The sequence below is a fragment of the Enterococcus sp. C63 genome, from assembly GCF_040887215.1.
In the GTDB taxonomy this organism is placed as follows: Bacteria; Bacillota; Bacilli; order Lactobacillales; family Enterococcaceae; genus Enterococcus_B; species Enterococcus_B hirae.
In genome coordinates this window covers 115,343-173,013 of the sequence record NZ_JBFOFI010000008.1, presented here as the reverse complement: position 1 = coordinate 173,013, position 57,671 = coordinate 115,343, and the positions used below count along the sequence as shown (strand labels likewise).

The window sequence follows — 57,671 nt, the reverse complement described above, 5'->3', positions numbered from 1 at the left end:
TACCAACAGTTGTATTTACCCATCCACCAATTGCAACGATCGGTGTAACAGAAGATGAAGCATTGGCTACCTATGGAAGTGATCAGATCAAAGTTTATCGTTCACGATTTACACCTATGTATTTTGCATTGAATGACTATCGTCAAAAATGTGAGATGAAATTGATTTGCGTAGGAGAAGAAGAAAAAATCATTGGCTTACATGCAATTGGTATTGGTGTCGATGAAATGTTACAAGGTTTTGCTGTTGCAATTAAAATGGGCGCGACAAAAGCAGATTTTGATGATACGGTCGCTATCCATCCAACTGGTGCAGAAGAGTTTGTTACTATGCGATAGAAAGTATAACTATAGTGCGAGTCCAAAGTTAGTTTTTAGACTAACTTTGGACTCGCACTATAGTTTTATGCTGTGATACCGATGTTAAACGAGCAATGATGTAACTCCCTTATGCATAAAGAAGTTCTTTTAGGTTGCTCCAAAAAGCAGAAGTGGGAATTTTTGATATTTTTAACATATTAGTCGAGATCTTCGTTTGATTTAGCTCGATATCAGTTAAAATTAGGTCATATTGATTGATTTTCACATAATCAACAGAGAAAATATTTTCTTGATACATATCAATTTTATATAACGACGGAAATTTTTTTAACAGCAGTTGTTTATAGAAAGACAAAATCCGTTCTTCCTGATAAGAAACAATGACGATGGATAAATGTTTTTTATAAGGAAGGAGTGTTGATAATAATTGTGGAGATAATGTAATCAGTTCTAAAAATAATTCTTCATAAAGTAATTGGTTTTCTTTGATTTCAGTCAAACCGGCTTGTTCGATTGACTTTTCATAAGCTGATAATAGTTTTTCTGATTCTTTGATAAATGTTTGTGATAAAAGATCTATGTATGTCGTCTTAAAGGATTGCAATCGTTCATTAAAATGGATAAAGTCATTTAGTCTTTGTATGTCATTAGGAGATAAGGTAATATCTATGCCCATATAACGATAAAAACTATGAACTAAATTTTGTAATTTCTTTTGCTCCATTAATTCATCATTTTTTGAATTAAAAAAATATAAATGACTATATGAACTTAATAGGTTATGGACATTTGACTTTGTAATACTAAAATTATATTTCTTTTCAATGATCGAACAAAGAACGGTACTTTTTGTCAATAAGTCAAAAAATAATCGTTCACTTTCGGTTTCTTTTTTTAAAGGGTAATCAATTATGTGTCGTTGTCCGATACGAATAATGGACGTATAAAAATAGTAACTATTTAAAATTAACTTATATGTACTTACTGAAGAAAACGTATGGTTTTTATTATGATAACGTTGTAACAAGTCAAATATATAGTCAAAATGTGGTAGTTGCTGCGGGGTATAAATTTCACGAAACATGCTACAAAAAAAATGCCGTATAAAACTTTCGTCACCTGTAATTTGTAACTGAGAAGCAACTTTGATCATGATTGGCCAGTTTCTTTCAGAAAAATATTCATTGATTTTAAAAATAATTCGCCGAATACTGGTTTCACTTAAAAATAATGTTTCAGCGAGTTTTGACAAAACAGGTTCATTAATAAAAATCGTTTTTAAGATTTGAACGTTCGTAGAATGATTTAGTATTTTTTTGATTAAGTCTTCCAGATTCATATCATTAGGCATTTTTAATGTTATGATTTGATACTGATCAATTTTAACGACAACAGGTGAATAGGTGTGGTTAAAAAAAACAATGTCACTTAATAATGTTTTTTTTGTCACATTTAATTGCTTTGTTAGCGTGTTGCACTCAATTGATGACATACCCAGAAGTAATGCTAACTTGACTTGTCTTTCTGAAGTTTTTTCCAGTATATTAAGTTCTTTCATCATCATTTTGGATTTCAAAATCTTAGAAATCGCTTCCTCCCACCTTTCTCTTATGGTATATAAATTATTTTATCATATATTTTTGTTATGTTAGTGTTTTTTTTATAAATTTCTATACTTGTTTTTTATTAACTTTATAGTAAATCGTTAATGGTTATTTGTTACATTGGTTATTATTGTATTTAGTTATTGTTATTTAAAAAATGGAATAGATATATTCTATATGATTGGATTTTTAAATTTTATATTTTAACACAATTCAAATATTTTTGAGAACTTAAATTTCTAAAACTAGAAAAAAACATACGGGAAATTAAAGGAATTGACTGTACGATACTCTTACATGATGTTTAATAGAAGGGAGTTTTGTACTTATGGGGTTACTTGAAAAGCAATTAGAAAGGCAAGTTACCTTACTTTATTTGTTAAATACTAGGTCTTCCAATCTTAACAAACTAGCAAGGAAGCTGACAATTACCGATAAAACACTAATTGCTGATATTGAACACTTCAATGATTCCTATTTTCCTGTTCATATTGAGGTAAATAATCACAAAGAAGTAAGTTTGACGATACCGAACAATGTCAATTTAGATGATATTTTTGTTAAAATACTGAATAATTCAATTAATGTCAAAATACTAAAATACATAGTCATATACGAACCAACACTAACTGAAATTTCTCAATCTTTATTTTTGAGTAAAACAAGTATTCGCAGGATTGTGTCAAAAATAAACAATTATTTTTTTACAGAGACCATAAATATTCAGATCGATTTACAAGCAAAATTAATGGTAGTTGGCAATGAAACGGAAATTAGACGTTTATTTGCATGCATGTTTAAAGAGATGTATCGAATACAAGAGTTTGCTTATTTTGATTCTATCTATCAATTAATACGTAGGTGTCTCAAAGCACAAAATAAAACGGCTAGTGCTCCTAAAATTATTTATTCGGTGTATTACATTTTTCTTTCGATCATTCGTATAGGTCACAAGCACTTTGTACCGGAAGATGAGTTGGAGAATAAAGAAATGGTTGTCACTGAGCTTTTAACAGTAATTCAAAAAGATACGGTCTTTACAACGTTGATGAGTCAAAAATATAAGTTTAATGTAACTAGAAATAATGTAGCAAATGTCTTAAGTTCCTATTTCGGCTTGCTCTTTACAACAGATACTAATCGCCAGACAATCATGCCTAAGAAAATTGAAACTTTTCTTACTCATTTTTATTATTTACTTAATATTGAAGGATCGGTCAGTAAAAGAACCATCGACTACTTATCTGACTTTATCAATTTTTATAAAGAATTAATGATCTTTAAAGTCAGTTATGCGGATATATTTTATCAAAAAGTGATGCAAAACAATCCTAAGATTTGGCAAGCGTATCATCATTCGCTAGAAGTTGCAGAACTGAGCTTTATTGAAAAAAGTGAATTATTACATAAAGACTTATTTTTGGAATTACTTATTTCTTCCAATCAATTAGTACATATGATCGAACCACAAGTGAAAGAAAAGTCGATTCTGGTTTTAAGTACACAGGAAATTGGTGTTGCTTTACTTTATAAAAATATTATTTTAAACAAGTATCCTTTTTTTAAGAAGATTGATATTTATGAACAAGATATCTTTTCAATTGATTACCAGGTGTTGAATCAATATGACTTGATACTAACAGATCTCTCCCTGAATTTTGAACGAATCAATGCGGATATTTTAAAAATTTCAAAAGTGCCAACGCCAATTTTTTGGTCGAATTTTGAGGCGTGTTTATATTCTTCCTAAGGACAACTTTTACGAGTGCCATCTTTTTTTATTTTTTGGAAAAAATAGGATGGAGCCAGCTAGAAAGTCAGGTATGATTAAAATAAACAAAAAAATAAAAAAATTTAAAGGAGGAAAAAGTGATGGATTCTGAAGATCGTAGTATGTTGTTTCTTTTATGTTGTCTATTTGGGGGCTTGGGATTTTTGACTGTGAAATTATTAAAATTGACTTGGGAAGTAGCGAAGTGGACTGGGGATAAGCTTTGGATAGCAGTAAAATGGACTGGGGTTAACCTTCGAAAAGGATATAAAGTTCTTAAGAAAAAATGGAATAAACGGCAAGAAAGAAAGGCATTGGCCAAAGAAAAACAAGACCTAAGCCAAGAAACAGATAAGGTCCCATTACTTAAAGATGAACAAGTTCCAGAATTACAACCAATTGATAAACAAGTTTCAAAATTACAACCAATTTGGACAGTGGCGCAACAACAAAATCCTGTGGGAGTATCAGATAAACAAGTAGATGACAAAAAGAGTATGAAAGATGCCACTACGGGAGCAGTAAAAACCAGTATAGATACTAAAAATAGACTAACAAATGGTTTCCAAATAAACAACGGTCGTAGTGAAATTGCACATCAGATTTAATAAATTGCGTTATTATGCAATTAGAATAGATCTAGTAGAATGATCCAAGAAGGATGGAGGAGGAATGAACTACTTGGTAAGAAAGAATATATTGGAGAACGAAACCGGTGAATGGCAAAATAAATCTAATTTAAAGTCAGAGTTTATCAAAGAAGCATCGTCGTTTTCTGTCAAAAAAGAAAATGTCTTTACTCTTTGTGAAAAGCCAATCCAAGAGAATCATGGAGAAAAGACTGCACTTTTAAAAGTGCAAGATATGTTAGATGACTTTAAATTTGAAGTACTTCAACGGATGGCTGGGGATCGTAAAGTGTTTGAATTACAAAGTGAAAAAACTGAGTATGAAGCAAGAATCGAACACGCCGAGGGAAAAATCAGTGGGGAGCAACTTCAACAAAAAATTAATGTATTAGAAAAGGAACAAGAAACGAAGATCGTAAAGCATGAAAGGGATAAGGCCACAATAGAAAAATTAGAAACAAAGGACGTTTTTTTATCTAATAATAGTCATGAAAGTAATGATTATCTTGGAGCCATCGCAATAGATGAAAAAACGAAGTACTTTGAGAATAAAGATCTGGCCGAAATATTAGCTAGTGAGATCAGTCAATCGAAACAACAACTTACTGGGCTTAAGCGGCACAAACGAAACGAAGTAGCAGATTGTAACAAAAAATTAAATGAATTAAATAATGTTAGTCAGAAAAATCAAAAAATGATGCAAGAGATGTCAAATACGCCAAATACGCTAGATAAGGTTAGAGGCCAAACAATAACAGATGCTGTGATTGTTGATAAAATTAAGAAGCTTGTTAAAGAATTCATGAGAACTGAGAATTTTGAAATAATAAAAACGGATACTTTGGAAGAGATGTATGCAAAAGCTACTGCAGTTGATATTACGAGGGAGGAAGTAGAAAACAGAAAGGACAAGGCGAAAAAAGTTCTCGTAGAGACAGCCACTATAAGGAGGAAAAAAAGACAGGATAGGGGGAGTGTATTAGAACAAAATCAAGACCAAATGAATGTATCAGAAAGGGTTGTAGCGTTTGAAAAGAATGGAGAGTCAAAACCCGACCAAACAGTATCAGTAAAAACACCTAATAAAAATGGAAGTAATCTACCAAACGGAAACAAGCAGCAAACGAATAATTCTTTCAATCGATCAGAAGTCGATTTGCGAGATCAAGTAAAACCTGAACCTGAATCTATCAATCGCCTAAGTAATAGTAATCTATCAAAAGAGAATGAGCAGCAAACGAATCATTCTCTCGATGAATCAGAAGTTGGTTTGCGAAAACAAGCTAAGCCTGAAATTCAAGCTACTAATAGTCTCCCAAATGGTGCATCAGAAAAGGATTCGGCAAATGCTAGACCTTACAGTGGCAATGTGCGAGGGCTAATCGATAAATTTAATAGCGAAAAAAAAGACTCTCGCGAGCTTCAGAAAGGTCCTAGAATAAAATTCAATCAAGGACTTAGCCAACAAGACCAACAAGAAGTGTCTAACCCAAACGGAAATAAGCAGCAAACGAATCATTCTCTCGATGAATCAGAAGTTGGTTTGCGAAAACAAGCTAAGCCTGAAATTCAAGCTACTAATAGTCTCCCAAATGGTGCATCAGAAAAGGATTCGGCAAATAATAGACCTGTCAGTGGCGATGTGCAAAGTATAATCAATCAATTTAATAGCAACAAAGAAACCTCTCCCGAGCTCCAGAAAGGTCCTAGAATAACATTCGCTCAAGGACATAGCCAACAAGAAGTGTCTAAACCAAACGGAAATAAGCAGCAAACGAATCATTCTCTCGATGAATCAGAAGTCGTTTTGCGAGATCAAGCAAAACCTGAAACTAAATCTATCAATCGCCTAAGTAATGTATCAGAAATAGTTTCGACGTTTGAAAAGAATGGAGAGTCAAAACCCGACCAAACAGTATCAGTAAAAACACCTAATAAAAATGGAAGTAATCTACCACAAGGAAACAAGCAGCAAACGAATAATTCTTTCAATCGATCAGAAGACGATTTGCGAAAGCAAGCTAAGCCTGAAATTCAAGCTACTAATAGTCTCGCAAATAGTGTATCAGAAAAGGATTCGGCAAATGATAGACCTGTCCCTGGCCATGTGAAAAATCTAATCAATAAATTTAATATAGAAGAAAAAGACTCCCTCGTGCTCCGGAAAGGTCCTAAAGCAAATTTTATTCATGGACTTAGCCAACAAGAGGAGCGTAGACCAAATAGAATAGCAAGATCTAGATCAGTTAGTCACACATTACATGAAGTACATAGAGAACAAACAGATAAAGGTCGCCGAAATAGTGCACCAGAACTCACTACGCCATCTGAATCTCCATTACGTTCAGAAGATCGAGAAACATCTTCACCCATATATGATGACAGTCTTCATGAACGGCATTTAAAATTATCAGATTTTGAGTTAGATCCAGAGAAAAAACCATTTGATGATACACAATTTGACAAATTTCAAAGGTTTGAATATGATATTCCATTGCGTTACATTGGAAAGTTACGGAATTTAACCAATTCAGAACGTGTACTATCATCATTATCTACAACTCAAGATTTAAAGACTCATGACAAGTTAGTTCGTAGAAATTCGGCTCCCGGAGTAATGACGGAACAGTCTATACCAAGTCATAGTTTTGACCAATTTGACCGAATTCTTATACCAAGAGTTAAATTGCGTTATGTTAATGGTCAAGTTAGTTTATCAAAGGAAATTACAAATCAAACTGCTGAACTCAATAAATTTCCAGAATTAAGCAGTTTTACAAACCAAGTTTTAATACCAGGAGATTCCTTAGACCAACCGTCTACACCCAATAGCGATTCAGAAATAAATAATCTTACAAATCAAGTTCCACTACCAAAGGATTCTTCAGATTTACGTTCAGTATCAGAAGGTGACATGAACCAAACTTCTATGCCGGAAAACGTCAACAGTACATTAGATGAAACAGATAGTGTGAGAAAATCAGTTTCGGTTGAGGATCTAAAGTTAGCATACGTAGAAAGATTACGATCTCAGGTCGCGTTTGTCGAACAAAAGATAAAGCACGATGAAGAATTAAAAAAATATGGACCGTACAATAATTTTTTCCTTGATCAATCGAAGAAGTCTAAAGCAGCAAGATCTAAGATAGAAATCGATCTTACTAAAAATAAAACACTATGTGAAGGTTTAAAGACAATTCTTGGCGATGAAAAAAAATTAGCTGAATTTTTAGAAGAGATACAGCCAAAGGATCCTCAGGTGCTAGCTAAGGAACTCGAAAATGTTAAGCAAGATACGGCAGAATTGAAAGGAAAAGCCGAAGAGTTAAAAGAAATTACTTATAAAGATCTTAAAAAGAAATGGTATCAGGTGCTGACCCGCCCTTCATTTTATTTGTTTTTAGCAAGACAAGTACTGTGGGTTGCACCGATGGCGTTTTTTAGTGCGATGGCTGGCGCTCTTCCGCTAATGCCTACTGGCACACAATTATTACATGGATCCGCTGTAGTCAACTGGTTAAGAGGCGTGATTATTGGTAGTTATGTCGGTCAACGTTTAGTAAATGCCGTACCTAAAATCATTCCACGTACTTCCAAGAGAGTCCAACGATTTGCTAAGGAGAGATTTCCTAAGACAGTGGCAGCGCTAGAAAAAGGTTCAAAAACAATTGCTAGACCTTTTAAATCCATCGGAAAATCTGTGCGCTCGACAGCTAGAACAATTGGTCGACCTTTAAAACCAGTCGGTAAAGTAGTGGCTAGACCATATAAATTTGGTAAGGAAAAATTAAGTAATCTTAACGCTAAAACCTTTGTTCCAATCGGAAAGAAAATAAAAGAAACATTCGATATTGCCCATTCTGAAAAGCGTTCATCAGAAGAAAACCAAAATCTGAAAAAAGGGTTGGATGCTAACGGACAGCGGTTGCCGTTTGCTACTCGAGTAAAAAATGCGGCATTGATGACGACAACCAATTTCGCCAAACGTTTATGGAGAAATAAAGTGAAAACGTTAATTGGAGTCGCCCTATTTGTTGGGTTAGCTACTTTCGGCTTACCTTTACTGTTAACCGCAGCTCTTCCAGCGATTTCTGGTACACTTATTGCTTCAGTAGCAGCTATAGCAGTTCCTGCCCTTTTTACGTTGCTAGGTGTGTGGGTTGCTGATAAATACTTATTGAAACCCCTGCAAAATCGATTAGCTAATCGAGAAAATGCGAAGCGTGAACAGTTATTTACCGAACGCTCAGCTAAAGTGCAAGAACTAGGACAGCACCATTCTCTTACCCCTGACTTTAATACGCGAGTAGCACGAGTGGCTCAGATAGACAATGAAAAGCAAACAGCTGAAAAACAGAAAACGCAGACGAGCCAAAAAACGAAAGAACAAGAATTAAATCGGACGAGTATATCTTCCATTTCTACTTTGAATAAACAGACAGAAACTGACAAAGTAAGATTAAGGGATTCTGTTAGTAGAGTACTGAATAATCCAACTAATGAAAAACAATCTAGTGGACGAGCATCAGTGAGCAGTAAAAATGATCACCAGCGATCGGAGGGCTACGGACGTTAGGGATAATATCACATAAACGCTATATTCAAATTAAGTAACGAAAGGGATGAACAAACACTTGAGAAAGTCTCAATATGTTTTATGGGTAGTCCACGTAGTTGTGGTGAGTACATTAATGTATATAGGGAATCGTACATTTTTTTTATTTACGATTAATCAAAATACAACCGTAACATTTGTGGAAAAAATAGCTAGATCTTTTCTTCACGCAGTTGGTGAAATAGCTAGTTTTTCCTTTCAATTCTCATTTAACGTAAAGTCATTACTGGGAGGGTTCGCTTTTGTTCTTTCTTATGGATTACTAGTATTATACAAAACGTTTGATGAAAAAAAAGTACGGCCAAATGAAGAATATGGAAGTGCAAAATGGGGGAAATTTCGAGATATCAAACCATTTTTGGCGAAGAAAAAGAGTTTTAATATCATATTGACTAAAACAGAGAGTTTATCCCTGTCAGGACGAATGAAAATTACTGGCAAAGATAATTTTAACCGTAATAAAAATGTCGTTGTGGTTGGAGGAGCAGGTAGTGGTAAGACACGATTTTATGTAAAACCGAATCTGATGCAAATGCATTCTTCCTATGTAGTCAGTGATTCCAAAGGATTGTTATTGATGGAAACAGGAAAAATGTTTGAGGAAGCTGGTTACAATATCAAAGTCTTTGATTTGATCAATCGGCGTGACACCCATCACTACAATCCATTTAAATACATAAGAACGGAAGACGATATTCTAAAAATCGTAAATAATTTGATTAAAAACACTTCAAACCCTGATAAAAAAGGTGGCGATGATTTCTGGGAAAAGGCAGAGACTGCTTTATTAATGGCGATTTTTAGCTATTTGATCCAAGAAGTCGTTGAAGAAGATCGCACATTAGGAAATGTGATTGAATTGGTACGTCTAGCAGATATTGACGAAAATGTTCCTGGATTCGTCAGTCCTTTAGACGTGCTGTTCAATGAGTTAGAAGAGAAAGATCCAACAAACTTCGCGGTTGCGCAATATAAAATTTTCAAACTATCAGGGGATAAGACGACCAAGAGTATTTTAGTTAGTTTAGGGGTAAGATTGTCTCCGTTTGATATTCCTAGTATCAAAGACTTGGTCTCTAAAGATACATTAGAATTGGACACCATTGGGGATCGGAAAACGATTTTGTACATCTTACTGCCAGATACAGATACCAGTTTTAACTTCTTAGCCAGTATGATGTACCAACAGCTCTTTGATATGTTGGTCTACAAAGCAGATAATATTTATAAAGGACGCTTACCATGTCATGTTCGCTGTATTCTAGATGAATTTGCCAATATTGGTCAAATTCCGGATTTTGAGAAAGTTATTTCGGTTATTCGAAGTCGAGAAATCTCAACAAATGTGATCTTACAAAATATTAGTCAGTTAAAAACGTTGTATAAAGATACTTGGGAAACCATTATTGGTACGAGTGACGTCTTTTTATATTTAGGTGGGATGGAACAAAGTACGCATGAATATATTTCTAAACTTTTAGGTAAAGAAACGATCGAACAAAGAAATATCAGTGTCACTAAAGGCTCAAATGGATCATTCAATGAAAGTTTCCAAAAGTTGGGGCGTAATTTGATGGACCCCGATGAAGTAGCCAGTTTGAAAGGGCAACAATGTATTTTAAAAATACGTGGAGCAAATCCTTTCCTCTCTGAAAAATATGACATTGTCAAACATAAAAACTATAAAAAATTAGGGGATGTGACAGACTCATATATGTATGAACGTAATCTCTCTACACCGTCCACTACGTAACATACATATGTAATTATTAGGAATTTAATCCTTGTCAATGATGCTGAGTGAAACTAGTAGAAGATGATATAAGGACTGTCTGGCACTCGGAAATCATGGTGAATCCAAAAGTGGCTTCTTGTTATTTTGAGCATTTTTGATTTTTCGACTTATTTTCAGGAATCAATTCTTAAGCGCTGTGCATTTATTTGAAAAAAATGGATAGATGTTCCAAGTTTTGTAGATGAATCAATCTATTGTGTCCAAAATAACGAATTTTAAAATTTTTTAGAGTAACTATTCTTCTCAGCTAGTCTGCTTTTTGATAAAGACCTCTTACATATATTGACTAAATTAGTCAATTATAAAATTTGAGAGAGGGAGTTTCTAAAATTTCTCAACTTAGAAATAACTGGCAAACATCGGTTGAAAAATTACCATATACTAAAAGTAGTAACAAATAATAAATAACTCAAAAAAGGGGAAATGTTTAAATGAAAGATGCAGCTTTATTAGAAAAAGTTTTTAGTTTAGTATCAAACTTCACTTTAGTAGGTGGAGGTCTTTGGCTAATTTGGGGAACGGTCATTTTAGCTGGTGCATTAAAAGATAAAAATGGTCCGCAATTACAGCAAGGAATTTGGCAAATTGTCGGTGGTGGATTGATTTTAGTCGCTGCAGGCTGGTTCGCAACTCAATTTGATTTCTCTTCACTTTTACAATAATACACTGAAAGCAGGATTTAATTTATGACATCAGCGATAATGTGGCTCTTTAATCAAATCATGTTTTATTTGAATGGAGATGATTTAAAATACACTCTGAGTAAGAATCTATCAGGATACATGTATGATGCATATAAATTAGTAGTAGATTTACAGGAACTAGTTGTTATTCCGCTTTCATTGTCTATTTTAGCCATCTTTATTCTTTTGGAATTTCAAAAAATTTCACTTAAGGTTGAGGGAGCTGGAGGAGCACCAATGCTTGGGTTTGAAATGATCATCAAATCATTTATTAAATTTGCGATTTGTTATGTGGTTATTTTAAAAATCCAAGTTTTGTTAGACGGAATCATAGTGATTACTTCTAATTTAACGTATAAAATTTTACAAGTAGGTGACGAAAAAACTGTAGCGAATGTAGCAGCAAGAGTAGAACAGGCGGTAAATGATCTAGACTTCTGGTCACAAATCGCTGTGCTATTAATTATGTTCATTCTATTTTTAGTGTCACTTGTTGTACGGACGTTGATTCAGGTAACGATTTATTTACGATTTATGGAGCTTTATATTTTTAGCGCGATGGCACCAATTCCGATGGGGGCTCTACCAAGCCAAGAATTTTCTGCTATGACCAAAGGCTTCTTTAAAAATTTTGCCGCCACGGGGTTGCAGTCAACCTTTATCGCCCTGGTTTTAGTTACATATCCAATGCTATTCATGAGAATAATGGAAGACGTTGGCACCCATATGTTTGGGATTATTTTAGGATTAACGATCTATATGATTGGAATCTTACTAGCTATCAATAAAACTAAAGGATGGCCAAAACACTAATATCTGCATCATAAGGAGGGGAGATATGGCAATAGAAGTAAAAGTTCCAAAAGATATCAAAGAATACAAAGAAAAAGTAATAGCAGGAATGAATCTAAAACAATTATTGTGTCTTTGTATTGCTGGCGGGGTAAATGTCGCGATCGCACTGATATTCATTGCATGGTTAAAAATGCCAATCGAAATCATCAGTTGGTTGATGATCATTGCCTCTATTCCAATCGTGTCTTTTGGATGGTTCAAACGAAATGGCTTATCATTTGAAGTTTATGTTAAGCAATTTTTTAAATACCATATTTCGACAGGAACTAGAAAAAAGAAACGAAAAAAGAATGATGGTCAGCAAGACATGTCAGAAAGTAAAGAATTAGGCGGACAAGAACGATGATGAAATTAAAGTCAAAAATAAAGAATAATCATAAAAATTTAAAGAAGACTTCTAAAAATATAAAGAAACAACAGAAAAAAAATCCACAAGATGTGGATTTTTTGCGCGATACTTTTTACTTTAAATCAATTTTTCCCAGCGGTGTTTGTCAACTGGATGATAATACGTACTCCATCACAGTCGAATTAGAAGATATCAACTATCAGCTTTCATCAGAAGAGAATCAGATTGAGATTTTCTCGCAATATTGTGATTTCCTTAATTCTTTAAGTAGTAAAACCCAGCTACAGTTAACTGTCTACAAAAAGAAACGACCGTTGAGTGAATTGCAATCAATTCTCTACTACCAAGAAAAGAATGATTTTTTAGATCCTTATCGCGTAGAAATGAATGATGTTATTTCCAGAAAACTGGATGAAGAAAAAAATGGCTATAAGAAACGGATTTTGTTTACCTTCATCCAGCAACATCAAACAGAAAAACTTGCTCATAAAGAGCTGGAAATGGTTGTAGATCGCTTTGCAATGTTTGCGAGTCGATTAGGTAGTAGGATCAACCGTCTTGAGAAAAAACAGATGTTGACAATTTTGTCTGATATCTTATTAACAAAAAGTGATAAGGAAGAACCAGAGATTGAGGATATCCTACCAGAAGTGATTGAACTGAAACAAAATAAAAACTACTTGAAAATGGATGATCATTATGCCAAAACCGTTTATTTGCAAGAATATCCATCGGAACTAGCAGATACTTTTATTTTTGAACTGTTAGAAATCCCTCAAGAGTTGGTGATTACATTACATATCAAGCCACTTGAGCAAGATGAAGCATTTGACTTAGTGAAGACCAAATTAGCTTTTATGGAACAACAAAAAGTGGATGAACAGAAAAAAGCCCTACAAAACGGCTACGATTTTGAAATGCTTTCCTATGATTTGACTTATTCGCTAACAGAAGCGAAAAATTTAGTTGATGATTTACAGAATAAGGGTCAAAAGCTTTATTCAATGACTGGAAGTATCCATTTCCATGCCCCAACAGTTGAAAAATTAACAGAAGTACATGACGAGGTATCTTCTATTGGTCGACAATTTGGATTTAAGATCATCGAGTTAGAATTTATGCAAGAGGCTGGGCTGAACGCAACCTTACCTTTAGGAAATAATATATTGCCATTGGATCGAACACTAACGACTGCCAGCACTGCGATATTTGTGCCGTTTACTATTTCAGATCTAATTCAAGAAAATGGGAAATATTATGGCGTAAATGCTATTTCAAAGAATATTTTATCTCTTGACCGGAAATTATTAAAAGCACCCAATGGATTTGTTCTAGGAACTCCTGGTTCTGGTAAAAGTTTCTCGGTGAAGCGTGAGATCGTAAATGTACTATTGCGTGATGCCGAAGATGAAGTCATCATTATTGATCCTGAACGTGAGTATTCCGTTATCGGTAAAAATTTTAATGGTGAGATTATCAAGATCGCTAGTGATTCCGCTACCACGATCAATCCAATGGATATCAACGAAAACTATGGAGATGATAGTGACCCGGTTGTTTTAAAGTCGGAGTTTTTGATTTCATTGTTCGACTTGATCATTGGCGGTGCATTGGGGCTAACCTCTACCCAGAAAACGTTGATCGACCGTGTATGTCGTCGAACGTATGAAACGGTTAGCGATCGGATGCCAACTTTTGTAGATTTCTACCACATCTTACAAGAGCAAGAGGAAGAAGAAGCGCACCAATTGAGGACGGACTTGGAAATTTATATCGAAGGAAGTTTGTCAGTATTCTCCTCTGAAACAAATGTCGATATTACCAAACGGCTCGTTGTTTATGATATCAAAGATTTAGGGAAACAGCTCAAAACAATGGGGATGTTGATCGTGTTGGACCAAGTCTGGAATCGGATCACTACCAACCGGGAAAGAGGCGTTCGGACCTGGTTGTATATCGACGAAATGCAATTACTGTTTACAAATGAGTATTCTGAAAATTATTTCTTTGAATTATGGAGTCGTGCCAGAAAGTGGGGGGCAATTCCAACTGGGATTACACAGAATGTGGAGACACTTTTACTTTCGGACCTTGCGCGGCGGATGCTTTCAAATAGTGATTTCGTCATGATGCTCAATCAAGCAAAATCTGACCGTTCACAATTAGTCCGGTTATTTGATATCTCAGAAGAACAAGAAAAATTTGTTGTGAATTCACCAGAAGGTTATGGACTGATGGTATTTGGCGATACAACTTTACCTTTTTATGATCATTTTCCGAAAGATACGCAGTTGTATAAGATGATGTCAACCAAACCTGGTGAAGACTAAAACGAAAATGGAATCAGAAAGGATACGTCACAGTGCCCGATTTGAATGAACCCAATAACGAACAGCAGGAATCACAAAATAGTATTATCAGCACAGGATTAGAAAAAACCAAAGGTCTCATCAAAGACCAAAAAAAAAGTTCAGAACTAACAAAAGCGATTCTTAAAAACAATCAGACAATTAAAGTAACGATAATTGTCCATAGAAATGATAAACTACCAATCATTAAAAAAAAATCTCGTTTAAAAAGAGTCATTAAACAAGGGAAACAAAAGATTAAACTGACTAAGAAACAAATTTCAAAAATAAAACGAGACGTTGAAGAATTTGGTAATAAAACCGTCGTATTAGCTAAAAATAGGTTCCGTAAAGTTTTAGGCCTAAAACGCAAAAATGATCAAAAAAAAGTGCGACAGGAATTACGATCTGATTCAAAAAGTCAGAATAACATCCAGGGAACAAAACAGTCGACAGATCAACCAAAAGTGAATGTGCAAAAGAAACAGCTAAAAAAAGAACAGTTAAAAAAAGTAGCAGAAGAAACAAAAAAAGGCAATTTGGTTGCTCGTTCTTCTAAGGATAGTACCCCTTACAGCTACACTGCTTACAAAGATCAAAAAGGATTTGCACCTCAAGATTCAGTGAAATCCACCAAAAAAAAATGGTACAATATTTTTGGTAAGGGTAAAAAGACGAAAGTTGTCTATGTAAATCCTACAAAAGGCGTCGGCAAAAAGGGTGGGTTCTTCAAGAAATTTCTAGGTAAAAAAAAATCAGCGTCAAAATTTTTAGATATGGCTCAAAAGCTGTCACCAAAAGGGCAAGCAAAAGAAGCGGCTATGAAAATGCTTGGTGGGCGAGATGAAAAGGGAGATTTAACGATTATCGGGATCCTCATTACGCTGATTTTTTTAGTGATTACAATCAAGGCGCTATTGATCATCGCGATAGTTATCGTTATACTGGCGATCATTCTCGTGGTAATCTCGGTTGTTTTAGCGATTTGGACTTTTATTGTCGCCTTGTTCACATTGAAAACAGAAGATATGGCGATCGCTGAAGCATTTGAGTATATTTCCTATTTGGATGCCTCTAAAAATAGAGATGTTTATAATCGTTACAATCAATTAGTTGAAGAACATGATGAAGTTTATTTTGAAGTGAATGGAATGGTTGCCGATCCGGAACAATTTTCGTTTGCTTCAAATGGGGATAACTATATCTATTACTTAAATGCCAAATATGAAAATTATAATATTAAAAATAGTGCGCTTCCTAATTATCTGAAACGACTAAAAGACCAAACATCCATGAGTCCTCCATTATATATGTCTTTTTATGCCCAGTTTAAAGATAAGTATTCACCAATGGAGGAAGAGCCAGTTAAGATTGCAAAAGTAGAAGATGAACTTCGCGCAATCCATGATGGCACTTTTACATACAAAGTCGAATTTGAAGAAGATAAAGATACAGAAGAAAAAGTTAAAGACAAAGACAAAGAAGAAGAAGACAAAGAAGAAAAAGACAAAGACAGCGTCACGCTGAATGTCAAAGTACAAACGATTGCTGAATTTCTTGATTTAGATCCTCAAATCGAACTCTATTCAAACAATAAAGTGATAGGAACGATCTCAGCATTCTCACAAGATGAAATCGATAAATATTATCCTGTGTTAGAAATCGATCGTTTTCAGGATAAGATTTTTATGGATAATCCTTTAGGGAAAGTTTCGTATGCTTCTGTTATTGGTAATTATGGTTATCGCGGTCGGGACGATGCCAATATGAATGATGAAATAATCATTGATGCGAAACCACAAACGCCTGTCTATGCCACATCAAACGAGAAGGTAACAGAGATCAGTACGCGTACGGCTCGAGATCTAAATGGGAAAAAGCAAACGACAACAAGTATCAAAACGGAAACAGGGAAATACCAAGCTTATTATATTAATGTGACGCCGATCATACGTGAAGGAGCTTCTTTAGAAAGCGGAGATTTGATTGGTTACACAAGTGACAAATTTGACGGTAATTTATTGATGATCATGAAAGAAAAACGAATCTTCCTCTACCGCAATCCAGAAATCAATCCGACAATTTTTATTGAAAATTTGGTTTATGGAAATCGTACGAAATTAAGTCAGTATGATCGAGAACAATCGCAAGGTGAGCTTATTTATCCACCTGAAAAAGTGGTTCAATGGCGAGAAAAAGTAGTAACAGAAGCAAAAAAACAGAACATTGAATCATTTACCAATGTCATACTATCCATAATCTGGGTAGAAAGTGGTGGGGATGGTGAAACCGTTCCGGATATTATGGGAATTGCTAAAGCACAAAATTTGAATCAAACGATCAACCCAGAAAAGTCAATTGAATTAGGTGTAGCTTATTTTGCCAATTTAATAAGAAAAGCACAAATGTATCAATTAGGTAACTTAGCAGCGATCCAAGCTTACAATTATGGGGAAGACTATTTGGACGAGTTGATCCGTACAGATAGTAAATATACATTTGAGCATAGCAAAGCTTATGCGCAAGAAAGAAGTAATGGGGAAGTTGTTTCTTATAATAAGGGCGTGGCTTTAGATCTTGGCTATAACTGGCGTTACGCATTTGGTGATATGTTCTATGCACGCTTAATTTCTTACAACCTCTCAAACTCTACTGGCAAGTTGGTAGAGGTGGCAACTAAAGAAATCGGTACGTTAAATGGCAATAAATATTGGGAGTGGGCTGGCTATGAGAGCCGAATGGAATGGTCTGCGATCTTTGTTACTTGGGTAGCAGAACAAGCAGGATATCTCAGTCAAGGTCGTGTACCGAATACTGTAAGACCGTTAGATATGTTCAATTGGTACAAAAAGAATAATAAATTCAAAGCCACTGATATAGGCTATATCCCGCAACCAGGGGATTTGATTTTCTTTGATTGGAAAGGTAATAAAACGGGGAAAGACCAAGTGGGGATCGTCGAATTTACAGGTGGAAATACGATTCAAGTAATTGAAGGTAATTCAGAAAATATGGTTCGAAGAAGAACCTATACACTCGATCATTCAGCAATCTCTGGATATGGGGTGCCTTAATCTTTCGACTAGCTAGTTAATGATTCATTAGTCAATTCGTGAAAAGTAAAGGTGGTGAGTAATTCCTAAAAATAACGAAAAGCTTTATTTTTAGGAAAAAATATGATCAAAAATTTTTTAGAAACCAAAACAGGTAGAAATTTTTTAATAGGGGTAACAGTTTTTTTCGTTGTGGTCTTGGGTTTGACAAGCTATTCATTGTTCTCAAACACAGCCAATCGGGAAGAGACGACTAAAAAAGGTCAGACAGAAGAAACAGCGGAAAGTAAGGAACGATTAGGAGAATACAGTGCCACTACTTATAGTGGTAAATGGTACTCCAATCGAAGTGACGAAATGGTACTAGAATTAAAAACCGACGGGACCTATCGTGCTTCTTCTTGGCTAGCAGCTGGTAAATATTACTTAGTCGATAACGGGTATTTAGTGCTAGAAGATAAAGAAGGAACCATGAAAAAACTCAAATTACAATCACGTATGGGAAGTACAATCTTTTATTTAAAAGAAGATAAAGAAGAAATCTACTTCTATCCAAATGAAGAAGTTAAAGTCAAAATGGAAGAAGAAATCACCGAACAAGCAGAAGCAGCACAACAAGTGATTTCACAAGCTTGGTTAGACGTCTTACAACAAGGCGCATGGGAAAATACGAATACCGATCGAACATTTACATTAGAATTTAAAGACGGTAAGTTAATCCAGAAAAAAATCGAAGAAGACAAAACGGTCAATGAGCTCACTTATGATTATCGTGTTGTCACCGTCAACCCAGATCAAGACGGTGCAGTATTTGTCATCACGAAAATCGACGATAACGGTAGAAAAGAAGAAGTTTCTTTCTCTATTGGAGAAAAAGGCTCGAAATATGCCCTAAGAGGCGACCCTGGTTCATTTAATTGGATTACGATATACGAGAAAGAATACGAAGCGGTATCTCCCACTCAAGATGGGACCACACGTGAAGAAGCAACGAAAAAGAATGTCTGATTCAGATGAAAAATAAGAAGGAGGTGAAAATATATGATGGAACCGGGAACGGAAAGAGAACTAGATTATACCGAAAGACTCTTTAAAAAGATGCCAGGATGGGCTGTTACTGCGACACTTTTTATTGGAAGAATGCTAATACGCGCAGGTCGAGCTGGGAAAAAATTATGGAATAAACGGAAAGAGAATCAACAACGAGCTTTTCTTACTCAACTATGTGAAGGAAAAAACGGTAGTGAAATAGAAAAAATAATAAAAGCAGATCCTAAACTAGCTAAATTAATCGAACCGAAAAAGAGAGGGTTGATTGGGCGAATAATTGATAAAGTGAGAGGTATTACGCCAGAAGCTAGGCAAAATAAATGGAAAGATAAACTACTTCAACAACCACTTCATAAATTTGATAAGAACCTATTAAAACCACTCATGAATGAGAATGAGGTCATTCGCGATAAAGTCCTAAGTGAGAACAGATTCTTGGGTTCGATTGATCCAAATGCAAGAAAAGTTTATCAAGCCACTCTAAAAGATACAACTAATCAGAGAGCTTTCGTTACGCAACTATGTGCAGGGAATCCAGAGGTAGTAAAGGCACTAGAAAAACAAAACTCTCCATTACTTAAATTAAACGGTCCGAAAAAAAGAGGCTGGCTTGGGCGAAAGATTGATGAAGTGAGAGGTATTACGCCAGAAGCTAGGCAAAGAGAATTGCTCCAACAACCACTAAAAAAATTTAATAAGTTAGCATTAGAAGACCTCATAACTAGAGATGATACTAAGGTAATTAAAGATCGAGTCAATAGTCATATCAAATTCAAGGGTTCGATTGATCCAGTTGCAAGAGCAGAGTATAAAACTCATTTAATAGATGCAAAGATACAGGCTCAAAATGCTAAAAAGGGAGTGAGCGCACTTGACGTCGGTAATACCATGTCTCGTAAAGGAGAACTAAGTAAGCTTACTGATCTTACGAAACATGCAATACCACAGGCTAAAAGACTAACTGCACAAAACCAACGAATAATCGGCGGCAATACACTAACGAAAGGTTTACAGGGACAGCTTTTGCAAGCACCTGTAAGGTAAAAGATTAGCATTCTAAGATAACTTAAAATTAACCCATGAAGTCACAGCTTTTCATTGACTTCATGGGTCTTATTTTTATTTGAAAAATCAATGGATCTCTAAACATAAGACAACAGAATACTGCAAAGTAAGCCCAATGCATAACTACTGTTGAACAAGATCATATTTTTGATGGCATAGCTAAAACTGATGGGGTGAGGCAAGGATTGTTTGAATTGTTGCAAGTTACGATAGATCGTTGGTAATGTGAGAAAAGTCAACAAGATTGGCCACTGGTAGACATGGCTCAATAGTCCAATCAAGACGACCAGATAACAAGCATACATCAATAACTGGAACAACAATTGTCCAATGGGACGCCCAATATAAAAAACTAAAGTATAGCGATGATTTTCGATATCTCTTTCTAAGTCCCGTAGGTTATTAGCTAACATGATATTGGCAATCGTAAAAACCAAGGGGAGTGAAGCTAGGATGATCGTTAGGATACTCCAAATGTTTCCTTCTAAACGGAAGGTTCCTGTCTGAAAAGAAAGAATCAGATCAAATACTTTCGTACTGTAAGTATTGATGTAAATGACCATGGCAAAAATTCCCAACCCCATTGTTACACCGCTGAAAATTTCCCCTAAAGGCATTCGTGATAAGGGAATGGGCCCAAAGGTATAAAAAATGCCAATGAAGCAACAAGTAGCGCCCATCAATAATAATAAAATCCCAGTTCTAGCGGTTAGGATTACACCAATCAGTAAGACAAAGAAAATCATTCCTAGGATCATTTTTTGGATCAGTTTTGGTGAGATGCCAGTTCGTCCAATTACGTTTTCTTGGTATTTATAAGTTTTCGAATGGGCTTTTTGGTAGTCCATATAGTTGTTGATTGCGGTAGTTGCTAAATCAAAAACCAACATACCAATAAAAAACAACCCTGTATTAAGCCAATGTATTTCATGAAAAAAAGCGATAGAGAATAAAACCCCTATCGCAAAAGGAAATACACTAGCCACCTTTGTTCGTAGTTCTACTACTTCTAAAAAGATCTTTAGTGTCATAGTTCATACTCCTTATTTCAATTCAGAACGATTGCCCATCGTATATTTAGAATCTTTGTCCAAAACGAAAGTATCTTTGATCGGATCGGTCACGTATACTTTGTTTTCTTTGGTAACAAAAATGGCTTCCGTTCCATCATTCAGTTCACTTTCGACGTATTCCAATCCTTTTTTCACACCCATTGAAAAGACAGCTGTCGACAAGCCATCACCATCAATTGATTTATCTGTGATGATTGTAACACTAGCAATATCATTATCAAAAGGATAACCAGTATCTGGATCAAATAGATGATGATATTTTTTACCATCTACTTCTAAATAACGCTCATAGATGCCAGAAGTCACTAATGTTTTGTTCCGTTCTTTGATCGTCCCTAAAACAGAACCACGTGCTAGATTCGGATCTTGGATACCGACTGTCCAGTCTTGATCTTCACCACGTGGGCTATGACCTAAAACATAGACATTTCCACCTAAGTCAACGATAGCAGTCGTTACACCTTGCTGTTTTAACACTTTGACAACTTCATCTGTGATATAGCCTTTAGCAATGGCTCCAAGATCGATGATCATGCCTTTTTCTTTCAGATAAACAGTTTTGTCTTTATCGTTCAGCTCAATTTTATGGTAATCAACCAGCTTTAATGCTTGATCGATTTCTTCTTGGGCCGGTTTTCTCGCATCGTCAAACCCAATACGCCATAATTGAGTAACAGCCCCGATTGCCATGTCAAAACCACCTTGTGAATCTTGACTATATTCATAAGCACGTTTTAGTAACGTGTAGATATCATCAGAAACCTTTACTGGCTTGATACCCGCTTGTTGGTTCACTGCGTCGATTTCGGAACCCTCCTGATTGATCGTGATTTTATCACCTAGTTCTTTGACCCGAGCAAAGGCAGGTTTTAATGCTGCTTCTTTGCCTTCATCATAGATTCGAATCCGAACATAAGTCCCTAATAAGAACTGTTCATCAGAATAAGATTCTTGTAAAATTTTGGTGGTCGTTTTGCTCTCAGAGGTCGTTTGTTTCGTCGCTGTGCTGCAAGCTGCTAACGTGAACAAACTTAAAAAAGCTACGAAAGAGAGTAATCGTTTCTTTAACATGTGTTTCCTCATTTCATTAGTGGAAGGGACGGTTGCTGAGAAATCAAAAAGTGTACTTTGAGAAATAAGCCGAAACATCACAAAAATTTTTCAAAGAAAAATTTTGGACATCTCGGCTTGGATCTCAAAGAAACAACTTGTTCAATCGTCTCTTCCACGGATAATTATAGAAAATTTATTTTGTTACGATATTGTCAACTTGAATTGTTTGAGTGTCGCCTTTTTCAGCAGCATTCACTAATTGTTGTGCATACATTACAAATGAATGTGAGCTGTGAGTCGCACCAGTGACAACTTCAACATCTGCAGGTGAACCATCTTCTTCGCCCATCGCTTTGACAAGTTCATCATTCAATTCAGGAATGTATGTCTCTGGAGAAGTACCACTTTTTGCTTTCATATTTTTGTTGTAGTCTGCATCGTCTTGTTTTGAGTTGCCGTCTTTGTCGACATAGTCAAATTTAGATTCAGATACTTTACCATCAGCGACTGTCATTTCAAATTGTACACGGTAACCATTAGAATAGTTTTTCTCTTCTAATTTGTATGTGCCATCTTGAAGATCTGCACCGTTATTGATTTCAATTGTATCAGTATTACCAGCTTGAGCAGCTTGGATCAATTGTTGTGCATAGTTTTGGAAGCTTTCTGAAGAATGAGTTGCACCAGTAACAACTTCAACTCCACTTGCGCTTTGTGCTTCGACTAATTGTTCATTCAATTGTGGAATGAATTTTTCTGGGCTAGTACCAGCTTTTGCTTCCATGTTTTTGTTGTATTCTGTATCTTTGGTTTTAGACTCGCCATTTTCGTTGATGTTGTCATATTTAGATTCAGTGATTTTGCCATCTTTGACAACCATTTCGAAGACTGCACGATAACCGTTAGAGTAATTTTTTTCTTCTAATTTATAAGTACCATCTTGTAACTCGCCGCCAGCAACGATTTGTGCTGAGCTTTCAGTTGTTTTTGTTTCTGATGTCTTAGCAGTTGAAGCTTCTGTTGAGCTGTTAGAGCTTCCGTTATCATCCGCACCACAAGCACCTAACATTAAAGCTGAAAAAGCTAATACAGCAAATCCAGTAATAAAACGTTTTTTCTTCATTTTACTCCCACCGTTTCCTTTTTTAGTACACAATATTCTTTGTGATTCATTATACATTCTAATGAAAATCAGCCATAAGTCAACCGTTTTCGTCAAATAACTAGTGTAATCTTTAAACCGTTTTCTTTCTGTAAATTTCGTGAAAAAGAGCTTAACCACAAATTTTTAAAAATAATGAAAATGAGTTAGACAAAAGGGAATAACATCTATATAATGTATAAAGATTGTGTAATAGGTAGCAAACTAATACAAATGTTAATCATTTCAAATAAAGGATTACCAATAAGGAGCGGATGAACAATGACAAAGCAAAATATTGTCGTTGTGGGTGCAGGTTATGCCGGGGTATCAGCAACAAAATACTTGGCAAAAAAACTTAAAAAAGAAGATGTGACAATCACTTTGATTGATCGTCATTCGTACCACACGATGATGACAGAATTACACGAAGTTGCAGGTGGACGGGTTGAACCAGAAGCAATCCAATATGATCTACAGCACTTGTTTGCTCGACAAAAAAATGTTCAATTAGTGACAGATACGGTCACTGGTATCGATAAAGAACAAAAAGTTGTGAAAACAAAATTAGGCACTTACCCATTCGATCAGTTGATCTTGGGAATGGGGGGAGAACCAAATGACTTTGGGACTCCTGGAGTAAAAGAAAACGGCTTTACCTTATGGTCATTTGAAGATTCAGTTAAAATACGTGAACACATTGAACGTACCGTGGCAAAAGCAGCTTTAGAACCTAACGATGCGTTACGTAAAGCAATGCTGACGTTTGTGGTCTGTGGTTCAGGATTCACCGGAATCGAAATGATTGGTGAATTGATTGATTGGAAAAACCGTTTGGCAAAAGACTACAAATTAGACCCAAGTGAAATTACACTGATGGTTGTAGAAGCAATGCCGACGATTTTAAATATGCTGGATCGTAATGATGCAGCCAAAGCAGAGCGCTATTTAAAGAAACATCAAGTAGAACTACTATTGAATGCACCAATCGTGGAAGTAGCGAAAGACCATATCAAGTTAAAAGATGGTCGTCAGATTCCTACCCACACATTGATCTGGACAGCTGGTGTCAAAGGAACTTCTGATGCTGCTGATTTCGGCTTAGAGTCCGCTCGTGGTCAACGTTTGGTAGCGAATGAATATATGCAGGCAAAAGGATATGAAGATAAAAACATCTATATTATCGGAGACTTGGTTTTCTATGAAGAATTTCCTGGAACACCAACGCCACAAATCGTTCAAGCGGCTGAACAAACAGGTCATACAGCAGCAGCCAATATCGTGGCTGCCATCAAAGGCGGCGAAAAGCATAAGTTTAAAGGAAACTATCAAGGTTTCATGGTATCGATCGGTGCCAAATGGGGCGTTGCCAATTTATTTGATAAGATCCATTTAAGTGGTTTCTTAGCAATTGTGATGAAACACATCGTCAATTTGAAATATTTCTTTGATATTCGTTCTGGCTATTATATGTTCCAATACATGATGCACGAATTCTTCCATATCAAAGACGATCGTAATGTGACACGTGGCCATTCTTCCCGTTATGGAAATGTCTTATGGAGTGTGCCTTTACGAGTGTTCTATGGTCTGGTTTGGTTTATCGAAGCTTTCAAAAAAATTGTTGGTGATGGGCAAGTGTTGAAACCAGGTACTTGGTTTGGTGAAGGTTCATGGTTTACAGGTAACAGCGTGTTCCCTTGGACTTGGGAATACAATGTGACCGATGTAGCAAGTGGGGCTTCCGCTGCTGGCGATGCAACAACAGCAGCTACTGGTGCAGCAACCAGTGGTGCAGGAGAAGCAGCGACACAAGCTACTCACTTTGGTCTAAGTTATGCTTATGGTGAACAGCCTATGGCCGTGATTGAAAAATCACCAGACTGGTTCACAAAAATGATGCAAGTGATCATGCCAAACAATGATGTAGCAATGTTTTTCCAAAAATTCATGGTATTCTTTGAAATTGCTTTAGCACTCGCTTTGATTGCTGGTTTATTTACCTGGTTATGTAGTGCAACGACCATTGTTTTAGTGATTACTTTCTGTCTATCTGGAATGTTCTACTGGGTAAACATCTGGTTTATCTTTGTTGCTTTTGCATTGATGAACGGTTCAGGTCGTGCAATTGGTCTTGATCGCTGGGTGATTCCATGGTTACAAAAAACACTAGGCAATTGGTGGTATGGGAGACCTAAATCCCGATATGGATCAAAATAAAAAATTAGCCTAGAGCTTAAACTGAACAATTTGAGAATAATGGCTGATTGAAGAAAGTTCTAGGGAAACCTAGGACTTTCTTTTGTTTCATGCTAAAATTGGAGAACAGTTCAGCAAGAGGAGGCGTGCGAAAAGATGAAAGAATTTATCAAGAAAAGTTTGCTTAAACCTTGGGATATTTTCATTATCGTTCTTTTGATTGCTCTTTCTTTTTTACCCATCATCGTATTTAGTTATCAACAAGACAATGTAGCTCCTGATAAAGAAGCTGTACTCCGCGTTGATGGTGATGAAATCAAAACCTTCCCATTAGTAGCTGGGAGTAAAAAATATACGTATACTTATGAAGATCCACATGGTGATTATAATTTAATCGAAGTTGATGGCGACAAGATACGCATAAAAGAAGCAGATTGTGGCGATCAGATTTGTGTGAGACGAGGGTGGGCTTCTAAGAATGGCGAAACGATTGTTTGCTTGCCTCATAAATTAGTGATCGAGGTTCGGTCAACAGATGGGAGTGACAAAGATGGTCTGATCTATTAGGCTATCCACACCATGACAAAATTACAAAAAATGATTTATATATCTTTACTAGTGGCACAAGGAGTCATCATTGGATTAATTGAGAACATGATCCCATATCCTTTTTCATTTGCTCCTGGAGCAAAGTTAGGACTTGCTAATTTGATTACCATTGTAGCGATTTTTACGATGAAAAAACGGGATAGTTTTTTATTGTTATGGCTTCGCCTATTTTTAACAACTTTGTTAGGTGGGACGATCTCTACCTTTCTTTATAGTATGAGCGGCGCGTTACTCAGCTATGTAGGAATGCTGTTAGTGAAACAGTTAGGTCCTAAGCGAGTCAGCATTATTGGAATCAGTGCAACAGGTGGCTTTATGCATAATGTCGGACAACTAGTGATGGCTTCGTTCATTGCTCAATCATGGACAGTCATGTTATATCTGCCGATTCTATCTTTCTTAGGTATTCTGTCTGGAATTGCGATCGGGATTGCAGCCAATTATTTGTTGCAACATGTACGTACATTACAACTTTTTCAAAGAGACTATGAGAAAGAACAAAAAGAGAAATGGCAACCGCTTTTTTTGAAAAAATAATGGTTATACAAGGAGTTTTTTTATGAAGCTACATCCAATGTGGAGTGAGTATCCAACTTTGAAAAACGAATTAAACGAGACGTTGAAAAAGATGGAAGATGTTGTCCGCTTAAAGAACAAGCCAGTCGAACAAGCAATCAAAGAGACGATTCATGCGGGAGGTAAACTGCTAAGACCTGCCTATCAATTGCTCTTTTCTCAATTTGGTCCAGAACAAGATCGTGAAAAGGCGATTGCGCTAGCTGCTTCGATCGAAATGCTTCATACCGCTACATTGATCCATGATGATATCGTTGATGAGGCAGATGTTCGACGTGGTCAGCCTAATTTACGTGGTCGATTTGGGAATACGGTAGCTGTTTATGCAGGAGACTATTTATTTGTTTGCTGTTTCAAATTACTTTCAAATTATTCTAATTCGCTAAAGAGCTTACAATCTAATTCTCGGAGTATGGAAAAAGTATTAGATGGTGAGCTTGGACAAATGGACGACCGTTACAATTATCATTTAACTGTGCCGGAGTATTTAGAAAACATCTCAGGGAAAACGGCCGAACTCTTTCAATTAAGTTGTTCAGTCGGAGCTTATGAAAGTGGAATGAATGAACGGTTTGCTCGAAAAGCAGGTTCAATCGGTTTAGCTGTCGGGATGGCATTTCAGATCATTGATGATATCCTTGATTATACAAAAGATGCGGTCGATATCGGTAAACCAGTATTAGAAGATATGCGTCAAGGCGTGTATTCTCTACCATTGATTTACGCATTACAAACAGATAAAAAAGCAGAATTGATTGCATACTTGGATAAAAAAACTGAGTTGACACAAGAGGAAGCAGAAAGTGTTCGTCAGATTGTCAGAGAAGTCAATGGTGTGACAAAAGCCAAAAAATTAGCGGAAGATTACACAAAAAAAGCCTTAAAGGAAATTAGTAAGCTCCCTGATACAGCCTTTGATACACGTGAGATTCTTTTGTCAGTTACTGAGTTGATTTTAGATAGGGAAAATTAAAGAAAAATATCGGAAATCAGCCGCTACAATGGCATATTCTATTTCAAGAATCAAGAAGTAAAAAGAGTAGGCATGTGATGGTTGAACTTGAGAACCTTATTGTTGAGGAGTTGCTTCTTGAACGCCGTTTATTCGTTTTTAGATATACCAGAAGAGATTGAGGAAAGTTTTGGCTCAGTCTCTTTTTTATTTTAGAAAAATATTGGATCTATTTCAATCACTTTACTTCTTTTGGCTTTTTTCCAACAATTTGTATTACTTCTTTATTTGGAAGATTGGTCTAAAGTTTATTCTTTAATTTTACCAATTTTTTTTATTTTTAGAAAAAATAGTTGTCAAAGAGTATTGAGAAGAAAGTATGCTAATAATAGATGCCAGTGAAATCTGAGGACTTTGCTGTTGCAGTCTGAAATTTACTTAACTTTAGGCATGTACTTATAAGTGAGACTTTGTATACACAGAAAGTCGCTATCTGTATAAAAGGAGGGATCAGACTATAGGTTACAATCTTTAACTGACTATTCGTAGTTTTGGGGGAAACGACGAATAAATTTTAAATAACATTCAGCCGGTTTTCTATTTAGGAAATCGGTTTTTTTATAACTGGATGACAAATCCAAAAGATAAGAGTGAAAAAAAGAAATTTTAACGTGTATTATTCATTAAAACAACTATTTTGCGAAACAATCTTTCCTAATTTTGAAAATAATTGTTCTGGACCAAGACTAAAAATATGTTATATTCACTAGTGAAGAAATACAATTAGAAAGGAAGATGTTGAGTGAAAAAACGATTAACAACGGATTTAACCAGAGTAGATGTAAATAAGATTTTAACCCGAATGATCAGTAAAAAAAATCATTTCTCATTTGAAGATATTGAAAAAGAATGTCAAAAACCGTTAACCACGGCGGATAAATTTCTAATTAGGACACTTGTTGTCAAAAAATTTAAGCTGAATGTAGAATATCTTTCATCTAATCAGTTAAAATTTTATCGTGTAAACAAAGAAGCGTGTTTGTAAGTCCTTTTTGTACATAATAAAATCAAAAATGTTGCAATACCATACAAAATAACACAGACCTTAAAGAATAAGGTAAGATAGAACCAGAAAGAGAAAAGGAGGAGAGCTGGGAAAGAAAAAGTGTTGTTGTGTATGGATCAAGAAGCAGCATGTTTGATTGAACAAGATTTTGGGGAAATCCGTTTAATGAAACATTATATATTGGGGAAGCGACAATAAGTAGAAGTCATACTTATATGACAGAATAGCATCAGAAAAACAAACCTTTTATAGGTGGAAGTTTGTCTGTGGCTTTTGATTGAAACATTCGATACATCAGATCAATGATATTGCAGTTGTATAAAAAAGCACATAGAGGTTTAAAAATTGTGTAGCATTTTTGTTATGAACAGCAATAGCACATAGAATAACAACTTCATTTTACAACTCGCTAAATGAAGGGGCTATGAAGTATTCTGCGAGATCACATAAAAAAGGAACCACCATTGATGAAGAAAGGGATGGGCATTTTTGCCCATCCCTTTCTTTTTGACTTACTCAATGGAGGTTAAACTAATTTCGCCAGAAAAAAGAGTGAGAAATTGGTCTTCTATTTGTACGATCAACTCTCCATGTTCTCCGATTTCTTTAGCAATCCCAGTATAATGCTGCCCTTTTTGGGTAAATTGTACTTTTTTTCCAAGAACGAAAGACTTTTCACGATAAAGTGTTAAGTATTCGTCTGTGGGTTCTGAAAGATAGTGAAAGAAATTTTTCCAAATTTGACTAATCAATTGATTCCGTGTGATGGATTTCTGACCATCAGGGAAAAGAGACGTTGCTTTCTGTTGAATGGTTTCAGGAAACTGTTTTTGCGGGATGGAAAAATTTAGACCAATGCCAATAATGATCGAACTGATCCCGCCAGTTTCCATGTCACTGATTGCTTCAGATAAAATCCCGCTAATTTTTTTTCCATTTAAATAAAGATCATTGACCCATTTGATCGAAGGGTCTTTTTTAGTCAATTCTTGAATGGCTTTCACGCATGCACTTGCTGCAATAACTGTATACTGAGGCAATTCATCAAATCGTTGATTGGGATGGATCAATAAGCTCATATAAATACCTTGACCAGGGGCTGCAAAAAAAGGACGTCCAAATCGGCCGTGTGCCTGTTCTTGGGTATCGGCGATAAAAAGAGCGGGTCCGATTTCTTTGGTTGCCGCAAGTTTAGCATCTTTCATCGTAGATTCTGATCGTTCTTGTACCGACACCGTCAAATCTGGTATCCAAGGTTCTAATGCTTGGCGAATTTCTTGGGCATCTAACACATCAGAAGGAAGATAACGGTATCCCTTAGCTTGATGCTCAAAATGATAACCTGTTTTTTCTAATTCTTTGATTGCTTTCCAAATACTGGTACGTGACACTTGTAATTGCTGTGCCATTTTTTCACCTGATAAAAAATCAGGAGATTCTTTTAATAGTTGGAGTACTTTATCTTTTGTCGTCATCCATTGCAACTCCTTTCATGTAGTATTGTATCAATAAGAAAGCAGAAAACAAATGAGAAATTTGTCAGTTGTTATGGAAGTGACAACAGATGATTGCTAACTTAAAAGTACTTGGTCGTCTTTCAATGCAGCGCCACTATTTTGTTTGAACATTTCTAGTAGCTGAGGGACAGTCAAATGTTGTTTTTCTGCCTGTTGGATATCCACGACGATTTGCCCTTGGTGTAGCATGATCAATCGATTTCCGTAGCGGATGGCATCTTCCATATCATGGGTGACCATGAAAGCCGTCAAGTGCTGTTCGCTAATTAATTTGTCCGTTAGTTCCATCACTGTTTTTGAAGTTGCCGGGTCGAGGGCTGCAGTATGTTCGTCTAATAAAATCAATTCAGGACGTTGTAAAGTAGCCATTAATAACGTGATCGCTTGACGCTGTCCTCCAGAAAGCAAGCCGATTTCAGTGGTCAAACGATTTTCTAACCCAAGATTCAAGCGTGCGAGATGTTCCTTGAAAAAAGAACGATCTTGTGGCTTGACGCCACGGAAAAAGCCTCGTTTTTTGCCACGTTTCATTGCTAGTGCTAAATTTTCTTCCACCGTCAATCGGACAGCAGTGCCTAATTTAGGGTCCTGAAAGACACGACTGATTTCTTTGGAGCGAGCAACCACTGACTTTTTGGTGATATCTTTGCCATTCAATAAAATCTTCCCTTGATCCACTGGAAAAGAACCAGCAATACTGTTCAATAGTGTCGATTTACCTGCACCATTTCCGCCAATAATTGTTACGAAATCACCTTGTTTCAACGAGAGATTAACTCCTTTTAGCACATGGTTTTCATTGATGGTTCCTTTTTCAAACGTATGGTGGATAGATTGAAGTGTTAAAACATCAGTCATTGATAGATCCTCCTTTTGCTTTCGTACGCTTAGGTAACTTTAATTTTTGTTGGATTTGTGGAAAAGATAAACAGATAACCAGAACAAGTGCAGAAGCTAATTTTGAATCGCTTGGTTGAACGTTCAACTCAAAAACTAACGCTAAGATAAAACGATAGATCACGGCGCCTAAAATAATTGTCAATAATCGAAGAAGCAATGGTTGGTTTCGAAAAAGGACTTCAGCGATGATGATTGAAGCCAAGCCAATCACGATCGTACCGATCCCAGAGTTTAAATCAGCAAAGCCATTGTTTTGTGCAAGCAACGAACCAGATAAAGCAATACAGCCATTTGAAATCATATACCCAATGATTTTCATCGTATCGGTGTTGATGCCGTTTGCTTCACTCATTGCTAAATTGTCGCCAGTCGCTCGGATCGCCAACCCCGTTTCTGTCCGTAAAAATAAAACAAGCAACGTGACAACGATCAATGCGACAAGTAAGCCAGCGATCAATACAGCATTTTCCTTTGAAACACCGAGTGATTCTGCCCATGTAAAGACGGTTTTTTGTCCTAATAATGAAAGATTAGGTGCGCCCATGATTCGTGAGGTAACGGAATATAAACCAGTCATCGTGATGATTCCAGCTAGAAGTGCCGGAATTTTAAGTTTGGTATGGAGCAATCCTGAAACTAAGCCAGCTACTGCGCCTCCTAAAAATCCTAAGAGGCAAGCAACGATTGGGGAAAGTCCATTAGTGATACTGACGGCAGCAATCCCAGCACCTAAAAGGAAACTGCCTTCAGCTGTTAAATCAGCGATATCCAGGATACGAAAAGTAAGGAAGACACCGATTGCCAGTAGTGCCCAAAGCACGCCTTGTGAAGCAGAAGATAAAAAGATACTTATTAAATTAGTCATGATTGTCCTCCTGTAAAATTATTCAGTCTCTTTGATTGTTGTTGGATCGATCCCAAGGGCTTTTGCCATGTCTTTATTGACATATAAGGAAAGATCATCTGCTGATTCAACCGGTAATTCACTCGGTTTTTTGCCAGCTAAGATCTTAGCAGCCATTTCGCCTGTTTGTCGCCCTAACTCTTCATAATCAATCCCAACAGTTGCTAAGCCACCTTCTTTGACTTGATCCACGGAACCAGCAACGATCGGTGTTTTTGTTTCTTTGGCTACTTCACCGATAACGCTAGCAGCACTGGCGAATGTATTATCCGTTGGGATGTAGATACCGTCGACATCTTTGGCTAAACTTTTTGTCACTTGTTGAACATCATTGGTGGAGTTTGCCGTCAATACTTTGACTTTCACTCCGGCTTTTTTCAATGTTTTCTCGGCTAAGTCTCCTTGGATTTTGGAATTTGCTTCCCCGTTGTTGTACATGATCCCGATCGTTTTTGCTTTTGGCACGATCTGTAATAATAGCTCAATTTGTTTTTCGATCGGTACCATATCCGTTGTACCAGTCACGTTTCCACCAGGTTTGTCATTAGAAGAAACTAAGTGTGCTTTTTCTAAGTCGGTAACTGCTGTCACTGTAATAGGAATCGTGGTTGTTTCATTAAGGAGCGATTGCGCAGCTGGAGTTGCAATCCCTAATAATAAGTCGGGTTGATCCTTTACTAATTTTTCACTCATACTTTTTAGATTGTCTTGATTGTTTTGCGCATTTTGATAGTTGATTGTTAAATTGTCGCCTTCTTTATAGCCATTTTCTGCTAGCCCTTCTTTGAACCCTTTGTATGTAGCATCTAATGAATTATGTTGAACCAGTTGTAAAACACCGATTGTTTTTGAGTCATCCGATTTTGCTGAGGAACTATTTGCAGTTCCACATCCACCAAGTGCTAGTAATAATGTTGCGCCTAATCCGATCAATAAATTTTTTTTCATTTCTTTTTCCTCCTTCAATTTTGAAAACAAAAAATCCATTTAGACAAAACGTCTAAATGGATTGAGTATCGAAAGAGTATGTAAGTAAGAAATCGTGATTACTTTGTACTTTTCGCTTAGCCACTTAACGTAATGTCTACGTGGCTTTTGCGTAATACAAAGTTCTTTAGCCATCATAGATACAAACCAGTTGTTTGGTGTTTGTATCCATAATTCATGAATACAAACCTATCTAAAGTAGCTAAAGTAAAAGTTATTCAATTGTGTCGGGATAAGTTGTATATTCGGTTTTTGCATAAATAAATCCTCCACAAATAATAAATTTTCCTAAGTATAGCGGAGATGTAAGGGGATTGTCAAGACGAACATTCAGAAAATTCTCAAAATCCGTGAATGTTTATTCGATATATTATAGTAAGAAAAGTTTAAGAAAAAATGATGAAAAGAGGAGGGAAACGCCAGGAAGTGTTGACTTTTATGAAAAAAGAGTGTAATATATGAAGTTGCAAAAACTATCTGATGAAGTAAAGGCAGAAACGAAATATTGTCCGTTTCGGCTTTATAATAAGGAAACAAAAATAGAAGCGCATGAAGAAATGGTTTCAAAAGAATGCTCTATTTTTGGTTTTTTTTTGCCTAAAAGCCGCAAAAAATGTCTATTGTTATCTAAATATAATATTTTTAATATTATTGTAACAATTGATCGGGTAGTCTTTTTGAATGACATTTTAGAGGGGTGAAGAGCTTGGCTGGACACGTAGTAAAGTACGGAAAACATCGCGAACGTAGAAGTTTCGCACGAATCAGTGAAGTGTTGGAATTACCAAATTTGATCGAAATTCAAACAGACTCTTACCAATGGTTCCTAGATGAAGGACTAAGAGAAATGTTTGAAGACATTTTGCCAATTGATGACTTCAATGGCAATCTATCTTTGGAATTTGTGGATTATGAATTGAAAGAACCTAAGTATACGGTAGCAGAAGCACGCGCACATGATGCAAATTACTCTGCACCATTACATGTAACGTTACGTCTAACAAACCGTGAGACAGGTGAAATCAAAGCGCAAGAAGTCTTCTTCGGTGATTTCCCATTAATGACTGAACAAGGAACATTCATTATCAACGGAGCAGAACGAGTAATCGTTTCTCAGTTAGTGCGTTCACCTGGTGTGTACTTCCATGGAAAAGTAGACAAAAACGGAAAAGAAGGTTTCGGTTCAACTGTGATCCCGAACCGTGGTGCATGGTTAGAAATGGAAACTGATGCAAAAGATATTTCTTACGTACGTATTGATCGTACCCGTAAGATTCCTTTGACTGTGTTAGTTCGTGCCCTAGGATTTGGATCAGATGATACCATCTTTGAAATCTTTGGTGACAGTGAAACGTTACGCAATACAGTTGAAAAAGACTTGCACAAAAATGCAAGTGATTCAAGAACAGAAGAAGGATTAAAAGACGTTTACGAACGTCTACGTCCAGGCGAGCCTAAGACAGCCGATAGTTCTCGGAACTTATTGAATGCTCGTTTCTTCGATCCAAAACGCTACGACTTAGCCAACGTTGGTCGTTATAAAGTAAATAAAAAATTAGACTTGAAAACACGTCTATTGAACTTAACATTAGCAGAAACATTGGTTGATCCAGAAACTGGTGAAATCATCGTTGAAAAAGGAACTGTGTTGACTCACCAAGTGATGGAAACATTAGCACCTTTCATTGATAATGGATTGAATTCAGTGACTTACTATCCATCAGAAGATGGCGTTGTGACTGATCCAATGACTGTTCAAGTGATCAAAGTCTTTTCACCAAAAGATCCAGAACGTGAAGTGAATGTGATCGGTAACGGTTATCCAGAATCAGCTGTGAAAACTGTTCGTCCGGCAGACATCATCGCATCAATGAGTTATTTCTTAAACTTGATGGAAGGGATCGGCAACGTGGACGATATCGACCACTTAGGAAATCGTCGTATCCGTTCAGTCGGTGAATTACTGCAAAACCAATTCCGTATCGGATTAGCTCGGATGGAACGTGTCGTACGTGAAAGAATGTCGATCCAAGATACAGAAACTTTGACACCACAACAATTGATCAACATCCGTCCAGTGGTTGCAAGTATCAAAGAATTCTTCGGTTCTTCTCAGTTGTCTCAGTTCATGGATCAAACGAACCCACTTGGGGAATTGACACACAAACGTCGTCTTTCAGCCTTAGGACCTGGTGGTTTGACTCGTGACCGAGCTGGTTATGAAGTTCGTGACGTTCACTATTCTCACTATGGCCGTATGTGTCCGATTGAAACGCCTGAAGGACCAAATATCGGGTTGATCAATAGTTTATCTAGCTATGCGAAAGTTAATAAATTTGGATTTATCGAAACTCCTTACCGTCGTGTTGATCGTGAAACTGGTCGTGTAACGGATCAAATCGACTATCTAACAGCTGACATCGAAGACCACTACATCGTTGCCCAAGCAAATAGCCCATTAAATGAAGATGGTACTTTTGCACAAGACGTTGTTATGGCTCGTGCACAAAGTGAAAACTTAGAAGTTTCAATCGATAAAGTCGATTATATGGACGTATCACCTAAACAAGTAGTTGCGGTAGCGACAGCATGTATTCCCTTCTTGGAAAACGATGACTCCAACCGTGCCTTGATGGGTGCCAACATGCAGCGTCAAGCAGTGCCATTGATCAATCCACAAGCACCATGGGTTGGTACTGGTATGGAATATAAATCAGCTCATGACTCAGGAGCTGCTTTGCTATGTAAACATGATGGTGTCGTTGAATTTGTGGATGCCTCTGAGATTCGTGTTCGTCGTGACAACGGTGCATTAGATAAATACGCTGTAACAAAATTCCGTCGTTCAAACTCAGGAACAAGCTACAACCAACGCCCAATCGTTCATTTAGGCGAAAAAGTTGAAAAAGGCGATACTTTAGCAGATGGACCTTCAATGGAACAAGGTGAAATGGCGCTAGGACAAAACGTTTTAGTAGGTTTCATGACTTGGGAAGGTTACAACTATGAAGATGCGATCATCATGAGCCGTCGTCTTGTGAAAGATGATGTCTATACTTCGATCCACATCGAAGAATATGAATCAGAAGCTCGTGATACAAAATTAGGACCTGAAGAAATCACTCGTGAAATCCCTAACGTTGGGGAAGATGCTTTGAAAGATCTAGACGAGATGGGTATTATCCGTATCGGTGCGGAAGTCCAAGATGGTGACTTGCTAGTTGGTAAAGTAACACCAAAAGGGGTAACCGAATTATCAGCTGAAGAACGTCTTTTACATGCGATCTTTGGTGAAAAAGCTCGTGAAGTCCGTGATACTTCATTACGTGTACCACACGGTGGTGGCGGGATCGTCCACGACGTAAAAATCTTTACTCGTGAAGCCGGCGATGAATTATCACCAGGCGTAAACATGCTTGTACGTGTGTATATCGTTCAAAAACGTAAAATCCATGAAGGAGATAAGATGGCCGGACGTCATGGTAATAAAGGGGTTGTATCCCGTATCATGCCGGAAGAAGATATGCCATTCTTACCAGATGGAACACCAATCGATATCATGTTGAATCCTTTAGGGGTGCCATCACGGATGAATATCGGACAAGTATTGGAATTGCATTTAGGGATGGCTGCTCGTCAGTTAGGTATCCATGTTGCAACACCAGTATTTGATGGTGCAAGTGATGAGGACGTTTGGGAAACGGTTCGTGAAGCTGGTATGGCCAGCGATGCGAAAACCATCCTTTATGACGGACGTACAGGTGAACCATTTGACGGCCGAGTGTCTGTCGGTGTCATGTATATGATCAAACTTGCTCACATGGTCGATGATAAATTGCATGCTCGTTCAATCGGACCTTACTCATTGGTTACACAACAACCATTGGGTGGTAAAGCACAATTTGGTGGACAACGTTTTGGTGAAATGGAAGTTTGGGCTTTGGAAGCTTACGGTGCCGCTTATACCTTACAAGAAATCTTGACATACAAATCAGATGATGTAGTTGGTCGTGTGAAAACTTATGAAGCGATCGTCAAAGGCGAACCAATTCCAAAACCAGGTGTACCAGAATCATTCCGAGTATTAGTAAAAGAATTACAATCACTAGGATTAGACATGCGTGTCTTGGATATCAAAGATTCTGAAATCGAACTCCGTGATATGGATGACGAAGATGATGATTTGATCACTGTAGATGCTTTGACAAAATTTGCTGAACAGCAAACAGCCAAAGAATTAGAAAAGAAAGCTGCTGAACAAGTGGAAGATGAAAGACAAGATATCATCCAAAACTTTGAAACCGCAGAAGATAACTTAGACTAATCCGGTCTATGAGCTGTAAGGCGGTCGATGATCAGCCGCCTTGCGGTTTTGCCATTAAACGAAATGGAGGGAACCCCTTTTGATCGATGTAAATAAATTCGAAAGTATGCAAATAGGTTTGGCTTCTCCCGAAAAAATCAGAAGCTGGTCTTATGGTGAAGTAAAAAAACCTGAGACGATTAACTATCGTACCTTAAAACCTGAACGCGAAGGGTTGTTCTGTGAGCGGATTTTTGGTCCTACGAAAGACTGGGAATGTGCCTGCGGAAAATACAAACGTATCCGTTATAAAGGAATCGTTTGTGACCGATGCGGTGTTGAAGTGACACGTTCAAAAGTTCGTCGTGAACGTATGGGTCACATTGAATTAGCAGCACCTGTTTCACATATCTGGTACTTTAAAGGAATTCCTTCTCGTATGGGACTTGTTTTAGACATGAGTCCTCGTGCCTTAGAAGAAATCATTTATTTTGCTTCATATGTGGTTATCGAACCAGGAAATACCAACTTAGAGAAAAAACAATTGTTGACAGAACGTGAATACCGCGAAAAACGTGAACAATATGGACAAGAATTCCAAGCAGCAATGGGTGCAGAAGCAATCAAACAATTACTAGACAGTGTTGATTTAGATGCTGAAGCAGCTGAATTGAAAGAAGAATTGAAATCTGCCCAAGGGCAAAAACGGACTCGTGCGATCCGCCGTTTGGACATTTTAGAAGCTTTCCGTGCTTCAGGAAATGAACCAAGTTGGATGGTTATGGACGTTATTCCAGTTATTCCACCAGATTTACGACCAATGGTGCAATTAGAAGGTGGACGTTTTGCAACAAGTGATTTGAATGATCTTTACCGTCGAGTAATCAACCGTAATAACCGTTTGAAACGCTTGTTAGATTTGAATGCTCCAGGAATCATCGTCCAAAACGAAAAACGGATGTTACAAGAAGCTGTTGATGCGTTGATCGATAATGGTCGTCGTGGCCGTCCAGTTACTGGACCAGGTAACCGTCCATTGAAATCTCTTTCTCACATGTTGAAAGGGAAACAAGGTCGTTTCCGTCAAAACTTACTTGGTAAACGTGTTGACTATTCAGGACGTTCCGTTATCGTTGTAGGACCTTTCTTGAAAATGTATCAATGTGGGTTGCCAAAAGAAATGGCGATCGAACTATTTAAACCATTTGTGATGCGTGAATTGGTTCAACGTGAACTAGCTTCTAACATCAAAAATGCGAAACGTAAAATCGAACGTCAAGAAGACGAAGTTTGGGATGTCTTGGAAGACGTAATCAAAGAACACCCAGTACTACTTAACCGAGCACCTACGCTACACAGACTTGGTATCCAAGCATTTGAACCTGTTTTAGTACAAGGTCGTGCGATTCGTTTGCACCCACTTGTATGTGAAGCTTATAATGCCGACTTTGATGGAGACCAAATGGCCGTTCACGTACCATTGAACGAAGAAGCACAAGCGGAAGCTCGTATGTTGATGCTAGCTGCTCAAAACATTTTGAATCCAAAAGACGGTAAACCAGTTGTAACACCTTCCCAAGATATGGTTTTAGGTAACTACTACCTAACAATGGAAGAAGAAGGTCGTGAAGGTGAAGGAATGGTCTTCCGTGACCAAAACGAAGCTGTGATCGCATGGCGTAACGGCTACGTTCATTTACACTCACGTATCGGTGTGAACCCTAATTCATTAGGTGAAAAACCATTTACTGACTGGCAAAAAGAACGTACGATGATTACAACTGTTGGTAAGATCATCTTTAATGAGATCATGCCGCCAGAGTTCCCTTACTTGAATGAACCAACAGACTTCAACTTAACGGTACAAACACCGGATAAATATTTTGTTGAAGCAGGTACAGATATTCCTGCACATATCAAAGAGCAAGAATTAGTCTTACCATTCAAGAAGAAAAATCTAGGAAATATCATTGCGGAAGTCTTCAAACGTTTCAAAGTAACTGAAACTTCTAAGATGCTTGACCGAATGAAAGACTTAGGGTATAAACATTCTACACATGCTGGTATCACAGTAGGTATCGCAGATATCAGTGTACTGAATGAAAAACAAGGAATCATCGAAAATGCCCATAAACAAGTTGAAACAATTACAAAACAATTCCGTCGTGGATTGATTACTGATGACGAACGTTATGAACGAGTAATCGCTGTTTGGAATGCTGCTAAAGATAGCATCCAACAAAAACTGATGGAAGGGTTAGAAGCGAAAAACCCAATCTTCATGATGTCTGACTCTGGAGCCCGTGGTAACATCTCCAACTTTACTCAGCTTGCTGGTATGCGTGGACTGATGGCTGCTCCGAATGGTCGAATCATGGAATTACCGATCATCTCAAACTTCCGTGAAGGACTTTCTGTCTTAGAAATGTTTATCTCTACTCACGGGGCTCGTAAAGGGATGACCGATACTGCCTTGAAGACAGCCGATTCAGGTTACTTGACTCGTCGTTTGGTTGACGTTGCCCAAGACGTTATTATTCGTGAAGAAGATTGTGGAACAGACCGCGGTCTTGAAATCCAAGCGATTCGTGAAGGAAACGAAATCATTGAATCATTAGAAGATCGTTTGATCGGTCGTTACACACGTAAAGAAGTACGTGATCCAGAAACGAACGAATTGATCATCGCTGGTAACCAATTGATTTCAGAAGATATTGCAAAACAAATCGTGGATGCAGGTGTGGAAACTGTCACAATCCGTTCTGTCTTCACATGTAACACAAAACATGGTGTCTGCAAACACTGTTATGGACGTAACTTGGCAACTGGATCTGACGTTGAAGTTGGTGAAGCAGTTGGGACGATCGCCGCTCAATCAATCGGAGAACCAGGTACTCAGTTGACAATGCGTACCTTCCATACCGGTGGGGTAGCCGGAGACGATATCACTCAAGGTCTTCCTCGTGTCCAAGAAATTTTTGAAGCACGTAATCCTAAAGGGCAAGCAGTGATCACCGAAGTAACTGGTGACGTCATCGATATCTCAGAAGATGCTTCAACTCGTACAAAAGAAGTAACAATCAAAGGGAAAACCGACACACGTACGTATACTGTTCCTTATACAGCACGTATGAAAGTCGCTGAAGGCGATATGATCCACCGTGGTGCACCATTAACGGAAGGTTCAATCGATCCTAAACAATTGTTACAAGTTCGTGATGTATTATCAGTTGAAAACTACTTGCTGCGTGAAGTACAACGTGTATACCGTATGCAAGGGGTAGAAATCGGCGATAAACATATCGAAGTAATGGTTCGACAAATGTTACGTAAAGTCCGTGTAATGGATCCAGGTGATACGGATATCTTACCAGGTACATTGATGGATATTGCTGACTTCAAAGACCAAAACTACAATACATTGGTAGCTGGAGGCGTACCTGCAACATCTCGCCCAGTCCTACTAGGTATTACAAAAGCATCATTAGAAACAAACAGCTTCTTATCTGCTGCATCCTTCCAAGAAACAACTCGTGTCTTGACTGATGCTGCGATCCGAGGTAAAAAAGATCCACTTCTTGGTTTGAAAGAAAATGTTATCATCGGTAAAATCATCCCAGCTGGTACTGGTATGGCTCGTTACCGTAACATGGAACCAAAAGAAGTCGGTGTTGCAAGTGAAAATGTTTATAGTATTTCAGACATCGAAGCACAAATGGCTGCAGAAGATGCAATGAATGAACAAACAAAATAATGTGACACCAAACAGAGCTAAGATGAACATCTTAGCTCTGTTTTTTTTGTCGTGCTAAAGTTGATAGAAACAAACGAAATTGAGAATTTGTTCATTACGGACGAGCATTTTTTCTTATTTTTGTACTTCTAGAAAAATAGGTCCATGAATCATTGAATTGCTTAGTGAAACTTGCTAAAGGTTGGTATACTAAATCATTTTTGTTCATCGTTCAGGTGAAACATTGTTCTTTTTGCTATGTAGGGTCGAATGGGTTGAGATTTTTTCAGATAATAAACGATACATAATCGAGTTTGAACCAAATGTTTCAGTAAGTGATGCGAGTGCTTGTTGAGCTTGAAGTATAAAAACTTCTTCTTGTAGTTGGGAATGTGAGGACGAAGGATGTGTGGTATTGAGAATCAATTTTTCAAGTAGATTTTTTGGGCTGTCTTGATCTACTAGCGTACCAGAATTCTTTACTGACTTACTTGGTAAAATTTGTTGAATTTTATCAGTGAAATTAGTTTTTTTGCATAACGTGTCCCCCTGAAGTTAAAAATTTTAGCGGTTGTTAATTCAAAATCTGTGGAAAAGTATAATATAAAAGAACTATCCACAAGGAAAAAGAAAAACCGTTTATTCTCTCTTGTGGAAAAAACAGTTGAGAGGAAAAAGAAAGTTATCCACAAAAGAGAATGAAAATTGGGAAAATTGATGAAAATACCGGGAGGGGGTAAAATGAGTATTTCTTTCAATAAATGTAAAAAATGTGAGAACAATAAATGTCGTTTAGGTTTAAGTCCTAGGAGTATTGTATATACTTTTAAATAGATGGATAAAAAAATCAAATCAATGAAAAGATTAGTAAAAAAGAAAATACTGCAATACTCTATCTTAATAAAGCAAGCAGGTAAGTATAGGAGTATCGATTCTTTGTTTATTCGTTTCGAAGGTAAGCAAAACAGTATCACCCTTTTATAAATCAAGGTATGATGAAAGACAAAGGGGGATTTTATATGACGAAAAAAGCAGTTTTTGCAGGTGGTTGTTTTTGGTGCATGGTCAAACCTTTTGAAACACAGCCAGGAATCATAGCGGTAACCTCTGGCTATACGGGGGGACATGTCCCAAATCCTACCTATGAACAAGTAACCACGGGTACGACAGGTCATACGGAAGCGGTAGAAATCGAGTATGATCCGTCTCTGGTTTCTTATGAACAGTTAGTCGAAATCTACTGGCAACAAACAGACCCAACGGATGCTTTCGGTCAATTTGCTGATCGCGGAGACTCTTATCGACCGGTCATTTATTATAGCAATGAAGAAGAACGTGAAATCGCTGAAGCATCAAAGAAACAACTACAAGAAAGTGGTCGATTCGATCGTCCGATTGTCACAAAAATCGAACCCCGAAGTGAGTTTTATCCCGCTGAGGAGTATCATCAAGACTATTATAAGAAGAATAAAATCCACTATAATCTTTACCGAGAAGGCTCTGGACGAGGGAGTTTTTTACGTAAACATTGGTCTGGAAAATAAGACACATTGCATTTTGAAGAATTTCAGTTAGGGATAAAAGCTGGTCATGCTTTGGCTTGCTGTGAATTTAGTGGTTTTTATAATTTTTAGGTAAAGTTATCTAAGTGTCAATGGATCGGCCATCTGGTTGATCCATTTTTTTATAAATCAAGGTTCATTATCGTTTGTTGAATGACAGCAAGCAGAAAAGATACTAAGCTATCAAAAGCGTACGTAATGAGGCAAATAAGCGAAGTCCGTCAAGTCATTAATCATCATCAGTTAAAAGGCTCGCATCAAGACCGTTGATGACCAATAAGTAGACAACTAATTTACCACGCATGAAGGAGAAAAAGTGCGACACTCAAAAAAGGCACAAAAGGTACTCTTTTAGATTTTTTATCGTGAGAGAGAAAAATAAAGAAAAAAAGTAATCCCAATAAACTAGCAAGAAAGAGAAGTTGCATAAGTTGATTGAGAGTTAGACCGCCACTCCAGCTTAAAAGTAATAAAACATCACCTAAACCTAAAAATTCACTCCCGTAACGAGTAAGGAAAAAACTGATCAAGAATAAAACAGCAAAACTAAGCCATTGAAATTCTCCTTTGATCAACCAAGTCATCCATAAGATAAACCAGATAAAATAAAGCGTTCTTCCCTCGATCATCAAATACAAACTATCCATTAACGAGAGTAAAAAGGCTGACAAAAACCAAAAAATAAGTAACCCGTCTGGGCGCTGTGAAAAATAAAATAGCCAAACAGATAAACAACCACCGATACATTCTGCTATAAAATAAATCGGTGAAAGCTTGCTGCGACAGTTTCGACAACGAAAACGTTGGTAACAGATGGAAAGCAATGGGACCAGTTCATACCAAGCCAGTACATGCTGACAGTTGACACAATGAGACCGTGGGTAAATAATAGAGTGTCCTTGTGGTAGGCGTTGTGCCACTAAGCATAAGAACGAACCAATGCAACAACCAATGATAAAATAGAGAAACATAGCGAGGGCCTCCTTTTAAAGAAAGATACGCCAATAACAACCATTTTATTTATTTTTAGTAGAGGTGACAAAATGAAGATTTCGATCGGAGTCGATATCGGTACGACACAAACAAAAGCAGTGGCATTCAACGAGCAAGCTGAAGTCATCGCTTCAGCGTATTTCCTTAATCCGATGATCCAAGAAGCACCAGGAATGGCAGAACAAGACCCAGAATTGATCTTCCACGGTGTATGTACAGTAATCAAAGAAGTCGTCAAACGGTTACCGAAGTCGACAACTATAGAAGTGATTGCCTTTTCAACAGCGATGCACAGTTTGATTCTGTTAGATGACAATAAACACCCTTTGACCCGCATGATCACTTGGGCAGATAATCGTGCGAAAACACAAGCTGAAAAACTAAAAAACAGCCAACTAGGGTTTCACTTTTATCAACAAACAGGCACCCCAATCCACCCAATGACGCCACTAGTTAAAATCTATTGGTTGAACGAAACACGACCAGGATTAACGAAGCAAGTGGCATATTATATTAGCATAAAAGAATATATCTTTTACCGTTTGTTTGGGCAACTAGTCTGTGACTACAGTACAGCCTCAGGCACAGGTTATTTTGATATCCATCAATTCAAATGGGCAGAAGAAGCGTTAAATTACTTATCAATCACTCAAGAACAACTACCTGCAGTGATGCCGTCAACCACGATACTCAATGGATTATCAAAAGAAATGCAAGAAATCCTAGGATTAGAAAATGATATATCATTTGTTTTGGGCGGTGCTGATGGTCCTTTATCTAATTTGGGGCTAGGAGCTTTTGGCGAAAAGGTAGCTGCGTTAACAGTCGGAACCAGTGGGGCATTAAGATTTATTACAGATAAACCACAACTACATCCAGAGATGGAAACCTTCTGTTATGTACTGGATCGTACACACTGGGTAGTCGGTGGCGCAACAAGTAATGGTGCGGGGATTTTTGATTGGGCAAGTCAAACTTTGATGCAAGAAGTAACACAAGCAGCTATTGACCAAGGTGAAAGTCCTTACGATGCCCTTTTCTCAGCAATTACGTTTGTCCCACCAGGAGCGAACGGATTACTCTTTCAGCCCTATTTATTAGGAGAACGAGCCCCTCTATGGGAGGCAGAAGCTTCTGGGAGTTTTTTAGGTTTGCAAAGAGACCACACGGAAAAAGAAATGATGCGAGCCATTCTAGAAGGGATTTGTTTCAATCTAAAAAGGATTTTGACAGGAGTTTGTTCAGAAGATCAGTTAACAGAAATTAGAGCTACAGGCGGATTCTCACAATCGCCTGTCTTTCGCCAATTAATGGCTGACGTTTTGGGGTATCCGCTCATTTTCCCGGCGGTGTCTGAAGCCTCCGCTTTAGGAGCCGTTTTCTTAGGGTGGCAAAGTATCGGGAAGATCACTGATTTAAGCGAAGCTATAGAAAAAGTACAGCTTGCTTCACAAGTACCAGTTCAACAAACGGTCAAAGAGACATATCAAAAAATCTTTCCGATTTTTGTTGAAACACAAAAACAAGTAGCGGCAACTTATCAGCCTTTAGCACATTTACGTCAAACTTTAAGTACTATGAATGAAAAATAGGATGAAAAAGTAGAATGACGGAATAAGAGAGGAATAGTGTAAGAACTAGAAAAAACGACTAAAGCAATAGAAAGTCTTTTCTAAGAAATGATAGGATGAAAATCGTTCTCAACTAATTGGTTTTATTGTACTTTTGTCTTAAAGTTTACTATGATTTTATTGTAGACAAAAGTTAGGAGGAGAAAAGAAAATGAAATTTCCACAAACAAAAGAAGTATTAAATCAATTAGTTGCAGACTTGAGTCAAATGTCTGTTGTTGTTCACCAAACACATTGGTATATGCGTGGACCAGGTTTCTTGACATTGCACCCAATGATGGATGAATTTATGGATGACTTGAATGAACAATTAGATGAAATCTCAGAGCGTTTGATCACACTAGATGGTTCTCCTTATTCAACCTTACGTGAATTTGCAGACAACACCAATATTCCTGACGAAGTAGGCAATTGGGATCGGACTATTCCAGAACGCTTGGAAATTCTTGTGAAAGGCTACCGCTATTTGGCAGACCTTTACCAAAAAGGAATTGAAGTAGCTGGTGAGGAAGGCGACGACCCAACACAAGATATCTTTATCGAATTCAAAACAGCGACTGAAAAACGAATCTGGATGATCCAAGCTCATTTAGGAAAAGCTCCAGAAATCGATGCGTAAAATAATCATCAGCTGATGATATTATATAATAGTAGAAAAACTGCGAGGGAAGTTATTTTCCTTGCAGTTTTTATTTTAGAAGAGAAAGAAACGTTCTTCGTTCTAAAAAAGAATGAGTGCATCACAAGGATACGGGCAATAAAAACGAAAGTTTTGGATTGCTAAGAAAAAACGTTGACATTAAGGGGATTAGCAGGTAATATGTTAAATGGTATTGTTTGCCCCACAAAGAGCCCCGGAAACTCGAAGTGTATGTCAAACATCAGAACTTAAATTGGAGGAAACTAACGTGCGTACAACATATATGGCCAAACCAGGCGAAGTAGAACGTAAATGGTATGTAGTAGACGCAACTGATGTTCCATTGGGACGTCTTTCAACAGTTGTTGCATCTGTACTACGTGGTAAAAATAAACCAACTTTCACACCTCATTTGGACACTGGCGATTTCGTCATCGTCATCAATGCAGATAAAGTGAAATTAACAGGTAAAAAAGCGACTGATAAAATTTATTACCGTCACAGCAACTACCCAGGAGGATTGAAATCAATCACTGCTGGCGAATTGCGTGCTAAAAATTCTCGTCGTTTGATCGAAACTTCTGTAAAAGGAATGCTTCCTAAAAATACTTTAGGCCGCAAACAATTTACAAAATTGAATGTATACGCTGGAGCTGAGCATCCACATGCAGCACAACAACCAGAAGTTTTAGACATTACAAACTTAATCTAATAGGAGGGAATTTCATTGGCACAAGTTCAATATATCGGCACAGGCCGTCGTAAAAATGCAGTTGCTCGTGTACGTTTAGTACCAGGAACTGGTAAAATTACTGTAAACAAAAAAGATGTTGAAGAATACATTCCACATGCTGACTTGCGTGAAGTAATCAATCAACCTTTCGCTGTTACTGAAACAAAAGGCGCTTATGACGTATTTGTTAACGTAAACGGCGGAGGCTACGCTGGACAATCAGGAGCTATCCGTCATGGTATCGCTCGTGCATTGCTAGAAGTTGATCCTGACTTCCGTCTAGCTCTTAAACGTGCTGGCTTACTTACTCGTGACGCACGTATGGTTGAACGTAAAAAACCAGGTCTTAAGAAAGCTCGTAAAGCTTCACAGTTCTCAAAACGTTAATATTCGCTTTATATCAGTACTTTCAGGCGTTTCGCAATTCCTTTGCGAAGCGTCTTTTTTTGAGTTGACACCATTCCGGTCTGCATCTTTTTGAGATAAATTGCGATAGGCAATTTCACCAATGGGCATTTGAATGACATTTGGTGCGTTTACATAGGTTCTCGTGATGTTTGTATCGCTGTGAGTCAATGCCTCAGAAATCTGTTCCAGAGCTACACCAGATTGTTTGACTAAAGTTGCCCCAGTATGCCGTAACTTGTGTGGGGTCGCATGGGTAAGGTGTTTATGTCGTCGCTCAATGAATTTCATGCGGTAGTTCAAATAATCTGTATGAAGTCTTTGATTGGTATTCCCTTTATCATCAAAGAAGGTAAAGAGTAGCTGTTCTTCGGTTTGTTCGATTTCAAACTGAGCTAGTTCTTCTTTTTGTTGGACTTTCCACTGTTGAAGTAATTGCTTTAGTTCATTTGGAATATGGAAAATTGTCGTTTTATTCCCTTTTGTGCTTTTTTCATTACCAAATTTATCCAAGGCTTTACCAATCGTAATCTGGGAAGTCGTGAAATTCACGTTTTTCCATTTGATAGCGTAAGTTTCTGATTTGCGATCGGATAAAAAGAAAGTAGTCAGAAATAATACATAGTCCTGTAAAGTCAATTGCCCACTTTCATAATCGCTTTGAAAGGCAGTTAGCCATTCTTGAAGTTGTTCAAAGGAGAGGTATAAATCTTCTTCTTTTTTAGCTTCTTGCAATTGGTTTTTCTTAGTAGCGTTGATCCGTTTAAGCGATTTTTCTAGTTTATTCCGTTCGATGTATTCAAGCTCTTCCGCCCAATCAAAAATAGAATTAACGTAACTACGTAATATTTTGAAATTTACGTATTCGGCAGCCTTTTGTGTCATGATTTTTAGAACAAAGGCTTTGTTGTGATTCAGATAGTTCAACGTGTATTTCCCGAACATTGGTAAGATATGGAGTCGAAAAATATCTTTTGTATTCATGATTGTAACTGGAGTGGGAGACTTCGTGTTTCTAGAAGTTAAACCAGCTGTATAAGCATCAATCCAGATATCTTCATAAAAATCTTTGAACAGGGCTTCGCCACCTAGTTCAGAAGCATTCTTTTCTTTGTTTTCCCGTAGCTCTTTAATCTTGGCATAAAAATCAATTTCTGCCTCTTTTGCCTCCGTTCTAGTTTTGAAAGTTTTGGAATAAAGTTTGCTTACTCCTATCATCTCTTGGATATCTTGCGGATAGTAAAGCCGTAAACGGTAAGTCTCATTTTCTGTTTTGCTAATTGTCATAGTATTTACCTCCGAATTTGCGAGCCGAAATCAAATACTATATATATGGAGTATAACGATGTCGGGATTATTTTGCTAGGCTTGCAAGCCATAGATCAATGGCGATCCGGTCAAATCTATTTGAACCGTGGATTTGAATAATGGGTAAGCCATCTTTAATCCAGCCATCTAACGTATTATTGGAAACCTGTAGATAGTTAAAAGTTTGCTTCTTATTCATATAGCGGTGTTGTAGATTCTCTTGCGTTTTAATTTTTTCAATCTCAGTTTTGATTAAATCAGATAGTTGAGTAGAAATGATGCCTATCTGATCATCACTGAGTAAAATTTTCATTTCGGTCATATTCTCACTTCCTTTGAATTTTACATACGGAATAATGGACTATTTTTTAATCTTGGTATAGCGAACAGTGCTTTCTTGGAAATTCATCACTTGTTCAGGATTCCCTCCTTCATTTATCGCACTGTAAAATATCGGACGCCTTACAAGATACTCATTGGTATAAAGTATGTCTTGGCTTGTGGTATCAAAAGGGTGATCCACAAGTTGCTTTGTGACGCTGGGCACTTTGAGGTTACGTGATTTGAAGAACGCCTTTCTTTTATGCTCTTTCAAATCCAAGTCCTTATCGAAGTATTTACTGATATATTGCCCGCGATTTTCGATGCTATCCACATCGATCTTGTTGATTTTGACAAATCCATGTCCCCAGATGGTAGTAAGGCGATTGATGGAGATAAAAGGAAAGTCAAACAGGATGATGTGGTAATGGATGGCACCTCGTTCTTGTTTTTCCCACGTGGCAAGGTATTTTAGGTTTGCTTTTTTTGTATGATAGAGTTCGTAGTTTAGTCGTTTGATAAATTTTTTGAATTCATTATTCGCGTACTCAATGTTTTGAACGTTTTCTCTGAAAGTGAGAGTTAAAAATTTTGTCCGATTGTCAAAGTTCATATCCACGAGTCGAGCAATTTCAAAGCGCATATTTTGATAGTATTTTTGTTTTCGTTTTAAGCTGTCATATTGTCCTTGAGCAGATAGGTCATCATAGTTTTTTCTTTTAGCAGTAGTCGTATTTTCTTCTTCATAAAGCCAGGCTAATTCTTTTTTTCGTTTTGGATTGGTTTCAATATTTCCTGTTTTTTGTTTGGGAGTAATGATTGCTTCATAATCATAAATTTCAAGGTACGTGGGAGTTTCAATGATTTTCTGATTATAAGCTTTCAAAAATCATCACTCCTTAATGTGTATTCAGTTGTCAAAGAACCATCGTTTTTCTCCTGATGTTGTTCTATAAATCAAGTTAAAGGGAAGTCCTGCAAAGCAGTCCTTCCAGCCTATGGATTTATTTGAGTGGTCTTAACGGACAGAAGCGGCTCTATGGCGCTGCCCCGCCGTTTCGTCCTAACCACCCAACAAACCCATAGGAAAATTAGTTTTATGCAGTGTTACCTTGTTTTTTCGGAATCAAAGTTGCCACATCTGCCGTGGCCGATAAGCCATAACTGACGAATTGACCGTTGGATCGTCCCCAAGGTGCAATCACCAAATTGGTGAATGTAACCATAGCTAAGCCTTGTTGATTAAGATCTTCAAGAGTAATCACAGGATGTTCGGATTTGACTTTGACACTGATTTTTTCATAGCGCAGTTTGGGTAGGATGCATTCATAACTCCAACCTAGAATTTCGCCATCTTTTTGCCAACGAGTGACATTGACGACTTGGATTCTTTTTCCAGTTTTTCTTTTGGTAAGGTGAGATCATTGATTTTAATTGGCATAATAGCCCTCCTTTTTAAATATACGAAATTTTATACGATTGGTTTAAAAAATATAGTCGGCCATCTATGATTTGTATTTTATACGTTTGTTTATACGAAGTCAAGAGATTTAATGAAAAAATATATACGAAATTTTATACGAGTGGTATAATGGGGAAAAATGACAAGGAGGAAGTAATCTATGTTTGGTTTATTACAGCCTGATAAAGTGAAGGTAGGACAACGTATCAAGGAAATCAAAGAGAGTATGAATCTGTCCTTTACAGAGTTGGGCAATCGCTTGGGGATAAAGAAACCAACAATCAGTTCCTATGTTCAAGGCTATGCGCTGGCCCCTGAAAGTGTCATTAACCAATTGTCTAGTATTAGTGGGAAACCGGTAGGCTGGTTTTACTTTGGTGATATTGAAGAATATATTGCGGACTACTTGCAGTTAAAAGGGCAGACTACAATAGTTCAAGAACATCCAGAAGTTGTGAAAGCTATCAAAGAAGAGTTTTATACTGGTGAGTTTAAAAATCCTGCATGGGAAAATGAAGTTGGTTATCCGATAGAAGAATTTATTGATGATTGTTTTGCCGATATTTTTCCAAAGATTATGACGCGCTATGTATCAGATATCGTGAATGAACAAGTTGTCAATTCAGATAAATTGAAAGAGCTAACGGATAAAGAAAAAGAAGAGGCAGCAATTATTATTGCATCGGATACAAACGACTTTATTGAAGTGAGCGGCGAAATAAAGTTTGGCGAAAAAGACAAAATCATTAAAATGATAAACAATTCGATAGATAGTCTTGCGGGAAAAGAAAGTATTGAATTTTCAGAAGAATATTTGATTGGAAAATTAATCAATGTGTTAGATGACGATAAAGCCACGGAAAGGATGATTTCTAATCTATCACAAGATTTGATGGCTAAGCCATTTTGTACCCTGTTTGGTGGAGAAGAATTGGTACGGATATTTCAGTCTATACGACCGAAGTTAATGAAATTGTACGTAGAGAAGACACCGGATGAGATTTCCGAGTGGTTTGATAGATAAATAGCTCTTCTATTTCTATGTTTAAAAAAAGTTTGTAAAGATATGAGTTGAAAAATTTTAAAAGGGAGAATAAATATGTGGCGAGATAGTGAAACTGAGGTAGATTATCTGAATTTTGATTACTTAACAGAGTTGTTAACAGAATTAATAGATAATAAAAAATTACTTCCAGCAACTATTGGAGTTTATGGTGATTGGGGTTCAGGAAAATCTAGTCTAATTAAAATGGCTATTAAAAATTTAACGGAAAAGAGAAGTAGCGAAAAGATTGATGTTTTAAACTTCAATGGCTGGATGTTCGAGGGTTATGAAGATGCCAAATCTGTTCTTTTAGAAAGCATTTTAGATACTATTAGCGCTCGTGAAGGATTGAGTAAAAAAGCTACTGAGATTCTTAAGGGACGAGTTAAACCATAATGAATTACGGAAGGATTTAAAAAAATTCCAAGCGGAGTTCGCTGAACTTCTTTTAGAAAGTAAAATTGAGAAATTAGTAGTTTTTATTGATGAACTTGATCGATGTAGTCCTGATACGATTATTGAAACCTTAGAAGCGATGAGACTTTTTGTTTTTACTGGAAATACAGTTTTTATAATCGGTGCAGATGAACGACATATTTCATATTCAGTTGAAAGAAAGTTTGCTGAAATAGAAGGAAGACAAATAGATATTGGTCAAGAGTATCTCGAAAAACTTGTACAATACCCTATTAAAATTCCGCAATTAAATGCGAAAGAAGTCGAATACTATATCTTCTGTTTACTTTTGGAAGATTCTTTCGAAGATGAAGGTTTATCAGGATCAATATTCATCCAAATTAACACCGAGAGAATAGATAAAAGGCTTAAGTTTGAATTACAGAAGACTTTATCGAAGTATTCTGAAGAGGAATACTTCGACGAATTAAAAGAAGTGTATACTATTGCTCTTCAATTATCTAGACTGTTAGCAGTAGGGCTTAATGGAAATCCAAGACAATGTAAAAGATTTTTGAATACTATGAAAATGCGTGAAATTATGGCTAAATCTTATGGCGTTGAATTAGACAGAAAAATATTAACAAAAATTATGCTTCTAGAATATTTTAAACCAGCAGCATACGAACAAATAAGTATTCTTTCAAACAAATCCGAAACAGGCATTGTTGAAGAATTAGAGGATTTGGAAAAGGATATACGTAGTCCACAAAATCCACTAAATACCTTTTTCCAAGATGAGTGGGGAAAAAATTGGTTAACAATAACACCGTCATTAAAGGATGCTGATTTGCGAGAGTATTTATTCTTCACTCGTGATACACAAAAAAATCAAGCTAATATTGGTACTCTTAAACTTAGCAAAAATGGTCAAACGATATTGAAATTCTTGCAATAAAAGGGATCGGCCAGTCTAAATTCCGCAATTGAAAAGAAAGACACTATTCAAAGATTTGATAAGGTAGAAATTGCTAGAATTTTGTCGGACAATCTATCAAGTAGTAAGGATATGTATAGTTCTAAAGATTTTCAAAACCTTTTTGAGTGGATTTCTAATAATGCAGATGTACTGGATGAAACGATTTATTTTCTTAACTCATTAAGCGGTAAAAAAATTCCAAGTGCAGCGGGTGTATTATTTAAGAATTATCTTAAGCAAGATAATAATGATAAAAAATTAGTAGATTTGATAGACAAATGGCGAGGTCAGAATAGTAATCTGGACAATATTCTAAAAAAACAGGGGTGAATTAAATGGGAACATCTTCGTCATTTGGTGGTCCAAGCAAGAATCCACTTTTACCGGATGATTACAATGATAATAGTTGGAAAAATGCAAAGACGGAATTTGGAAAATATATGAACAATTCAGGTGGAAATCCGTCTTCACTGTTTGGAAAATACGTAAAAGCCAGTGGTGGAGCGAAAGCTTTGGCGAACTCGTCCATCGGTGGTAAAGTAGGGTTTTCTGGAATTAATGATTTCATAACTCAAGTTAATGATATCGGGCTAAAGGCTACATTAGATTCATTTCGCCTTTCATCCGAGGGGAAAACTTTGGATGAAGCTCTTTCGGAATTGGCTGGAATTATTGCTCCAATAGGTAAGTCAAAGGAAGAAGCTGTAGCACGAAAAGCAACAATTGATACCATGATGACATTCTATGACATGATTGATGAACAGAACCTTGATATTGGAGAGGCAAACAGCATATCGAGCGAATTTATTGATGATTTACTTTGTGAGTACCTAAAAAATTATATAACGGGTCTCTTATTGAAAGACCTTGGTTATGGTGTTGAAAAATATGTTGAAGATCCTGAGACGCTATCTTTAAAGGAGCAGGAATTGAGAGACTTTGTTGACAGTAAAATTTATGTAATGTTGAAGAACTCTCAGCTTAATCAACCAACTGCTAAAATTATTGACACTGTTTTTGAAGGAGTAATGGAAATAATAGGTGGAAACTATGAATAAAAATATCTCAAATATCAGTTGTTCTTCTTTAGCGTTTACCGTGAATCTAGACTCTCCAGAGGATTTTCGTGATAATTTCTTTAGAAGAAGTGATAATAGATTTTTCTCAGTACTGGATGATGCTAGAATTGATCTTTTATCAATTTCCAATTTTATATACGCAGCCGACCGTAGAATTCCTCGTTCAAGTGCCAAAGATGGATGGACTAGGGAAATTAATATGACTATTTATGTATTATTACTTGAAAAATGGAAAGTAGCTCAAAAAGTTCTGGAAGAAATGCTCTCTTTTCTTACTGGTGACAACTGGACAATAATTTTTAAAAAAAGAGAATATAGTGAAAATGAGATAAAACTTCGTAAGATGGATTTTTATATGGAAGATGAGGGAATCGGAAAAAATGTTTGTATGTTTTCTGGTGGATTAGATTCTTTTATTGGTGCTATTGATATGCTGACTTCCGACAATGAGTTTTCTCCTATTTTTGTTAGTCATTATGGGGGTGGGAGTAAAGGAACCAAGGACTATCAACAGGTTCTTCAAACAAAGCTTATAGAAAAATTTGAAAAACTCTCCGATTGCAATTTTGTATCATTTTATGCAACTGCAATGAAATCATTAACAGAATTGGATGAACCTACAACTAGAAGTCGATCGTTTATGTTTTTCTCTCATGCTATCGCTCTGACACATAGTGGCGGACAATTAATAATTCCTGAAAATGGATTTGTATCGTTAAATGTGCCATTATTTGAATTGAGAAATGGCAGTAGTAGTACAAGAACAACGCATCCTTACTATATGAACTTATTTAGAAAAGTTCTTGAATTTGTGGGAATTAATATTTCGATAGTAAATCCGTACCAGTTGTTAACTAAAGGAGAGATGGTCCAGCAATGTCTAGATCCGTCTTTTTTAAATCAGAATCTTGTCAATACCATGTCTTGTTCTCATCCTGAACAAGCAAGATGGAGTGGATTCTCAGAACCTATTCATTGTGGGTATTGTCTTCCATGTACAATAAGAAGAGCTTCTATCCTATCATCAGATATTCAAGATACCACTCCTTATCGTTATAAAAAATATGAAAACACTGTAGGGAGAGAAACATTAAACGCTTTAAAAATTGCTATCTTTTAGAATCAGCGTTCCAATCCAATTTCTCGTGTTCAATACTCGGGACCTCTTGAAGTAGGAAGTTTAAAGAGATATGCACGTGTTTATTCTATCGGAATGTGTGAGATTGAGAAATTAATTAATGAGGTATAAAATGATGAATTACTTTGATACACATTGTCATGTAGATTTAGCTGGGGATCTAACGAGGATGGTTCAACAAATAAATCAGCAAAAGATATATACACTTGCGGTGACAAATTTACCATCATTATTTGAAAAAAATAAAGCGACTATTTCAGAATCAAAGTACCTCAAACATGCTTTGGGTTATCACCCAGAGTTAATTTCTCAGTTTCCTAATCAATTAAAAAAGTTTGAATCTCAGATAAGTAAAACGCGCTATATAGGTGAAGTGGGAATTGATGCTAGTAATCGGAACAAACAGTCATTAGTCAATCAAATAGAAGTATTTGAAAAGATTTTACAGATGACTACTAATGAATCTAATAAGATTTTTACAATTCATTCAAGAAAAGCTGAGAAAAAGGTTTTAGAACTCTTGAAGCAATATAAAGGTGGAAAGAAAATACTTCATTGGTTTCAAGGTGATGAGAGAGAGGTTGAAGAGGCTGTTAATCTAGGCTGCTACTTCTCGTTTAACTCAAATATGCTCTTAACTAAGAAAGGCAAGTTATTGATGAAAAAAGTGCCTTTATCAAGAATCTTATTAGAATCGGATTTTCCTTTTACAGTTGATAATTCTAGGGAATTACAACGGAGTTATTATCAATCAATTGTTGATGGATTAGTAAAGGAGATTGGGATTGAAGCTAGTATAATTGAGTCGCAACTACAAAAAAATCAATTTGATATATTAAATTGAATGTTAACAATTATTTTGTCAGGTTCTGAGAATTAAGCAAGAAAGGTTTGAAAAAATCTAACTAAAGCAGTCGGTTAGCTTGAGATGCTGAGAAGGTTTTAGGACAAGTCAAGATGTTAGCCAATTCGCGAGTTCCTCGGACACTGACAAAATTACACACCTAATAAATAAAGTCAATAGAGACGTTAGGAGGGCCTAGCATTCTATTGACTTTGTTTAATGTGTTTTACTGTAAAAGCCTAACGGCCATAAGAAAGTAAACGAGTATTAATGCTACTTTCAAGGTTTCTTTATACAAGTTTGATGGAGATATTCTACTCAATAGTATTCTTTTATAGCATCAAATCGGCTCGCAAGTAATTGACACCATTGCCTTCAAATAAATTGAAAGTCAATAAAATTTTTCATATTTCAGTCTCTTTAAATCGTAGCTATTAAAGCATTGTGAGGCTGTTTGAAAAAATGGTTGGGCTAACCAGGTCTTAAGAAAGCTCGTAAAGCTTCACAGTTCTCAAAACGTTAATTGCTGGAGTCGTTGCGAATTTATTCGCTTACGAATACAGTATGGGACGGAGATTTCGAGAGAAATCGAGTACCAGTCCATTGTATCGTTTCAAGACACTTTCCATTTTTTGGAAGGTGTCTTTTTTGTACTTTTGGGTATGACAATGAGTTGCGTTTACTGGATAGAACAATGTCTTCATTAGATAGTGTTTCCAAAGAGAGTATTCCTAATTTAGCGCTAGGACAAGTTATATTGACTGGTGTATTATTTGATTTTCTAATAATTATACAAGTTGATCCCTGTAAAACAAATTATCTATCTTTTGAGGCGTTAACAGGTTACTACTTATGGGTACCGAATCCTTTAATATAGACAATTTGATTTTTTACATTCTTTTTGATATAATAATTATGCGAAGCGATACTATTTTTATCAATAAAGCACAAAAACCACTCTACTGCGAATAGAGTGGTTTTCTTTTTCATCCGTTGCGACTACGAATGAGCGGGCTAGAAGCAACTTGCTTTTAGTCATTGTCTGTCTCATCTAACCAGTGAGAAAAAAGTTTGATAACGATACCTACAAAAATAGGCGCAATGACCAAGGATACTATTTTTTCCAATAAAGCACACCCCCTTTGAGGGCAAGTTGCCAAAGTGAGTATAGCATATTGTGCATTAGGAAGTGAACTTAAATTTTATGGGTGAGAAATTGTTATAAAATAGTCTTTTTGATTCACGCATATTTTTTGGGTACGTCTTTAGGTACGAAGGTCTTAAAATGTGGTGAAATCCATTAAAACCGTACTTGTTGAAGAGTTGCTCAATCTATTGCTATCCATCCCCTTCAAAATCTCTGCCACAGAACTAGCTCTTAAGAAAGCTCGTAAAGCTTCATAGTTTTCAAAATGTTAAGAATACTATTATATCAATGTTTTAGACACTTTCTATTTTTGGAGAGTGTCTTTTTTTTGTACTTTTGGGTACGGAAATGGGTATGAGATTTTTAAACCTGCTATTAATTTTACATTCTTTGCTTCTTCCAATCGTTGTTCAAATTTTTCATAAGTGGATAGATCGATAATTTAGTAGTTATCTTAGGAATGTTTGGGGTATTTAAATAATGATATTGGATATTTCTTGACTTTTCTTGACTAGAAAATGTTGTTTTTTTACAGTGTAGAGAAAATATAATAAATGAAATACTTTCTCCGCCATTATTTGTTTTTCTCCGCCAAATAATATAAAATGACGGAGAAAATAAGTGGATGGCGGTTAAAGAATTTAATTATTCTACACGCCTTTTGTTCGTTATCTTGTCGGAATCATTTTGCGAGCTTACGGAAACTTCTCAGACAGATCGGGCGAGTTACGAGAATCACACTGGTCAAAGCTATGCTGAGCGCAGTTACCTTGAGCAGGACTTTCAAGACACTTTCCATTTTTGGAAGGTGTCTTTTTTCATTTTAAATCATAAAAAA

45 protein-coding genes and 1 pseudogene (1 of these 46 cut by a window edge) are annotated in these 57,671 nt (G+C 36.7%); 32 read left to right on the top strand and 14 right to left on the bottom strand.

What is annotated here, in order from left to right; all coding sequences use genetic code 11:
- On the top strand, positions 1-338 hold the final stretch of the coding sequence (gene gor / locus AB3H90_RS12315; RefSeq protein WP_053765987.1) for a glutathione-disulfide reductase. 1,009 nt of this gene lie to the left of the window's left edge; only the last 338 of its 1,347 coding nucleotides appear in the window; its start codon lies off the left edge, out of view; the stop codon is at positions 336-338.
- A 109-nt stretch (positions 339-447) separates the two neighbouring features.
- Here the strand turns inward: gor and AB3H90_RS12310 are convergent, their stop codons facing one another.
- Positions 448-1,881 (bottom strand): helix-turn-helix domain-containing protein, encoded by a 1,434-nt coding sequence (locus AB3H90_RS12310; RefSeq protein ID WP_242697219.1) that lies wholly within the window; start codon positions 1,879-1,881, stop codon positions 448-450.
- Positions 1,882-2,252: 371 nt separating this feature from the next.
- Between AB3H90_RS12310 and AB3H90_RS12305 the strand changes: the two genes are divergently transcribed.
- The 11 genes from AB3H90_RS12305 to AB3H90_RS12255 all read left to right on the top strand — a co-directional run bounded on the left by AB3H90_RS12305 (position 2,253) and on the right by AB3H90_RS12255 (position 20,116).
- Positions 2,253-3,674, top strand: coding sequence for a helix-turn-helix domain-containing protein (locus tag AB3H90_RS12305; protein WP_368016804.1), 1,422 nt, complete (start codon positions 2,253-2,255; stop codon positions 3,672-3,674).
- Positions 3,675-3,796: 122 nt separating this feature from the next.
- Positions 3,797-4,303, top strand: a complete 507-nt coding sequence (locus AB3H90_RS12300; protein ID WP_368016803.1) for a hypothetical protein — start codon at positions 3,797-3,799, stop codon at positions 4,301-4,303.
- Positions 4,304-4,367: 64 nt separating this feature from the next.
- A complete protein-coding gene (locus AB3H90_RS12295) occupies positions 4,368-8,900 on the top strand; it encodes a hypothetical protein (RefSeq protein ID WP_368016802.1) in 4,533 nt (1,510 codons plus the stop codon).
- 58 nt (positions 8,901-8,958) lie between these two features.
- Entirely contained in the window at positions 8,959-10,692 is a 1,734-nt protein-coding gene (locus AB3H90_RS12290) for a VirD4-like conjugal transfer protein, CD1115 family (RefSeq protein ID WP_368016801.1), read from the top strand.
- A gap of 473 nt (positions 10,693-11,165) precedes the next feature.
- Positions 11,166-11,396, top strand: coding sequence for a hypothetical protein (locus tag AB3H90_RS12285; RefSeq protein ID WP_010720705.1), 231 nt, complete (start codon positions 11,166-11,168; stop codon positions 11,394-11,396).
- A gap of 24 nt (positions 11,397-11,420) precedes the next feature.
- Positions 11,421-12,230 carry a hypothetical protein gene (locus AB3H90_RS12280; RefSeq protein ID WP_368016800.1) on the top strand — a complete coding sequence of 270 codons (810 nt, stop codon included), beginning with the start codon at positions 11,421-11,423 and terminating at the stop codon, positions 12,228-12,230.
- A 25-nt stretch (positions 12,231-12,255) separates the two neighbouring features.
- Entirely contained in the window at positions 12,256-12,618 is a 363-nt protein-coding gene (locus AB3H90_RS12275) for a PrgI family protein (protein WP_010737216.1), read from the top strand.
- Positions 12,615-14,951, top strand: a complete 2,337-nt coding sequence (locus AB3H90_RS12270; protein ID WP_010737217.1) for a VirB4-like conjugal transfer ATPase, CD1110 family — start codon at positions 12,615-12,617, stop codon at positions 14,949-14,951. Before AB3H90_RS12275 ends, AB3H90_RS12270 begins: the two co-directional genes overlap by 4 nt.
- Positions 14,952-14,983: 32 nt before the next feature.
- Positions 14,984-18,043 (top strand): lysozyme family protein, encoded by a 3,060-nt coding sequence (locus tag AB3H90_RS12265; protein WP_143139780.1) that lies wholly within the window; start codon positions 14,984-14,986, stop codon positions 18,041-18,043.
- Positions 18,044-18,145: 102 nt separating this feature from the next.
- Complete coding sequence (locus AB3H90_RS12260) at positions 18,146-19,030, top strand: hypothetical protein (protein WP_010737219.1); 885 nt, start codon at positions 18,146-18,148, stop codon at positions 19,028-19,030.
- Between the two features lie 33 nt (positions 19,031-19,063).
- Entirely contained in the window at positions 19,064-20,116 is a 1,053-nt protein-coding gene (locus AB3H90_RS12255; RefSeq protein WP_225792567.1) for a hypothetical protein, read from the top strand.
- Positions 20,117-20,214: 98 nt separating this feature from the next.
- On the opposite strand, the gene menA is transcribed toward AB3H90_RS12255, so the two are convergent.
- From menA to pplA, 3 genes are all read right to left on the bottom strand, one after another.
- Positions 20,215-21,168, bottom strand: coding sequence for a 1,4-dihydroxy-2-naphthoate polyprenyltransferase (menA, locus tag AB3H90_RS12250; protein WP_010737221.1), 954 nt, complete (start codon positions 21,166-21,168; stop codon positions 20,215-20,217).
- A 12-nt stretch (positions 21,169-21,180) separates the two neighbouring features.
- Positions 21,181-22,281 (bottom strand): FAD:protein FMN transferase, encoded by a 1,101-nt coding sequence (locus tag AB3H90_RS12245; RefSeq protein WP_368016799.1) that lies wholly within the window; start codon positions 22,279-22,281, stop codon positions 21,181-21,183.
- Positions 22,282-22,456: 175 nt separating this feature from the next.
- Positions 22,457-23,386 (bottom strand): extracellular electron transfer flavoprotein PplA, encoded by a 930-nt coding sequence (gene pplA, locus AB3H90_RS12240; protein WP_010720695.1) that lies wholly within the window; start codon positions 23,384-23,386, stop codon positions 22,457-22,459.
- Between the two features lie 300 nt (positions 23,387-23,686).
- On the opposite strand from pplA, the gene AB3H90_RS12235 reads away from it, so the two are divergent.
- From AB3H90_RS12235 to AB3H90_RS12215, 5 genes are all read left to right on the top strand, one after another.
- Entirely contained in the window at positions 23,687-25,624 is a 1,938-nt protein-coding gene (locus tag AB3H90_RS12235; RefSeq protein WP_034700146.1) for an NAD(P)/FAD-dependent oxidoreductase, read from the top strand.
- A gap of 135 nt (positions 25,625-25,759) precedes the next feature.
- Positions 25,760-26,170 carry a NusG domain II-containing protein gene (locus tag AB3H90_RS12230; RefSeq protein WP_010737224.1) on the top strand — a complete coding sequence of 137 codons (411 nt, stop codon included), beginning with the start codon at positions 25,760-25,762 and terminating at the stop codon, positions 26,168-26,170.
- Positions 26,171-26,182: 12 nt separating this feature from the next.
- Entirely contained in the window at positions 26,183-26,749 is a 567-nt protein-coding gene (locus tag AB3H90_RS12225) for a Gx transporter family protein (protein ID WP_010720692.1), read from the top strand.
- A 22-nt stretch (positions 26,750-26,771) separates the two neighbouring features.
- Positions 26,772-27,761, top strand: coding sequence for a polyprenyl synthetase family protein (locus AB3H90_RS12220; RefSeq protein WP_010737225.1), 990 nt, complete (start codon positions 26,772-26,774; stop codon positions 27,759-27,761).
- A 781-nt stretch (positions 27,762-28,542) separates the two neighbouring features.
- Entirely contained in the window at positions 28,543-28,785 is a 243-nt protein-coding gene (locus AB3H90_RS12215; protein ID WP_010737226.1) for a hypothetical protein, read from the top strand.
- Between the two features lie 533 nt (positions 28,786-29,318).
- Here the strand turns inward: AB3H90_RS12215 and birA are convergent.
- The 4 genes from birA to AB3H90_RS12195 all read right to left on the bottom strand — a co-directional run bounded on the left by birA (position 29,319) and on the right by AB3H90_RS12195 (position 33,075).
- On the bottom strand, positions 29,319-30,281 hold the full coding sequence (birA, locus tag AB3H90_RS12210; RefSeq protein ID WP_034700144.1) for a bifunctional biotin--[acetyl-CoA-carboxylase] ligase/biotin operon repressor BirA: 963 nt from the start codon (positions 30,279-30,281) through the stop codon (positions 29,319-29,321).
- 96 nt (positions 30,282-30,377) lie between these two features.
- Positions 30,378-31,181 carry an ABC transporter ATP-binding protein gene (locus tag AB3H90_RS12205; RefSeq protein WP_010720688.1) on the bottom strand — a complete coding sequence of 268 codons (804 nt, stop codon included), beginning with the start codon at positions 31,179-31,181 and terminating at the stop codon, positions 30,378-30,380.
- Entirely contained in the window at positions 31,174-32,088 is a 915-nt protein-coding gene (locus tag AB3H90_RS12200) for an ABC transporter permease (protein WP_368016798.1), read from the bottom strand. The genes AB3H90_RS12205 and AB3H90_RS12200 overlap by 8 nt, the downstream gene beginning before the upstream one ends.
- 18 nt (positions 32,089-32,106) lie before the next feature.
- Positions 32,107-33,075 carry an ABC transporter substrate-binding protein gene (locus AB3H90_RS12195; RefSeq protein WP_010737230.1) on the bottom strand — a complete coding sequence of 323 codons (969 nt, stop codon included), beginning with the start codon at positions 33,073-33,075 and terminating at the stop codon, positions 32,107-32,109.
- Between the two features lie 497 nt (positions 33,076-33,572).
- On the opposite strand from AB3H90_RS12195, the gene AB3H90_RS12190 reads away from it, so the two are divergent.
- The 4 genes from AB3H90_RS12190 (at position 33,573) to msrA (ending at position 42,694) form a co-directional block, all read left to right on the top strand.
- Positions 33,573-33,815 (top strand): hypothetical protein, encoded by a 243-nt coding sequence (locus AB3H90_RS12190; protein ID WP_010720685.1) that lies wholly within the window; start codon positions 33,573-33,575, stop codon positions 33,813-33,815.
- A 5-nt stretch (positions 33,816-33,820) separates the two neighbouring features.
- The gene (gene rpoB / locus AB3H90_RS12185) at positions 33,821-37,438 is read left to right on the top strand and encodes a DNA-directed RNA polymerase subunit beta (protein WP_010720684.1); all 3,618 of its coding nucleotides are present in this window, start codon (positions 33,821-33,823) and stop codon (positions 37,436-37,438) included.
- Between the two features lie 79 nt (positions 37,439-37,517).
- The gene (gene rpoC, locus AB3H90_RS12180; protein ID WP_010720683.1) at positions 37,518-41,171 is read left to right on the top strand and encodes a DNA-directed RNA polymerase subunit beta'; all 3,654 of its coding nucleotides are present in this window, start codon (positions 37,518-37,520) and stop codon (positions 41,169-41,171) included.
- Positions 41,172-42,169: 998 nt separating this feature from the next.
- Positions 42,170-42,694, top strand: a complete 525-nt coding sequence (msrA, locus tag AB3H90_RS12175) for a peptide-methionine (S)-S-oxide reductase MsrA (protein ID WP_010720682.1) — start codon at positions 42,170-42,172, stop codon at positions 42,692-42,694.
- Between the two features lie 311 nt (positions 42,695-43,005).
- On the opposite strand, the gene AB3H90_RS12170 is transcribed toward msrA, so the two are convergent.
- The gene (locus AB3H90_RS12170; protein ID WP_368016797.1) at positions 43,006-43,683 is read right to left on the bottom strand and encodes a prepilin peptidase; all 678 of its coding nucleotides are present in this window, start codon (positions 43,681-43,683) and stop codon (positions 43,006-43,008) included.
- A gap of 72 nt (positions 43,684-43,755) precedes the next feature.
- On the opposite strand from AB3H90_RS12170, the gene AB3H90_RS12165 reads away from it, so the two are divergent.
- The 4 genes from AB3H90_RS12165 to rpsI all read left to right on the top strand — a co-directional run bounded on the left by AB3H90_RS12165 (position 43,756) and on the right by rpsI (position 47,096).
- Positions 43,756-45,297, top strand: a complete 1,542-nt coding sequence (locus AB3H90_RS12165; RefSeq protein ID WP_368016796.1) for a gluconokinase — start codon at positions 43,756-43,758, stop codon at positions 45,295-45,297.
- Positions 45,298-45,487: 190 nt separating this feature from the next.
- Complete coding sequence (locus tag AB3H90_RS12160) at positions 45,488-45,955, top strand: DNA starvation/stationary phase protection protein (protein WP_010720679.1); 468 nt, start codon at positions 45,488-45,490, stop codon at positions 45,953-45,955.
- A gap of 304 nt (positions 45,956-46,259) precedes the next feature.
- Positions 46,260-46,688 carry a 50S ribosomal protein L13 gene (gene rplM, locus AB3H90_RS12155; RefSeq protein ID WP_034686358.1) on the top strand — a complete coding sequence of 143 codons (429 nt, stop codon included), beginning with the start codon at positions 46,260-46,262 and terminating at the stop codon, positions 46,686-46,688.
- A gap of 15 nt (positions 46,689-46,703) precedes the next feature.
- A complete protein-coding gene (rpsI, locus tag AB3H90_RS12150; RefSeq protein ID WP_002287505.1) occupies positions 46,704-47,096 on the top strand; it encodes a 30S ribosomal protein S9 in 393 nt (130 codons plus the stop codon).
- On the opposite strand, the gene xerC is transcribed toward rpsI, so the two are convergent.
- The 4 genes and pseudogenes from xerC to AB3H90_RS12130 all read right to left on the bottom strand — a co-directional run bounded on the left by xerC (position 47,085) and on the right by AB3H90_RS12130 (position 50,184).
- Positions 47,085-48,401: a tyrosine recombinase XerC gene (xerC, locus tag AB3H90_RS12145; protein WP_368016795.1), complete on the bottom strand. Its 1,317-nt coding sequence runs from the start codon at positions 48,399-48,401 to the stop codon at positions 47,085-47,087. The genes rpsI and xerC overlap by 12 nt on opposite strands.
- Positions 48,402-48,468: 67 nt before the next feature.
- Positions 48,469-48,744 carry a DNA-binding protein gene (locus AB3H90_RS12140; protein ID WP_368016794.1) on the bottom strand — a complete coding sequence of 92 codons (276 nt, stop codon included), beginning with the start codon at positions 48,742-48,744 and terminating at the stop codon, positions 48,469-48,471.
- 39 nt (positions 48,745-48,783) lie between these two features.
- Positions 48,784-49,629, bottom strand: a complete 846-nt coding sequence (locus AB3H90_RS12135; protein WP_368016793.1) for a Rep protein — start codon at positions 49,627-49,629, stop codon at positions 48,784-48,786.
- A gap of 211 nt (positions 49,630-49,840) precedes the next feature.
- Positions 49,841-50,184 (bottom strand): annotated as a pseudogene (locus AB3H90_RS12130) (hypothetical protein).
- A gap of 181 nt (positions 50,185-50,365) precedes the next feature.
- On the opposite strand from AB3H90_RS12130, the gene AB3H90_RS12125 reads away from it, so the two are divergent.
- From AB3H90_RS12125 to qatD, 7 genes are all read left to right on the top strand, one after another.
- Complete coding sequence (locus AB3H90_RS12125) at positions 50,366-51,229, top strand: helix-turn-helix domain-containing protein (RefSeq protein ID WP_368016792.1); 864 nt, start codon at positions 50,366-50,368, stop codon at positions 51,227-51,229.
- Between the two features lie 75 nt (positions 51,230-51,304).
- Entirely contained in the window at positions 51,305-51,646 is a 342-nt protein-coding gene (locus AB3H90_RS12120) for a P-loop NTPase fold protein (RefSeq protein ID WP_368016791.1), read from the top strand.
- Positions 51,615-52,604 carry a P-loop NTPase fold protein gene (locus AB3H90_RS12115; RefSeq protein ID WP_368016805.1) on the top strand — a complete coding sequence of 330 codons (990 nt, stop codon included), beginning with the start codon at positions 51,615-51,617 and terminating at the stop codon, positions 52,602-52,604. Before AB3H90_RS12120 ends, AB3H90_RS12115 begins: the two co-directional genes overlap by 32 nt.
- Positions 52,605-52,715: 111 nt before the next feature.
- Positions 52,716-52,955: a hypothetical protein gene (locus tag AB3H90_RS12110; protein ID WP_368016790.1), complete on the top strand. Its 240-nt coding sequence runs from the start codon at positions 52,716-52,718 to the stop codon at positions 52,953-52,955.
- Between the two features lie 5 nt (positions 52,956-52,960).
- Positions 52,961-53,683 (top strand): hypothetical protein, encoded by a 723-nt coding sequence (locus AB3H90_RS12105; protein WP_368016789.1) that lies wholly within the window; start codon positions 52,961-52,963, stop codon positions 53,681-53,683.
- Entirely contained in the window at positions 53,676-54,824 is a 1,149-nt protein-coding gene (gene qatC, locus AB3H90_RS12100; RefSeq protein WP_368016788.1) for a Qat anti-phage system QueC-like protein QatC, read from the top strand. Before AB3H90_RS12105 ends, qatC begins: the two co-directional genes overlap by 8 nt.
- A 133-nt stretch (positions 54,825-54,957) precedes the next feature.
- Positions 54,958-55,686 (top strand): Qat anti-phage system TatD family nuclease QatD, encoded by a 729-nt coding sequence (gene qatD, locus AB3H90_RS12095; RefSeq protein ID WP_368016787.1) that lies wholly within the window; start codon positions 54,958-54,960, stop codon positions 55,684-55,686.
- Between the two features lie 1,031 nt (positions 55,687-56,717).
- Here qatD and AB3H90_RS12090 read toward each other — a convergent pair.
- Positions 56,718-56,813: a type I toxin-antitoxin system Fst family toxin gene (locus AB3H90_RS12090; protein WP_113803832.1), complete on the bottom strand. Its 96-nt coding sequence runs from the start codon at positions 56,811-56,813 to the stop codon at positions 56,718-56,720.
- Positions 56,814-57,671 lie beyond the last annotated feature (858 nt).

Bases quoted from the DNA above. Each gene is read 5' to 3' on its own strand.
- AB3H90_RS12310 (WP_242697219.1), bottom strand. From the start codon at position 1,881: ATGATGAAAGAACTTAATATACTGGAAAAAACTTCAGAAAGACAAGTC.
- AB3H90_RS12305 (WP_368016804.1), top strand. From the start codon at position 2,253: ATGGGGTTACTTGAAAAGCAATTAGAAAGGCAAGTTACCTTACTTTAT.
- AB3H90_RS12300 (WP_368016803.1), top strand. From the start codon at position 3,797: ATGGATTCTGAAGATCGTAGTATGTTGTTTCTTTTATGTTGTCTATTT.
- AB3H90_RS12295 (WP_368016802.1), top strand. From the start codon at position 4,368: ATGAACTACTTGGTAAGAAAGAATATATTGGAGAACGAAACCGGTGAA.
- AB3H90_RS12285 (WP_010720705.1), top strand. From the start codon at position 11,166: ATGAAAGATGCAGCTTTATTAGAAAAAGTTTTTAGTTTAGTATCAAAC.
- AB3H90_RS12280 (WP_368016800.1), top strand. From the start codon at position 11,421: ATGACATCAGCGATAATGTGGCTCTTTAATCAAATCATGTTTTATTTG.
- AB3H90_RS12275 (WP_010737216.1), top strand. From the start codon at position 12,256: ATGGCAATAGAAGTAAAAGTTCCAAAAGATATCAAAGAATACAAAGAA.
- AB3H90_RS12270 (WP_010737217.1), top strand. From the start codon at position 12,615: ATGATGAAATTAAAGTCAAAAATAAAGAATAATCATAAAAATTTAAAG.
- AB3H90_RS12260 (WP_010737219.1), top strand. From the start codon at position 18,146: ATGATCAAAAATTTTTTAGAAACCAAAACAGGTAGAAATTTTTTAATA.
- AB3H90_RS12255 (WP_225792567.1), top strand. From the start codon at position 19,064: ATGATGGAACCGGGAACGGAAAGAGAACTAGATTATACCGAAAGACTC.
- menA (WP_010737221.1), bottom strand. From the start codon at position 21,168: ATGACACTAAAGATCTTTTTAGAAGTAGTAGAACTACGAACAAAGGTG.
- AB3H90_RS12245 (WP_368016799.1), bottom strand. From the start codon at position 22,281: ATGTTAAAGAAACGATTACTCTCTTTCGTAGCTTTTTTAAGTTTGTTC.
- pplA (WP_010720695.1), bottom strand. From the start codon at position 23,386: ATGAAGAAAAAACGTTTTATTACTGGATTTGCTGTATTAGCTTTTTCA.
- AB3H90_RS12235 (WP_034700146.1), top strand. From the start codon at position 23,687: ATGACAAAGCAAAATATTGTCGTTGTGGGTGCAGGTTATGCCGGGGTA.
- AB3H90_RS12230 (WP_010737224.1), top strand. From the start codon at position 25,760: ATGAAAGAATTTATCAAGAAAAGTTTGCTTAAACCTTGGGATATTTTC.
- AB3H90_RS12225 (WP_010720692.1), top strand. From the start codon at position 26,183: ATGACAAAATTACAAAAAATGATTTATATATCTTTACTAGTGGCACAA.
- AB3H90_RS12220 (WP_010737225.1), top strand. From the start codon at position 26,772: ATGAAGCTACATCCAATGTGGAGTGAGTATCCAACTTTGAAAAACGAA.
- birA (WP_034700144.1), bottom strand. From the start codon at position 30,281: ATGACGACAAAAGATAAAGTACTCCAACTATTAAAAGAATCTCCTGAT.
- AB3H90_RS12205 (WP_010720688.1), bottom strand. From the start codon at position 31,181: ATGACTGATGTTTTAACACTTCAATCTATCCACCATACGTTTGAAAAA.
- AB3H90_RS12200 (WP_368016798.1), bottom strand. From the start codon at position 32,088: ATGACTAATTTAATAAGTATCTTTTTATCTTCTGCTTCACAAGGCGTG.
- AB3H90_RS12195 (WP_010737230.1), bottom strand. From the start codon at position 33,075: ATGAAAAAAAATTTATTGATCGGATTAGGCGCAACATTATTACTAGCA.
- AB3H90_RS12190 (WP_010720685.1), top strand. From the start codon at position 33,573: ATGAAGTTGCAAAAACTATCTGATGAAGTAAAGGCAGAAACGAAATAT.
- msrA (WP_010720682.1), top strand. From the start codon at position 42,170: ATGACGAAAAAAGCAGTTTTTGCAGGTGGTTGTTTTTGGTGCATGGTC.
- AB3H90_RS12170 (WP_368016797.1), bottom strand. From the start codon at position 43,683: ATGTTTCTCTATTTTATCATTGGTTGTTGCATTGGTTCGTTCTTATGC.
- AB3H90_RS12165 (WP_368016796.1), top strand. From the start codon at position 43,756: ATGAAGATTTCGATCGGAGTCGATATCGGTACGACACAAACAAAAGCA.
- AB3H90_RS12160 (WP_010720679.1), top strand. From the start codon at position 45,488: ATGAAATTTCCACAAACAAAAGAAGTATTAAATCAATTAGTTGCAGAC.
- rplM (WP_034686358.1), top strand. From the start codon at position 46,260: ATGGCCAAACCAGGCGAAGTAGAACGTAAATGGTATGTAGTAGACGCA.
- xerC (WP_368016795.1), bottom strand. From the start codon at position 48,401: ATGACAATTAGCAAAACAGAAAATGAGACTTACCGTTTACGGCTTTAC.
- AB3H90_RS12140 (WP_368016794.1), bottom strand. From the start codon at position 48,744: ATGACCGAAATGAAAATTTTACTCAGTGATGATCAGATAGGCATCATT.
- AB3H90_RS12125 (WP_368016792.1), top strand. From the start codon at position 50,366: ATGTTTGGTTTATTACAGCCTGATAAAGTGAAGGTAGGACAACGTATC.
- AB3H90_RS12120 (WP_368016791.1), top strand. From the start codon at position 51,305: ATGTGGCGAGATAGTGAAACTGAGGTAGATTATCTGAATTTTGATTAC.
- AB3H90_RS12110 (WP_368016790.1), top strand. From the start codon at position 52,716: ATGTATAGTTCTAAAGATTTTCAAAACCTTTTTGAGTGGATTTCTAAT.
- AB3H90_RS12105 (WP_368016789.1), top strand. From the start codon at position 52,961: ATGGGAACATCTTCGTCATTTGGTGGTCCAAGCAAGAATCCACTTTTA.
- qatC (WP_368016788.1), top strand. From the start codon at position 53,676: ATGAATAAAAATATCTCAAATATCAGTTGTTCTTCTTTAGCGTTTACC.
- qatD (WP_368016787.1), top strand. From the start codon at position 54,958: ATGAATTACTTTGATACACATTGTCATGTAGATTTAGCTGGGGATCTA.